This window comes from Microbulbifer marinus (genome assembly GCF_900107725.1).
Taxonomy (GTDB): domain Bacteria; phylum Pseudomonadota; class Gammaproteobacteria; order Pseudomonadales; family Cellvibrionaceae; genus Microbulbifer; species Microbulbifer marinus.
The window spans coordinates 519,044-576,714 of the sequence record NZ_FNQO01000003.1; the positions used below are offsets into that span (position 1 = coordinate 519,044).

At 59.2% G+C, this 57,671-nt stretch carries 49 protein-coding genes and 1 pseudogene (2 of these 50 running past the window's edge); 27 read left to right on the forward strand and 23 right to left on the reverse strand.

All coding sequences use genetic code 11. The features are described from left to right. Window positions 1–352 carry the 3' end of a TetR/AcrR family transcriptional regulator gene (locus BLW36_RS14185; RefSeq protein WP_091389955.1) on the forward strand. Its footprint begins 356 nt before the window's first position, so only the last 352 of its 708 coding nucleotides appear in the window; its start codon lies beyond the left edge, outside the window; it ends in the stop codon at window positions 350–352. Window positions 353–527: 175 nt separating this feature from the next. Beyond that, complete coding sequence (locus tag BLW36_RS14190; protein ID WP_091389958.1) at window positions 528–2,882, forward strand: MltF family protein; 2,355 nt, start codon at window positions 528–530, stop codon at window positions 2,880–2,882. Window positions 2,883–2,982: 100 nt separating this feature from the next. Here the strand turns inward: BLW36_RS14190 and BLW36_RS14195 are convergent, their stop codons facing one another. Both BLW36_RS14195 and BLW36_RS14200 read right to left on the reverse strand, forming a co-directional pair. Beyond that, on the reverse strand, window positions 2,983–4,125 hold the full coding sequence (locus BLW36_RS14195) for an SO2930 family diheme c-type cytochrome (protein WP_091389962.1): 1,143 nt from the start codon (window positions 4,123–4,125) through the stop codon (window positions 2,983–2,985). Then, the gene (locus tag BLW36_RS14200; RefSeq protein ID WP_091389965.1) at window positions 4,118–5,419 is read right to left on the reverse strand and encodes a parallel beta-helix domain-containing protein; all 1,302 of its coding nucleotides are present in this window, start codon (window positions 5,417–5,419) and stop codon (window positions 4,118–4,120) included. Before BLW36_RS14200 ends, BLW36_RS14195 begins: the two co-directional genes overlap by 8 nt. 230 nt (window positions 5,420–5,649) lie before the next feature. Between BLW36_RS14200 and BLW36_RS14205 the strand changes: the two genes are divergently transcribed. Continuing rightward, on the forward strand, window positions 5,650–6,132 hold the full coding sequence (locus BLW36_RS14205) for a hypothetical protein (RefSeq protein WP_091389969.1): 483 nt from the start codon (window positions 5,650–5,652) through the stop codon (window positions 6,130–6,132). Window positions 6,133–6,199: 67 nt separating this feature from the next. Here the strand turns inward: BLW36_RS14205 and BLW36_RS14210 are convergent, their stop codons facing one another. Further along, on the reverse strand, window positions 6,200–6,796 hold the full coding sequence (locus tag BLW36_RS14210) for a Yip1 family protein (RefSeq protein WP_091389972.1): 597 nt from the start codon (window positions 6,794–6,796) through the stop codon (window positions 6,200–6,202). Window positions 6,797–7,101: 305 nt separating this feature from the next. Next, on the reverse strand, window positions 7,102–8,172 hold the full coding sequence (locus BLW36_RS14215) for a branched-chain amino acid aminotransferase (protein WP_091390309.1): 1,071 nt from the start codon (window positions 8,170–8,172) through the stop codon (window positions 7,102–7,104). A 694-nt stretch (window positions 8,173–8,866) separates the two neighbouring features. Between BLW36_RS14215 and BLW36_RS14220 the strand changes: the two genes are divergently transcribed. Further along, window positions 8,867–10,165, forward strand: coding sequence for a hypothetical protein (locus BLW36_RS14220; protein ID WP_091389975.1), 1,299 nt, complete (start codon window positions 8,867–8,869; stop codon window positions 10,163–10,165). A 1-nt stretch (window position 10,166) separates the two neighbouring features. Here BLW36_RS14220 and BLW36_RS14225 read toward each other — a convergent pair whose 3' ends face one another. After that, on the reverse strand, window positions 10,167–10,793 hold the full coding sequence (locus BLW36_RS14225) for a hypothetical protein (RefSeq protein ID WP_139304909.1): 627 nt from the start codon (window positions 10,791–10,793) through the stop codon (window positions 10,167–10,169). Here BLW36_RS14225 and BLW36_RS14230 point away from each other — a divergent pair. The 14 genes from BLW36_RS14230 (at window position 10,765) to glpQ (ending at window position 27,217) form a co-directional block, all read left to right on the forward strand. Beyond that, window positions 10,765–11,538, forward strand: coding sequence for a hypothetical protein (locus BLW36_RS14230; protein WP_139304910.1), 774 nt, complete (start codon window positions 10,765–10,767; stop codon window positions 11,536–11,538). The two genes, BLW36_RS14225 and BLW36_RS14230, sit on opposite strands and share 29 nt — an antisense overlap. Before the next feature lie 17 nt (window positions 11,539–11,555). Next, on the forward strand, window positions 11,556–12,782 hold the full coding sequence (locus tag BLW36_RS14235; protein WP_244506270.1) for a hypothetical protein: 1,227 nt from the start codon (window positions 11,556–11,558) through the stop codon (window positions 12,780–12,782). Between the two features lie 122 nt (window positions 12,783–12,904). Further along, complete coding sequence (locus BLW36_RS14240) at window positions 12,905–14,461, forward strand: tetratricopeptide repeat protein (RefSeq protein WP_091389984.1); 1,557 nt, start codon at window positions 12,905–12,907, stop codon at window positions 14,459–14,461. Window positions 14,462–14,745: 284 nt separating this feature from the next. Further along, complete coding sequence (locus BLW36_RS14245) at window positions 14,746–16,836, forward strand: PEGA domain-containing protein (protein ID WP_091389987.1); 2,091 nt, start codon at window positions 14,746–14,748, stop codon at window positions 16,834–16,836. A gap of 10 nt (window positions 16,837–16,846) precedes the next feature. Then, complete coding sequence (locus BLW36_RS14250) at window positions 16,847–17,053, forward strand: hypothetical protein (protein ID WP_091389989.1); 207 nt, start codon at window positions 16,847–16,849, stop codon at window positions 17,051–17,053. A gap of 26 nt (window positions 17,054–17,079) precedes the next feature. Beyond that, window positions 17,080–17,874: a MotA/TolQ/ExbB proton channel family protein gene (locus BLW36_RS14255; RefSeq protein WP_091389991.1), complete on the forward strand. Its 795-nt coding sequence runs from the start codon at window positions 17,080–17,082 to the stop codon at window positions 17,872–17,874. Between the two features lie 87 nt (window positions 17,875–17,961). Then, window positions 17,962–19,266, forward strand: coding sequence for a hypothetical protein (locus BLW36_RS14260; protein WP_091389992.1), 1,305 nt, complete (start codon window positions 17,962–17,964; stop codon window positions 19,264–19,266). Then, a complete protein-coding gene (locus BLW36_RS14265) occupies window positions 19,256–20,338 on the forward strand; it encodes a VWA domain-containing protein (protein ID WP_091389995.1) in 1,083 nt (360 codons plus the stop codon). The genes BLW36_RS14260 and BLW36_RS14265 overlap by 11 nt, the downstream gene beginning before the upstream one ends. Continuing rightward, the gene (locus tag BLW36_RS14270; RefSeq protein WP_091389997.1) at window positions 20,335–21,339 is read left to right on the forward strand and encodes a vWA domain-containing protein; all 1,005 of its coding nucleotides are present in this window, start codon (window positions 20,335–20,337) and stop codon (window positions 21,337–21,339) included. Before BLW36_RS14265 ends, BLW36_RS14270 begins: the two co-directional genes overlap by 4 nt. Before the next feature lie 24 nt (window positions 21,340–21,363). Continuing rightward, window positions 21,364–22,035 (forward strand): hypothetical protein, encoded by a 672-nt coding sequence (locus tag BLW36_RS14275; protein ID WP_091390000.1) that lies wholly within the window; start codon window positions 21,364–21,366, stop codon window positions 22,033–22,035. Between the two features lie 12 nt (window positions 22,036–22,047). Continuing rightward, window positions 22,048–22,710 (forward strand): hypothetical protein, encoded by a 663-nt coding sequence (locus BLW36_RS14280; RefSeq protein WP_091390003.1) that lies wholly within the window; start codon window positions 22,048–22,050, stop codon window positions 22,708–22,710. Between the two features lie 31 nt (window positions 22,711–22,741). Beyond that, the gene (locus BLW36_RS14285; protein ID WP_091390005.1) at window positions 22,742–24,196 is read left to right on the forward strand and encodes a M48 family metalloprotease; all 1,455 of its coding nucleotides are present in this window, start codon (window positions 22,742–22,744) and stop codon (window positions 24,194–24,196) included. A gap of 145 nt (window positions 24,197–24,341) precedes the next feature. After that, entirely contained in the window at window positions 24,342–25,973 is a 1,632-nt protein-coding gene (locus BLW36_RS14290) for a long-chain-fatty-acid--CoA ligase (protein ID WP_091390009.1), read from the forward strand. A 152-nt stretch (window positions 25,974–26,125) separates the two neighbouring features. Then, a complete protein-coding gene (gene glpQ, locus BLW36_RS14295; protein ID WP_091390012.1) occupies window positions 26,126–27,217 on the forward strand; it encodes a glycerophosphodiester phosphodiesterase in 1,092 nt (363 codons plus the stop codon). A 29-nt stretch (window positions 27,218–27,246) separates the two neighbouring features. On the opposite strand, the gene BLW36_RS14300 is transcribed toward glpQ, so the two are convergent. The 4 genes from BLW36_RS14300 to BLW36_RS14315 all read right to left on the reverse strand — a co-directional run bounded on the left by BLW36_RS14300 (window position 27,247) and on the right by BLW36_RS14315 (window position 32,594). Then, the gene (locus BLW36_RS14300) at window positions 27,247–29,109 is read right to left on the reverse strand and encodes a sensor domain-containing diguanylate cyclase (RefSeq protein ID WP_091390315.1); all 1,863 of its coding nucleotides are present in this window, start codon (window positions 29,107–29,109) and stop codon (window positions 27,247–27,249) included. 263 nt (window positions 29,110–29,372) lie between these two features. Then, window positions 29,373–30,152, reverse strand: a complete 780-nt coding sequence (locus BLW36_RS14305; RefSeq protein ID WP_091390015.1) for an enoyl-CoA hydratase — start codon at window positions 30,150–30,152, stop codon at window positions 29,373–29,375. Between the two features lie 196 nt (window positions 30,153–30,348). Next, window positions 30,349–31,269, reverse strand: coding sequence for a dimethylarginine dimethylaminohydrolase family protein (locus BLW36_RS14310; protein WP_091390019.1), 921 nt, complete (start codon window positions 31,267–31,269; stop codon window positions 30,349–30,351). 77 nt (window positions 31,270–31,346) lie between these two features. Beyond that, entirely contained in the window at window positions 31,347–32,594 is a 1,248-nt protein-coding gene (locus tag BLW36_RS14315) for a Zn-dependent hydrolase (RefSeq protein WP_091390022.1), read from the reverse strand. A 123-nt stretch (window positions 32,595–32,717) separates the two neighbouring features. Between BLW36_RS14315 and BLW36_RS17640 the strand changes: the two are divergent. Further along, window positions 32,718–33,170 (forward strand): annotated as a pseudogene (locus BLW36_RS17640) (tryptophan 2,3-dioxygenase family protein); the annotation flags it as partial. After that, window positions 33,153–33,506, forward strand: coding sequence for a tryptophan 2,3-dioxygenase family protein (locus BLW36_RS17645; RefSeq protein WP_280140359.1), 354 nt, complete (start codon window positions 33,153–33,155; stop codon window positions 33,504–33,506). The pseudogene BLW36_RS17640 and the gene BLW36_RS17645, both read left to right, overlap by 18 nt. A 132-nt stretch (window positions 33,507–33,638) precedes the next feature. On the opposite strand, the gene BLW36_RS14325 is transcribed toward BLW36_RS17645, so the two are convergent. Both BLW36_RS14325 and BLW36_RS14330 read right to left on the reverse strand, forming a co-directional pair. Beyond that, window positions 33,639–34,061 carry an ExbD/TolR family protein gene (locus tag BLW36_RS14325; protein ID WP_091390028.1) on the reverse strand — a complete coding sequence of 141 codons (423 nt, stop codon included), beginning with the start codon at window positions 34,059–34,061 and terminating at the stop codon, window positions 33,639–33,641. A gap of 186 nt (window positions 34,062–34,247) precedes the next feature. Continuing rightward, window positions 34,248–34,700, reverse strand: a complete 453-nt coding sequence (locus BLW36_RS14330; protein WP_091390030.1) for a methylglyoxal synthase — start codon at window positions 34,698–34,700, stop codon at window positions 34,248–34,250. A gap of 205 nt (window positions 34,701–34,905) precedes the next feature. Here BLW36_RS14330 and BLW36_RS14335 point away from each other — a divergent pair, with 205 nt between their 5' ends. Continuing rightward, window positions 34,906–35,310, forward strand: coding sequence for a hypothetical protein (locus BLW36_RS14335; protein WP_091390033.1), 405 nt, complete (start codon window positions 34,906–34,908; stop codon window positions 35,308–35,310). Window positions 35,311–35,708: 398 nt separating this feature from the next. Here the strand turns inward: BLW36_RS14335 and BLW36_RS14340 are convergent, their stop codons facing one another. Continuing rightward, window positions 35,709–36,311: a redoxin domain-containing protein gene (locus BLW36_RS14340; RefSeq protein ID WP_139304911.1), complete on the reverse strand. Its 603-nt coding sequence runs from the start codon at window positions 36,309–36,311 to the stop codon at window positions 35,709–35,711. A 434-nt stretch (window positions 36,312–36,745) separates the two neighbouring features. Here BLW36_RS14340 and BLW36_RS14345 point away from each other — a divergent pair, with 434 nt between their 5' ends. Further along, window positions 36,746–37,582, forward strand: a complete 837-nt coding sequence (locus tag BLW36_RS14345) for a hypothetical protein (protein ID WP_091390039.1) — start codon at window positions 36,746–36,748, stop codon at window positions 37,580–37,582. Between the two features lie 70 nt (window positions 37,583–37,652). Here BLW36_RS14345 and BLW36_RS14350 read toward each other — a convergent pair whose 3' ends face one another. The 4 genes from BLW36_RS14350 to BLW36_RS14365 all read right to left on the reverse strand — a co-directional run bounded on the left by BLW36_RS14350 (window position 37,653) and on the right by BLW36_RS14365 (window position 44,074). Beyond that, window positions 37,653–38,588, reverse strand: coding sequence for a phosphoribulokinase (locus BLW36_RS14350; RefSeq protein WP_211567210.1), 936 nt, complete (start codon window positions 38,586–38,588; stop codon window positions 37,653–37,655). A gap of 112 nt (window positions 38,589–38,700) precedes the next feature. Then, window positions 38,701–41,868 carry an efflux RND transporter permease subunit gene (locus tag BLW36_RS14355; protein WP_091390042.1) on the reverse strand — a complete coding sequence of 1,056 codons (3,168 nt, stop codon included), beginning with the start codon at window positions 41,866–41,868 and terminating at the stop codon, window positions 38,701–38,703. Then, window positions 41,865–43,064 (reverse strand): efflux RND transporter periplasmic adaptor subunit, encoded by a 1,200-nt coding sequence (locus BLW36_RS14360; protein WP_091390045.1) that lies wholly within the window; start codon window positions 43,062–43,064, stop codon window positions 41,865–41,867. Before BLW36_RS14360 ends, BLW36_RS14355 begins: the two co-directional genes overlap by 4 nt. Before the next feature lie 302 nt (window positions 43,065–43,366). Next, window positions 43,367–44,074, reverse strand: coding sequence for a cyclic nucleotide-binding domain-containing protein (locus BLW36_RS14365; RefSeq protein WP_091390049.1), 708 nt, complete (start codon window positions 44,072–44,074; stop codon window positions 43,367–43,369). Between the two features lie 347 nt (window positions 44,075–44,421). Between BLW36_RS14365 and BLW36_RS14370 the strand changes: the two genes are divergently transcribed. From BLW36_RS14370 to BLW36_RS14390, 5 genes are all read left to right on the forward strand, one after another. Next, window positions 44,422–45,585 carry a TonB family protein gene (locus tag BLW36_RS14370; RefSeq protein WP_091390052.1) on the forward strand — a complete coding sequence of 388 codons (1,164 nt, stop codon included), beginning with the start codon at window positions 44,422–44,424 and terminating at the stop codon, window positions 45,583–45,585. A gap of 163 nt (window positions 45,586–45,748) precedes the next feature. Continuing rightward, window positions 45,749–47,818, forward strand: coding sequence for a M13 family metallopeptidase (locus tag BLW36_RS14375; RefSeq protein ID WP_091390056.1), 2,070 nt, complete (start codon window positions 45,749–45,751; stop codon window positions 47,816–47,818). A gap of 184 nt (window positions 47,819–48,002) precedes the next feature. Next, window positions 48,003–49,343 carry an NADP-specific glutamate dehydrogenase gene (gdhA, locus tag BLW36_RS14380; RefSeq protein WP_091390060.1) on the forward strand — a complete coding sequence of 447 codons (1,341 nt, stop codon included), beginning with the start codon at window positions 48,003–48,005 and terminating at the stop codon, window positions 49,341–49,343. Between the two features lie 110 nt (window positions 49,344–49,453). Further along, window positions 49,454–51,337, forward strand: a complete 1,884-nt coding sequence (locus BLW36_RS14385; RefSeq protein ID WP_091390062.1) for an MFS transporter — start codon at window positions 49,454–49,456, stop codon at window positions 51,335–51,337. 70 nt (window positions 51,338–51,407) lie between these two features. Next, entirely contained in the window at window positions 51,408–51,944 is a 537-nt protein-coding gene (locus BLW36_RS14390; protein WP_091390065.1) for a DsrE family protein, read from the forward strand. 72 nt (window positions 51,945–52,016) lie between these two features. Here the strand turns inward: BLW36_RS14390 and rtcA are convergent, their stop codons facing one another. The 7 genes from rtcA to prfC all read right to left on the reverse strand — a co-directional run. Beyond that, the gene (gene rtcA / locus BLW36_RS14395; protein ID WP_211567211.1) at window positions 52,017–53,054 is read right to left on the reverse strand and encodes an RNA 3'-terminal phosphate cyclase; all 1,038 of its coding nucleotides are present in this window, start codon (window positions 53,052–53,054) and stop codon (window positions 52,017–52,019) included. A gap of 221 nt (window positions 53,055–53,275) precedes the next feature. Next, entirely contained in the window at window positions 53,276–53,659 is a 384-nt protein-coding gene (locus tag BLW36_RS14400) for a DUF302 domain-containing protein (RefSeq protein WP_091390068.1), read from the reverse strand. 449 nt (window positions 53,660–54,108) lie between these two features. Continuing rightward, on the reverse strand, window positions 54,109–55,515 hold the full coding sequence (locus BLW36_RS14405) for a M20/M25/M40 family metallo-hydrolase (protein ID WP_091390074.1): 1,407 nt from the start codon (window positions 55,513–55,515) through the stop codon (window positions 54,109–54,111). 37 nt (window positions 55,516–55,552) lie between these two features. Beyond that, a complete protein-coding gene (locus tag BLW36_RS14410) occupies window positions 55,553–55,891 on the reverse strand; it encodes a hypothetical protein (RefSeq protein WP_091390077.1) in 339 nt (112 codons plus the stop codon). Between the two features lie 4 nt (window positions 55,892–55,895). Then, entirely contained in the window at window positions 55,896–56,663 is a 768-nt protein-coding gene (locus BLW36_RS14415) for a TSUP family transporter (protein WP_091390081.1), read from the reverse strand. A gap of 20 nt (window positions 56,664–56,683) precedes the next feature. Then, window positions 56,684–57,292, reverse strand: coding sequence for a lysophospholipid acyltransferase family protein (locus BLW36_RS14420; RefSeq protein ID WP_244506271.1), 609 nt, complete (start codon window positions 57,290–57,292; stop codon window positions 56,684–56,686). A gap of 40 nt (window positions 57,293–57,332) precedes the next feature. Continuing rightward, window positions 57,333–57,671 carry the final stretch of a peptide chain release factor 3 gene (gene prfC, locus BLW36_RS14425; RefSeq protein WP_091390087.1) on the reverse strand. Its footprint extends 1,245 nt past the window's final position, so 339 of the gene's 1,584 nt are visible here — the last part of the coding sequence; the start codon falls outside the window, past its right edge — the gene reads right to left on this strand; its stop codon occupies window positions 57,333–57,335.

The following is a 57,671-nucleotide window of genomic DNA, read 5'->3' on the forward strand; positions in this document are numbered from 1 at the left end:
GACCCGCTTTATCCTCACCCACGTACGCAGCCAGGCCAGTGACCGCGACCGCCGCCTGATCGAACTGGCCTTCCGCAACGAGGCCCTGCGCAACGAACAGCTGACCCGCGCCATCCGTATGGCCAACCAGGCAACCGAGGCAATGATCGAGGAGTTCTTCCAGCTGCTCGGCCTGTCCGATACCCAGGCTGCGGCCCAGATTGTGCACGGTACCGTCCTCAACCTGGAGTACCAGGTTCTCAGTGGCGCCATCGCGCTCGACTCCCCGCTGCTGGAGCGTACGGTCACCATGATGATCCGGGGGCTGATCCCGACCACCATGCCGGTCACAGAAGGCGCCGCGCAAACCTGATCATCACGGGTGCCGGAGCCGGACTACCGGCATCTGGCGCCCGTCTTTCAATTGCCCGGCGCTGCCGCACCGAAACTTTCCCGCCATACCGCGGCGGCCCACCACACCACCTGCAAGGCGCTCAGCTCTCCTAAACTGAAACCATATCTGCGCAAGTTTCAGGTGAGTGCCGTTGATGCGAAACCCGCTGACGCGATTCCTGTGGCCACTACTGGCAACAATCCTGGTTGTCGCTGCCTGCGATCGCCAGTCACCCGAACAGCCAGCCCCCGCCGAAGAATTGACTACGGATACGGAACTAACCGGCGCGGAAAACGCGCAGAAAGAGAAGCAGAAAACCGCCGAGGACAAACGGTTGGAATGGTCGCCGGAAATTCAGGGGGAATACCCGCTCGACCTTTACGACAATTACACAGAAACCGGCGACCTGGATGCGATCAGCAAGCATGGCAAGCTGCGCATTCTCGTGGATAGCAGTACCACCGAATCCCTGCATCGCGCGGCGACCCGACAGGACATCGAAATCGACCTGGCCAAACGCCTGGCGCGCAGGCTGAACCTTGAGCCGGTCGTGCTCTATGTCGACAGCTTTGACGAACTGATTCCGCAACTTCTCGCCGGCAAGGGGGACCTCATTGCCAACCACTTGACCCGCACACCGGAGCGCGAGAAGCAACTGAGTTTTTCCGTGCCTCACGACGTAACCGACCTTGTGCTGGTGTCCGCGGCAGATGCCGACAAGGTGACGGCCAGCTCCGATCTATCCGGCAAGACCCTGATTGTCACCGAAGGCACCACTTACGAAGCCAAAGCCCGTGAACTGGCACAGGACTATCCGGGGCTGAAGCTCGATATCGTGGACAGAAACTATGTGGACCTGGCCGTGGATGTCGCCATGGGCCGGCACGACTTCACCATCATCGACGAAGTGATACTCGACCAGGTACTCCAGTTTCGCCAGGACCTGCAGAAAAACGTCATCTACAAAAAAAACCAGTTCCTGTCCTGGGCGGTGCGCCCCAACTCCCCCCAACTGCTGAAGGCGGTCAACGACAAAATACGCCATGTAAAACTCACCCGCACTACCGAGCGAATGACTGCCGACCTGCCGAGCATCAAGGCCCGCGACCTGTTGCGGGTCGCCACGAGGAATAACGTCGGCAGCTACTTCATGTGGAAAGGACGCGTGCTCGGCTACGAGTTCGAGCTGGCGGAGGCCTTTGCAAAAGATATCGGCGTGCGCCTGGAAGTCATCGTCGTGCCCGGCCATGGCGACTTCATCGACATACTGCGGGAAGGCAAGGCCGATATCGTTGCGAACCTACTGGCGATCACGTTCAGGCGCCAACAGCAAGGTATGCAATTCTCTGATCCCACCCATCGTGCCAAGGTCGTCGTGGTCTCGCGCAAGGGCGTCGAACTCCCCGACCTGCAGGCCTTGGCCGGCCACACAGTTTACCTGCGCGAGAGCAGCAGCCATTACGACCTGTTGCTGGAGATCAAAAAGAAGGTACCGGGACTCAAGGTCGAGCTGGTGCCGGAAACGATGGATATCCAGGATATCATCGACAAGATCGGTGAGGGGGAATACGACCTGACCTTCGCCGACGATCTGACCGTGAATATGGAGCTTACCTGGCGCACGGATATCCAGATAGCGCTGGACCTGCACGACGATCACGACCACGCCTGGATGATGCGCAAGTCCAATCCGGAACTGGTGGCAGCAGTCAACGAATTCCTCGACAAACGCAAGACAAAGAGATTACTGAAGCAACTTTATAAAAAGTATTTCGACTCTCCCAAGCTCATGCGCCCGGAGATCAAGAAGCTATCCGTCAACGGCGAGATATCGCCGTACGACGACCTGATACAGAAATATGCCGATGAGTACGACTTCGACTGGCGCCTGATCGTGGCGCAGATGTTCCAGGAGAGCAGCTTCAACCCCAAGGCCAAGTCCTGGGTCGGCGCCCGCGGGCTGATGCAGGTGATGCCGGCTACCGGCAAACAGGTCGGCGAGGCCAACCTGTTCGATCCGGAAACCAGTGTACGCGCCGGCCTCAAATACCTGGACTGGCTGCATGAAAAGTTCGTCAATCGCAAGGACATCAGCCCCGAAAACGAGATGTGGTTTACCCTGGCCGCCTACAACGCCGGCCTCGGCCATGTTTACGATGCCAAGGACCTGGCCGAGGAATTGGGCTGGGATCGCAAAGTCTGGTTCGGTAACGTCGAAAAAGCCATGCTGCTGCTGTCCGAGCGCAAATACTATAAGAAAGCGCGCTACGGCTACGCGCGCGGGCGTGAACCCTTCGATTATGTGCGCAAGATTGAGGCGCGCTTTCGCACTTATGTCGCACTGCTGGATGCCTACCGGCGCCAACAACAGGTGACGTCATTGAGCTGCTGGGCAATGCCCGAGTGGGCGGCAGATTTCCTGGTCGACTGCAAGCCCGCTATTGCACGAACCGTAGCGCCATGCCCGCCCAACATCCGAAGGTCCCAGTGCAATGGATACCATGGGTAAATGCGGTGGTAATTGATACAAGGAGGGACAACTCCACCCGCGCATAGCGCACGGGTGAGAGTTAATCGCGAATAAAGACCTGCCCGGGAAACTGGTTAAATCAGCTACAGCTACCTGGCATAGAAGCCACCCACTCGCGCAAGAGCGCAGTGCCTTCCTCGTGCACCAGGCTGCGCCCCAACTCCGGCATCATCGCACCGGGGTCGGTGGACTCCACGCGGAAGTTCAGGATCGACTGGTCCGGCGCGCCGGGCACAATCGCGAACAGGCGATTGCCACTGCCGGTGCCAGCGGCCACCGGAGGTTTACACAATCCGAGACGGCGCCGATCTTGCTCGTTGTGCGCCAGCATCAGGCCGGACGTATCCGCCGCTCCGGACGGGTTGTGGCAATGTCCACAGTTGATATCCAGATACGCGCGCGCCCGCTCCTCCAGAGTCAGACTTGCATCGGAATAATCGGCGTTGCGCGGGATCGCACCGAATTCCGGCAGCTCACTCAGGTAACCAATCTGCTGCCAGTGCAGCAGTTGATTCTGCACGCCGCTGGTATAGGCGTAATCCCTATTCAGGTGACGCGCACGCGGGCCCAGCGGCATTACCGCTTTCTGCGAGTGGTTGTCGGCATGACAGCCTGCGCACTGGTTCGCATCGGGGACGACGTAGGTAAAGACGGCATTGTCACCGCTCGCATCCACCAGCTGCAGGCGGCTGGCATCGCCGGCGATTTCCAATGTTGCATCAGTCTGCTCGGCATTCCAGACATAGGGCAGCGCCTGCCAGCCGTCCGCCCGCTTGACCAGGATGCGGGTTTCCATCAGACGCACGTTGTCCAGATCCAGGGCTTCACCGGCCCGGCCCTCGACATAGTCTTTACTGTAATCGTCGGTACGCAGCACGGCACCGCTGGAATCTTTTGGGTAGTAGAAGGTCTTGCTCAGTACCGTGCCCACCGGGTACTCAAAACGCTCGTCACCGTACTTGGCGGAACTGCCGGCCGGCATCCATACGGTACGCAACTTGTGGGCGTAATCAGTAAACAGTGCCGTGTTCAGATCGTAGGGGGTTACCCCGCTGTTCGGTGTCAGCTCCCCATCGATCACTTCCACGATATGCCAGTCACTCAAGCGCTCCGGAACGGCGTCGCGCTCGTAGACGGCAACCTGCTGTCTTGGTGCATCGCAGCCGCTGAGCGCGGCGGCGAAAATTGGGGCCAGCACCGCGCCCCAAATCAGTTTACGCATCGGCCGCCTCGACTTTAGCTACTTCATCTTCGGCGTCAGCCGGCTGATCGAAATCCAGCACGATCTGTGGCAGCTTTTTCAGGCTGCACTTGTGCGGCGCGATGTCGGTGGAGATATTCTTGAAGTCGTTGGACGCATCGACGTTGATGATGCCGGCATCGCCGTTATCGATACAAAGTTTCAGGGCTTCCGGAACCTGGCCGTCGACCATTTTGTTCTTATCCACCACGCCGTCCCACAGAATGTCCGGCAGGCTGCCACTGAGGCCAAACTTAGCCAGCTTCAGCGCCTTCAGTTCCAGGTGATCGGGAGAAGTTCCGCCGCCGGTAAACTCGTTACCGTAGATGTAGATACCTTCCGGATAGGGATCGAAGGCTTCCTGAGTCGACTTGTCGCTGTAGTAACCGGCCATGTAGTAGCTGCTCACGATCACATTGGCGGTGTCGTTATTGGAAATCTCGTTGTTGAAGATTTCCACATTGTCATTGGAGTTGATCACCACACCGGAACCTGCCGGTACTGCGGCAACCGGCGTACCCTCGTGGCCAAAGTTTTCGGTGTTGTTCTCGAAAACCTTGTTGTTGTACACGCGGGTGCTGTGGCCCGGCTGCGGCAGATTGGGCATGTTGAACACCAGGATACCGCCGGTATTGTTGGTGGCCACGTTGTCGTACACATCTGCACCGATGGTGTTTTCAATTTCGATACCGGCAACATTAAATTCGGCACGGTTATTACGCACGATCACATTGCGGGACTGACCGACATAAATGCCGGCATCGGACGCACCGATCGCCACGGTGCCTTCGACCAGGGTGTTTTTGGTTTGTACCGGGTAGATACCATAGGCACCGTTTTCCGTAGAGGGGCCGTTGGTCCACTCGACACGGATATTGCGAATGATGATGTTCTCACCCTCATTGACCTTCAGGGCGTCACCGATGGTGTCCTCGATCGCCAGGTCCTCGATGGTGAAATCGCTCGCGCTCACCAGCAGCCCCTCGGCGCCCTGAATCTGATCCTTGAAAGACAGAATGGTCTTGTCCATGCCGGCGCCGCGAATGGTCACGCCATCGACGTTCAACGACAGGCTGCGATTGAGGTGGAATTTGCCCGCGGGCAACTCGATAACATCGCCGGGCTGTGCCGAGATCAGTTGCTTCAGCAGGTTTTTCTGGAAGTCGGCGGAGGCACTGGTCTTGGCCTGATCGGTCTGGCTTTCTTTCTTCTCCGGGGAACAGGCTGCGGCCAGTACAGCAGCCAGCGCCACGCCCACATAGGCTGCGGTTTTCATGCGTTGCTTTTCCTTTTATTCGTATTATTCGGCGTGACAGCGCACTGCGGCCCCTAATGGGTACGTCTGTACCACTTTGATCGCGCAAAAAATGCCCGGCTGTCAGCGAAACCGATACTATCCAATCGGTCAGGGCGCATCAAGGCACTTTTGGGACAGGAACCGCCCTTGCCGGATCTGGTGGCGCCCTGTACTGTCGAGCTCACGTGGCCAGGAAACGCTACACAGTCATGAAACACAGTGCTCTAGTATTCGCGCTCACCGGCGGCCTGAGTATCGGCGCGCAGGGGATGGAGACTCTCCACATTGAAATAGTCACACCCGATGGACACCGCTATCGGGCCGAGCAGTCGCTCGACAAAGACTTCGATTCCTACCAGTCCGGAGCCATAGCCGGCGACAGGGCTCCGCGAGAATACCAGGCCATCCGCTGCGGCGGTCCCTGGGGGGCAATAAAATATCGCCTGTCCCTGACCAGCGGCCCCGGCTACGAGCTATACGCGAAAGGCAGCAACCTGCTGCTGCAGATCGTGGAGCATTCGGTCATCAGCGCGGACCAGACCATAGCCGCCATGAGTGTGCACTGTATCGATACCGAGCCGCAGCAGGTGCTGAAAGCGGTTGCTGAAATCAAACTGGACAGAGGCAGTGCGACGACCCAGCAGCTGCGGTTAGCCAATGGCTACCAACTGGAATATCGCTATACGCCTTGATGTTGCGGATCAGACAAAAAGGGCGGCCACCGGCCGCCCTTTTTGTCTAGCGAGTCGCCCCGCAAATTCAGTGGAATACGGGTGCGGAAACATAACTCCAGAAGAGTACTGTTCCGACCATCACCAGTACCGCCACCACCAGGGACACGGTAACTATCGCGCTGGCGAACAGGAAGCCGCGTTCCTCGGACACCCCCATCACGATGGGGATACCCAGGTACAGCAGGTAAACCGCGTAGGCGACGGCCAGTGTCGCCAGCAGGATATCCAGCCACAAGAGCGGATAGAAACCGGCGGCGCCGGCGATAAAGATCGGGGTTGCGGTGAAGCCCGCAATCACCATGCCCTTCATCGGGTAGGTCTTGGCGCCGTAGGTCTGCGCCATCCAGTGGATGAAATAGCCTATCGCCAAGACCGCCAGCACCATGGCGCAGTAGAAAACCGCTACCAGTTCGAGGGCGCTATCACTGGTGATACGCACCGGCTCTCCGCCACCGATGCTCCAGCCCACTCTGGTGGTACCGAAATACCAGGCCAGGGCCGGCAACAGGGCTAGCACTATGACATAGGGGATCTGACGACGGAGATTTTTCTCCGAAAGATTTCCGATGAGCTGCCACTGCCTGCGTGGTTGCACCAACAGCCCGAACATGTGGATCAACATCCCGATTTCCTCACTCACTGCAAGGAACTCTGGGCGAGACCTAATTGCTCAATTTGATCTGGGAACTGCTTGTCAAAATGAGGAATACCGCTAAAAGGTCATTCCCTAAGTTCCAGTTCGTTTTTTATTGTGTCGATTCAGTTGTAGGTACTTCCGTCGCTCAAGTCAACGGTCGCAGCCAGATTGGCGGAAAAGATTTCTTCTGCGTTTCTACAGGAAACACTTGCTGATACCGATCAACCCGGTGGGTGCCATACAGGCGCACGGGCAGGAGCGGTCATACAACCGCTCCTCTGAAGCACGGATTATTCGATGGTGATCGGCTCTACCGGATGCATCCAGCCAAAGCGATCCTCGGTGCGCCCCTCCTGGATATCCAGCAGCGCCTGGCGCAGTCGCTCTGCCACCGCGCCCGGTGCCTTGGCCAGCTGATAGTTCTCACCGTTATCGCCAAATACGCTGATCGGGCTGATGATGGCCGCAGTACCACAGGCAAAGGCCTCTTCGCAGGTACCGTCCGCCACCTGGCTCAATAGCTCATCGATTTCAATCGCACGCTCGTGCACCGTGTAGCCGAGGTCTCGCGCCAGGTCGATCAGCGAATCCCGCGTGACGCCCTCCAGGATGGAGCCGCTCAGTGCCGGGGTGTGCAGCTCTCCGCCAATGACCGCAAAGAAGTTCATGCCGGAGAGTTCGTCCACGGTCTGCCGGTTGCCCGGGTTCAGCCACAGGGACTGGTCATAGCCGCGCTTTTTCAGTCGCGCGATGCTGAGTAGCGAGGCGGCGTAATTGCCCCCGACCTTGGCGTCACCGGTACCGCCCACCGCAGCGCGGGAATCCTCGCGCTCTACCCACAGGCGCATATTACCCGCATGATAGGCCTCGGATGGACTGGCAATCACATAGAATTCGTAGGAAGTACTGGCTGAAACCGTCAGGTCTGCCTGGGTTCCAATCAGGAAGGGACGCAGGTACAGGGACTCGCCGCTGGTCGCGGGCACCAGGTTTGCACAGTAAGCCGTCACCGTGCGCACTCCGTCCATAAACAGGGGTTCCGGTACCGGAGGCATGCACAGTCTCTCGGCAGAATGTGCCAGTCGCGCTGCATTACGGTCTGGGCGGAACAGGCTGATCCCTGCCGACGTCGTCCGGTAAGCCTTCATTCCCTCGAAGCAGGACTGCGCGTAGTGCAGTACCTTGGCTGCGGGGTCCAGAGACAACGGCGCATAGGGAACCAGCTCGCCGCTGCTCCAGCAGCCGTCCTGACAAACTGCGCGAAACATCACCGGCGCCATGACGGCGCCAAAGCCCAGTTTCTCGGGCATTTCAAATCCGCGCAGGCTCGACGCCACGGCAGGATCAATATAAATGCTCACCGGCATTCTCCTCTCATTCCAATGCGCTGATTATGGCGCTTGCCGCGCCGCAATCCAAATATGCCGCCCGCCCTGCCGACGTTAAGCGCAACCCAAATGGTTTAATTCACCACAAATTAGGATGTACATCTCGCCACCGTGACAGTGTGGCGCCTTAGATGGGCGCATTTGCCGACAGTGGCTGACAGGCCATCCAGGCATCGGCTCGCGGCAGACACGATCACTTTACGACCAATCGTCACGTTTTTACTTACCACCGCAAACTTTTGGCACCTGCTTTTCCGATATACGCCCCCGCAACCGCCTCCGATTTTGCAGGCCTGCTAAACCCAAATGGTGGTATTCGCGCTGTTCACAAATCGGGAATCGAGCCGTCGAGTTTCCCGCCGCCGCAACGAGGAGGCGGAATGCGCTAGCTATACTGATTGGTACGCACCCAAGGAGCCTGAAAAAAGCCTCCGGGCGCGTTTTTCACAGGTGGTGACGCGGAATCTCGCCGCAAACCAACAACCTGTCGCCGGAAATAACACACTCCGGACACGTCAGGGATTGTGAGAGAACCACACTTCAGGGAGAGAAAATCCGCCGGCCTCGCGGCCAGAGCGGACCAAGTGCCCGCCACTTCCTGCACGCCGAGCAACGCGCGGCTGCGGAAATCGGGTGAAGCAAAACATGGAACGGAAGTGGTTCAATCGTGACACAGACAGATATCAGCAACAACATTGCTATCGGCTTGATGTTTACAGCCACAGCTCTGCTGTGTGGCAGTGCCTATGCGGAAATGGGCGCGTCCGTCAACGAAGATACCAGTGCCCCACCCCAGGCCTTTATTGAGGCAGCCTCAAAACCCCTACAAACCGCCCGACGTCAGCTGCGCCCCTCCGAAGTCGTGGACAGTTATCGCGAGCGCATTGAAGAAATGGAAGCCCAACACGGTGCCTACGGCGCGGGCATGGACGAACAGCTGCTCGGCCTGGCCACCGCTCTGCAAAAGTCCGGTGCGCACGAGGAGGCCATCGACGAGTTCCGCCGCGCCATGTTGATTAACCGGGTGAACGAAGGGCTCTACTCTCTCAATCAGATCCCGATGATAGAGCGCATGATCGAAAGCCAGATTGCACTCAATCAATGGGAAGACGCCAACGACAACCAGCAATATCTCTATTGGCTCCACGCGCGCAATTACGGCGAGAATGACCCGCGCATGCTGCCGGTCATCAATGACCTGAGCCGCTGGCACCTGCAGGCCTATGTAGAGGAAAAAGGCGAAACCCTGTTCGAACACCTGATCAGCGCCACCAATCTCTACGAGCTGGCTGTCGACATCATCACGCAGAATTTTGGTGCGGACGACCTGCGCCTGGTGGATGCCCTGCGCGGGCTCAAAGCGACCAACTATTACCTCGCCACCTACAAAGGCGAGCCTCAGCAGCCGGTGGTCATCAACACCAGCTTTGGCGCTGGCGGCAGCGCCGACCCCGGTCAACGTGCGAAGCTGGATCATTATCGGATGAACAGCTTCAGCACCGGAAAAAACGCAATTTCCCGTATCGTCGACGTCTACCAGAAAAACCCGCACTCGCCGCCGGCCGCATCGGCGATGGCCAAGGTTGAACTCGGCGACTGGTACATGATGTTCAACAAGTGGCATTCGGCGCGAAAAACCTATGGCGAGGCCTACGATGCGCTATGGGACAACGGCGCCACCAATCAGGAGATAGAGGACATCTTCGGTCGCCCCGCGGCACTGCCGGCGTTGCCGATGCTGGATGAAGATCGCGAGGCACTGACGGATTCGCACGTAACCGTTTCCTACGATGTCACCGCTTTTGGAAAAGCGCGCAATATTCAGATACTCAGCGCCTATCCCGACCGGGTAAGCATCCGATCGCGGGTTCGTAATGTTCTCAAACGCGCCAAATTCCGTCCGCGGTTTGAACACGGCGAACCGGTGGAGACCGTCGGCATAGTACAGAGGTTCGTTTTCGAGTGATCTAGGCACGAAACTGGCGTCTCAGTGAACAGCAGCAACAAACCGCGGATAACAGCTGTTGTCGAATCGTTAAATGGTCTGCAGAAACCCGACGGGTTATTGCAGAGATTTCAGCCGGGTCGGCAGGACGCCTTCCCGGCTTTCGCCGCAAACCCACACGCCCGACAGCGCCGGCAGGACGCCTCAGGAGAAACAAGATGACACTAAGGAAAGCGGTACGCAAAAATATGCGGCAGTCTATCGGCTGGCGCACGCTGGTCTCAGTTACCGTATTGAGCGCCGCCATCGTCGGCTGTAAAAGCCAGCAGACCCAGTCGCAACCACCGGCACAGCCATCGCAATCGTCTTCCAGTTCGCCGTCCCAGTCGCAGTCGAGCTCATCGTCCAGCAGCAGCTCTTCCAGCCGCAGCCAACCACAGACGGCGAGCAGCTCACCATCGAGTAGCTCATCATCGAGCAGCTCACCATCGAGCAGCTCTTCGCAGCAGCCGAGCATGGAACTGCCGTCCATTGAATCCGGCCGGGAATCCAGTGACTCGGCTAGCACCGCATCCGGCAGCGAGCAGTCGTCCCAGCGCCGCAGCTCCGCCGGCGACAGCATGCCCGACCCGAGCGCGCGCAGCGGCACACCGCCGTCACCGGTTTACAGCGACTCCGACCAGCGCCCGGAAGAGAGCCGCATGCCACCGGATCCCTCCACCAACAGCCAGGGCGAGCCACCGGATGAAGTGGACTTCTCCGAGGAGGAACAAACCGCTTCCTCTAGCTCCTCGTCCAGTAGTTCGTCTGCCAGCAGCGCCTCGTCGAGCAGTGCCTCCTCCAGCGCGGCTTCGGGTCAGCCGGCCAGCAGTTCCGGCAGCCCCACCCGCGGTGGTGCCGCGCCCAACGAGGCGCCTGCATCGACCGCCGAGCGCGTAGCGGAACTCGAGGGCCAGTTCGAATCCACCATGGTCACCTACGACGGCATGATCCTGCGCGAGCGGGACTATGTGCGCAATCGTCCCGCCTCTGCGCAGGAGGAAGACGAGGAAGCCATGGACGAAGCACCGCCCGGAGAGTCTCTGGAAGACCTGATTGAATCCGCCGAAGCGGAAATTCCCCCTCCGCCCGGAGGCGGCGGTGAGGGCGGCAGCGGTCCCGAGCAGAACAATTCCAGCGGCCAGGCCACCGGGCCAGGGCTGCCGACAGCGGGCCGCAAGGGCGAGTACAACCACACCAATTCGCCAACTGTGGTACCGGCAGATATTCCGACCGGCAACGACGACGATGTGGTTGCGCGACAGATCCGCGAAGCCGCCATGCGGGAGTCGGATCCGGAATTGCGGGAAAAACTGTGGGAAGAGTATCGGAAATATAAAAACGCGCAGAAGTGACAGCGGAGGAAGTTTCTATGTTTTGTTCCAGAACGATGTATGGCAAGCGCAGAACCGGCAACGGGCACCTGAATCTTTGTCTGTTATTGCTGCTATCACTGGCGCTCGGCGCCTGTGCTACGACCGAAGTACGCACAACGGCATTTACGCCCCTGACCCTAGAGGACGCGACCATCCCCGAACAGCGGCTGCTCGATGTCGGCATAGTGCAGTTCGATCCCGGCCTGGATACCGCCGAGGCCGGTGAGGAGGAACTGGTATTTCCGGAGTTGCGCCAGGCGGAATCCCGCTATATTGCCGTGACGCTGGCGGAATCACTGCAATCCAGCCAGGGCTGGGGCGCCGTACGCGTTATTCCGTCCGTGCGCACGAATATCGATGTCACCGTTACCGGCCGTATCGTCAAATCCGACGGGGAAACCCTGACCGTCGATGTCACGGTCACCGACTCCCGCGGTCAGCGCTGGTTTACCAAGCAGTATACAGAGATGGCTTCGCACTACGCGTACGACCGCAAGCACCCCACCGAAGGCGACGCCTTCCAGGGCATCTACAACCGCGTAGCCAACGATATGCTCGCCTACCGGCAAAGGCTGTCGGATCGGCAGATTGCCGAGCTGCGCACCATCTCTGAAATGCGTTTTGCGCGCAGCTTTTCCCCGGACGCCTTCAACCGCTACCTGGTCCAGAACGATGACGGGATTTACCAGCTGAACGCACTGCCGGCGGAAGACGATCCGATGTTACAGCGGGTGCGCCGCATTCGTGAGCGCGACTATCTCTTCGTCGACACACTGCAGGGATATTACGGCACCTTCGTAAAATCCATGGAAACGCCCTACCAGGAATGGCGTGCCATGAGTTACGAGGAAGTGAAGCAGATGCGTGAACTGAAACGCAAGGCGCGCAACCACACCATTATGGGCGCCGCAGCAATCATCGGTGGCATCGCCGCCGCTGGTGCGGGCGCCGGCAGTGCGCGCGCCGCTGGTCAGGTCGGAATCGCCGGTGGCGGCTATCTGCTCAAGAGCGGATTTGATCGGCGCAACGACGCGAAAATGCATGTTGAAGCACTGCAGGAACTCGGTGACTCCATGCAGGCCGAAGTGGAACCACAAATCGTCGAGCTGGAGGATCGCACTGTGACACTGAGTGGCACGGTGGAAAACCAGTACCGCCAGTGGCGCGAGATACTCAGGGAAATTTACGAGGCAGAAACCGGCGCCCTGGAAACCAGCATCTGAACTCCATGGAGGCCTGATCCCGGTCCCGTTCGCGAGAGTGCCCGGCAACGGGCGCCCTTGCCTGTCGGGCGGCCTCCTGCGACTCAGACGTGCACAAAATAAAACAGCACAGCGGAATCACTATGCAACACCGCGATCACTCCTCAGAAGATAGCACCGCGATACAGCCCGCCGACTTTAGCTTTGGCACTGAAAGTCCGCAACAGCAAGCGTCTGCGGCCTCGGCGACAGCGGCGATCGACAAATCCAGCAACCCGAGACTTCAGGCCATAGTGATCGGCGTTTTGCTGCTATTCGGCATCGTCGGTGTTTTCTGGCTATTGCCACAGGTAGTGGAAAAACCTGAACCACGGCTTGCCGCTGCTACCGACAGTGCGCCGCAACCCCCTGCGGTGGCGGGAGTCCAGGCCTCCCCTTACAGCGACGCCGAGATCGCACAACAGCGCCGCAACGTGCAGAAGGTGCTGCAGGAGATCCTGATGCTGAAGGACGAACTGCAGGAACGCAGAATCGAGCTATGGGCCAACGAGGAGTTTTCAGCCGCGCAGGCACTGGCAGAAGAAGCCGACGGCATATACCGGCAACGCAAATTTATGCTCGCACTGGAAAAGTACCGCGAGTCTCTCGCCGCATTCCAACAGCTGCGCGACGGCATTCCAGAGCGGATTGAGAGGCATATCGCCGAGGGCAATCAAGCCCTGGATAGCGGCGATGCCGAAGATGCCCACAAGGCTTTTGATCTTGTCCTGACGATATCCGAAGAGCACCCACGAGGAGTGAAAGGCAAGGCGCGCGCAGAGACGTTGCCGGAAGCCTGGGCGCATTTCACCGATGGCAAGGAGGCGTTTGCCAATAACGATCTGAATGCTGCGCGCGACGCCCTGCAACAGTCGCTGGCCGTAGATCCGGAGACACGCCCCGCCAGTGAACTGCTACCGGAGGTGCTCAGCGCTATCACCGAGCGGGATTACAGCGAGGCCATGTCCGCCGGTTACGCCGCTATTGCCGAACAGGACTTCAGCGCCGCCAAAAGCGCCTTCGAGCGCGCACAGAAACTCAAACCCAGCGCAGAGGACCCGGGTATCGGCCTGCGTCAGGCTCGCAACGGCGCCGAGCAAATTCGCATCGATCGGCTGTTCAGCCGCGCCCGTCAGCAGGAACAGTCCGAAGACTGGCATGGTGCCGTGGAGAGCTACACTGCACTGCTCAAGCAAGATGGCAGCCTGGTGACAGCGATTACCGGCAAGGCGCGTGCAGAAGCCAGGGCGCAGCTGGACGATCAGTTGCAAGACCTGCTCAAGGATCCGCTGACACTGGGCAGTAGTAAGCGCAACCAGTTCGCGCGCCAGGTTCTCGCCGACGCGCGACAACTCAACGAAGATACCCCGCGGCTGCAGCGGCAAATTGAAGACCTGGAGAATGCACTCACCAAAGCGCTGATCCCGCTGCCGGTGGTGTTCAGATCGGATCGCAGTACCAGCGTCACGATTTATCACGTCGGCCGGCTGGGCAACTTCGATCAGAGGGAAATCACGCTGAAACCCGGCCGCTACACCGCGGTGGGTACACGCGAGGGATATCGCGATGTACGGCGTGAATTCACCGTCGCCCCCGGAGAGGAAACACCCACGGTAGTCATTCAGTGCGGTGAAAAAATAATCGGCGCCAATAATGGCTGAATCTCCGAACCCTCAAAACGCGTACCGATCAAAGACTGTACGGTTTATCGCATAGGCACGAAAGCTGGACGCAAACGCCAAACCGGTAAGCGCGAAAAGATGATCGACGTGCCAAACGGCTCGCCAAAACCCATGCGGATCGCGCCAGCGAGCTAAGCTGTAATGCACAGTGGAAGGCTTGCCGGTACGCACCGGCGACGGCGGGTCTCTGCGAGAAGCGCCACGACAACGGCGCCACTGCAATTGCGATAAATCGATAATTACGCAGTAACAGGAAATCATAAATGACAGCGAAGGAAGCGGTACCCGTTCGCGACGATGGTCGGGCGGAAGATGACTTCTCAATTATCGAGCCCGTTGGCTTCACACCGGTTCAGGTAGAATCCGGCGGCAGAAAGCTGTTGTTGTCGCCCCGCGCACTCATCATCGCCGTCTGCCTGCTGCTGGGTATGCTCGCTCTGGTATACCTGCTGGTGGCACGCTCACTGATTTTCGAAACCCAGCCCGCCGACGCCGATGTCAGCGTCAGTGGACTCGCCCTGCCCCTGGGCGACGGGCATCTGGTCCTGCCCGGTCATTACAGCTATACCATCAGCGCATCCGGCTACCTGCCGAAGAGTGGTGAGGTTGAAGTAAGCAGCGATGGTCACAGCCGCCATGTCGTCGCGCTGGAAAAGCTGCCCGGCCATTTGCAGGTGATCAGTGACCCGCCGGTGCCGGTACGTATTCTCGTCGATGGCAATGAAGTGGCGAGTGAAAATGGGCTGGCGAAAAATATTCCGGCCGGCACAAAACGCATTACCGTGGTCACCGACCGCTACCTGCCCTATACGAGAGAAATTGATATCGAGGGGCTGGACAATACCCAGCGCCTGCAGGCCAAGCTGCGCCCCGCCTGGGCCAATGTACGCATCAGCAGCAATCCGCCCGGCGCAACCGTTACGGTCGAGGGCGAGGTACTCGGCACCACACCGTTGAATGCCGAGCTGATCCAGGGCGATCGACGCGTCACTCTTTCGCTTCCCGAACACAAGACCGTGGAAATCCCCGTGGCGGTGACTGCCGGCGTGGACCAGACACTGACTCCGGTCGATCTCAGTGCCGCCGACGGGCTACTGCATATCGTCAGTACGCCAGAAGGCGCCAGTGTCACGGTCGATGGTGAATTCCGCGGGCATACACCGCTGGAACTGGAACTGTCCTCCGGAACTGAGCATCAACTCCGCTTTTTCAAGGACGGTTACGCATCGGTGGAGCGTACCATCGGCGTCGACGCCGGCGTCGAGCGGGATCTGAACATCGACCTAAATGCCGTTTATGGCCGCGTACGCATTACCAGCAGTCCGGCTAACGCCCAGGTATACATCGACGGCAGGCTGGCGGGCACAACCGGCGAGACTTTCAATCTGCCGGCGCGCAGCCACAACATCCTCGTACGCAAAAGCGGCTACGAGGATTATGAAACCAGTGTGGTGCCCAGCTCCAAACTGAAACAAACCATTCGCGCGGTACTGCTCACCGCCGAAGAGGCGCGCTGGAGCAATATTCCCGCGGAGATCACAAATCCCGCCGGCGGCACCATGAAGCTGATGCGTCCCAATGCTCGCTTCACGATGGGATCTTCGCGACGCGAACAGGGGCGCCGCGCCAACGAAGTACTGCGACAGATCGCGCTGGACCGGCCCTTTTATCTCGGCACCACCGAGGTGACCAATCGCGAATACCGCCGCTACCAGCGGATGCACAGCTCGAGTCATGTCAATGGCGTCAGCCTCGACAACGACGACCTTCCGGTCGTGAACGTCAGCTGGAACGACGCCGCCAGGTACTGCAACTGGCTGAGCGAACGCGACGACCTAAAACCGGTTTACCTGATCGAACGCGGCGAGATTGTCGGCTTCGATGCCGGCGCCAACGGCTACCGCCTGCCCACGGAAGCGGAATGGGCCTGGGCGGCCCGGTACGAACGCGGTGCCATGCGCAAATTCCCCTGGGGCAATGATCTGCCAGTCCGGAAGAATTCCGGCAACTACGCCGATAACAATGCGGCGCGACTGGTACCGGCCGTGTTGCGAACCTACAGCGACCGCTACGCGGCCACCGCACCCGTAGCCAGCTACAGCGCCAACAGCCTGGGAATTTACGATCTCGGCGGCAACGTATCGGAGTGGATTCACGACCTTTACACCATCGGCACCGGGTTATCGATGCGACGCGAGGAAAACCCGGTCGGCCCGCAGAACGGCGACTATCACGTAATCCGCGGTTCCAGCTGGCGCCATGCAGGGCTGACCGAATTGCGCCTGTCCTATCGCGACTATGGCGCCGAGCCCCGCAATGATGTCGGTTTCCGTGTCGCGCGCTGGGTGAACTAGGAGAACAGATATGAAATGGCATGCAATAGTGCTTGGTTTCTTGTTTGTAGCCCTTCCACTTTCCGCACAGGAAGAGACTGCGCAACAGGAAGAAGAGTCCGTAAAGGTGGCACAAGCCAAGCCCGACAAAGACAGCGAAAAATCCGGCGCCGATGACTACAAAGCCTCCGAGGAAATATCCGAGGACCTGTCGGTGTCCTACCCCGTCGATATTTAGCGAGCGAACGCAGGCAGAGCAGAACCATGAAATTCAAATCCTCCGATTTTATATTCCAGCTGTTCGCACTACTCGGTGCGATCATTCTGGTCCACGCCATCTACGTCGCCATTATCCGGCCCAATGCGGATGCTCTCATTGAAGAGCAGCTGGCCCGTGAGGCCGCCGGGGAAACCTACGTCCAACAGCGATCGCTCTATATCGTTATGCGCGATTATGAGCAGGAGGCCTGCTTCGTGCTGATGCTGTGGGCCATGGCAATCATGGGGCTGAAAGCACGTCGCAGCATGCGCGAACGTCAATTGCTGGACAAGGCTCTGCTGAACGTAAGCGAAGGAACTCCCATTCTTCCGGAAGATGCACGCGACCTATCCAGGCCTATTCAGGCACTGCCGGAGGAAGAGCGAAATTTCCTGCTGCCCCGCGCACTGCTGACCGCCCTGCAACGGTTTGGCTCGACGAAAAATGTCGCTGCCGTGTCCAACTCCGTCAAGGAAGTATGCGATACGGAAGGGGACCGGCTGGATTCGGAGCTGGCCATGGTGCGCTACATCACCTGGGCCATACCGTCGATCGGTTTTATCGGCACCGTGCGCGGCATCGGCGAGGCACTGTCCCAGGCACATCGCGCGGTGGAAGGCGATATTGCCGGCGTCACCGTGAGTCTGGGTGTGGCCTTCAACTCCACGTTTATCGCGCTGGTGATCAGTATCGTCATCATGTTCTTCACCCACCAACTGCAATTGATGCAGGAGCGACTGGTGCTGGACACACAGAATTACTGCGACAGCAATCTGCTGCGATTCCTGAAAGTCAGTTAGCGATAGAAGTCTGCAGGTAGAGGCAGCGCCCTCTCCTGCAGACGTGATTCAGCGGATGCGATAATTTGCACAGAGAGGAATAACCGCATGGGACAAGGAGTCCTGGAAATCAACGATAGCGGCCTGCGCGTTTTTGTCGGCACTGACGAGGTGCTGGAGAGCCCCGGGGTGGCCGTCATCGAGCACCAACAGATACTGCTCGGCACGGCGGCACTGATGCGGGCACGCAGCCACCCGACGCAGGTAAACAATCAGTTCTGGCGCCGCCTGAGCCTCGAGTCTCTGAAATCCGAGAACAATCGCTGCCGTCACCATGCGGATCTGGCTTACTGCCACCTGCATGAGGTTTCCGAGCACTGCGACCTGCCTGACGAGGTGATGTTGGCGGTACCGGGCAATTTCACCCACGAACAGCTGGCACTGCTGCTTGGCATTATCAAGGAGAGTCCGATCAACGCCGTTGGGCTGGTCGACGCCGCCACTGCATGTATCGGCAACCTGGCGCCACGCGGTGCTCACCAGCACGTCGAATTACAGCTGCATCAGACTCTGGTCAGCCGCGTATCCGTCCACGAGCAGGCGGTGCTGGATGCTGCGGAAACTGTTACCGATGCCGGCCTGCTGAATTTTCAGGATGCCTGGGCGCGTGTGTTTACTGACGCCTTCATCATGCAATGCCGTTTCGATCCACTGCATTCCGCGGAAGCCGAGCAGCAGCTCTATGATCTGATGCCGCAGTGGGTGAGCCGCGCGATGCGCCAGGGCGAGGTCATGGCGGAACTCGATGATCGCACGGCCAAGGTCAGCCTGCGACAACTGCAGGATGCCAGTATGCCGATACTGTCGCGGGTCCGCGCGATGATCGAAAACCTGGCCGAACCCAACGGAATTGTCTTTGTCTCCCATCGCTGGGCAGAAATCCCCGGTGGCGCGCAGCTGGCCGAACGCATCCATCTGCTGCCGCACAACTGTATCGCTCAGGCGGTCGCCAAGCGCTGGCAGGAGATACACAGCGAAACCGAAGCGTTGCGGATGGTGAATGCGCTCAGCGCCGCGCCGGCCAACGAGGTCGCCGTACAGGTTAATAGCGCCGCCGAAGCGGCCGCGACGCATCTGCTGTTCGGCCATCGCGCCCTCGCGGCGCAACAACCGCTGTTCGTGTTTTGGCAGGAAGGCAAGTTCAGTATCACCCCGACGCCGCCCGATCACCCCGCCGCTACCGTCACCAGCCACGCGGGCAAGCTGGCCTTGAGGGTGGATGCCGGTACCCGGCTGATGCTGAACGGTCAGGAAATTGCCGCACCGGTCAACCTCAGCGCCGGGGACAGAATTGGAGTTGCGGACTTCGAAGAAGTCATCACCGCAATCAGTGTGGAGCGATATGGCGCGTAAGAAACGTCGGTTTTCCACTTTCAGCCTGTCGTTCCTCGACATCATGTCCTGTGGCTTTGGTGCCGTGGCGCTGATCTTCCTGATTATCAAACACGGCTCCGATCACGAAATAGAGGTAGAGACACAGGATCTGGCGGCGGAGGTCAACCTGCTCCAGGAAGAGGTGGAGTTCGGCCGTGAGCACCTGGTATTGGCGCGTAATACCCTCGACGTCACCAGCGACGAATTGGCGGAAGCGCAGGGGCTGGCGCGCCGCATCCTCGAGCAGATAGATGCGGTAAAGGGCAATATCGCCGAGATTGACAGCACCGATGAAGAAGAGGATATCAAGCGCCTGCAGGATAAGCTGAAGAAGCTCGAACAGGCGAAGAAGAACCTCGAAGAGGAGAACAAGAAACTCGGCAACAATGTGCGTAAATATGTCGGCGATGGTGACCGTCAGTATCTGACCGGCCTGCGCCTTGGCGGCGATCGCATACTGATACTGCTCGATTCGTCCGCCAGCATGCTCGGCGACGAGCTGATCAAGGTCATCCGCACCCGCAACATGTCGTCACGGGTCAAGCGTGAAACAGATAAATGGCGCCGCGCAGTCAGTACCGTGTCATGGCTGACGGCTCAATTCCCCCAGGACAGCCAATATCAGATCTATACCTTCAACACCAGTTTTCGCGCGGCGATTCCCGGGACGGAAGATCGCTGGCTCAATGTTGACGACCGCGACCAACTGGATCAGGCGATAAAGGAGCTGGATAAAGTCGTGCCGGAAAATGGCACCAGCCTGGAAAGGGTATTCAATGCGATCAACGGCATGTCGCCACTGCCGGACAACATCATCCTGATTACCGATGGCCTGCCGACACAGGGCATGAAGAAACCGCGCGGCACCACTATTTCCGGCAGGGACAGGCGAAACCTGTTCAAGCGCGCAGTCAAGGTGCTGCCCAAGGACGTTCCGGTCAACGTGATCCTGGCCCCTATGGAGGGCGACCCCTTCGCCGCGAGTGAATTCTGGAAACTCGCGATGGAGACGCAGGGCTCCTTCCTGGCACCATCGAGGGACTGGCCATGAGACGCAATCGTAACAAACGGGCTCAGGAAGAGTTCAGCATCTCGTTTCTCGACGTCATCTGCTGTGGGTTCGGTGCGATCGTCTTGCTGTTGATGATCGCCAAGACTGCAGAGCCGATCATTCTGGAAGAGTCCGAAGTGGATCTGGACGGGCAGGTAAGAGAACTGCAACACCAGCTGGCGGAAATTCGCGGCGAAACCAGTGTGTTGAACCGGGATCTCAATGCTAAGCGCGAACAGCTGGATATAGAGCGCGAGCGCATCGCCAATCTGCGCGGTGAACTCGACACGCTGCAGGCGCTGTTTGCGAGCAAAACCGAGGGGCAGAGCGAAGACGGTAAGCTCAAGGGCGAATTGACCGTGGCCCTGCAGAGCATGACCGATGAAATGCGCCGGCTGCTCGGGGAAAATTACCAGCGTAAGAATAATGTCATCGGTGGCATCCCCGTAGACAGCGAATACATTCTGTTCATCATCGACACCTCCGGCAGTATGTTCAACTACGGCTGGGACAGAATGATGAACGAGATGGTCAACACCCTCGATCTCTATCCCAACGTCAAGGGCATCCAGATAATGAACGATATGGGGGACTACATGTTCTCCAATTACCGCAACAAATGGATCCCGGATACCCCCGGCCGCCGCCAGGCAATTCTGGAGCGCCTGCGCTCCTGGAATCCCTTCAGTAACTCCAGCCCGGTGGAAGGGATTCAGAAGGCTGTGCGCAGCTTCTACGACCCGAACAAGAAAATCAGTATCTACGTACTCGGGGACGAATTTACCGGCAAGTCTATTCGCAATGTCATGCTGGCAGTGGACAGAGTAAACGCGCAGCACGGCGAGGCGAAGCGCAACGTGCGTATACATGCGATCGGCTTCCCGATTCAGTTCTCCCGTCCTCCGCATCTGCAGACGACTGGATTGAGGTTCGCCGCCCTTATGCGCGAATTGACCTATCGCAACGGCGGTACATTTGTTGGATTGAACGATTTTCGATAACCGAGAGGAATCGGGGAGAAAAACATGGAGTACCCTAGAAACGGAATTTCAGCACTGGCGAAGGCCGGCATGTTGCTTTGCGCGCTCTTGGTAACCGCATGCTCACATACCGTGCGTGTTGACGGCGATTTTCCGCAACCGGTCGGACAACAGCACCCGCTGACTGTCGGCATATTTCTGAGCGATGACTTCCGTAATTTCACTTATCAAGAAGACAGTGAGGACCGGGAGGAATGGAATATCGATACGGGTCGGGCGCAAAAAAATCTGTTCGAAACCGTGCTCGGCTCTATGTTTACCGAGACCATTCCCCTGTCCCACTACCCGCAAGACCTGCCGCAAGATGTCGAGCTGGTGATAGTGCCGGAAATTCGCGAACTGCAATTCACCATGCCGCGTGAAACACGGGTCAATATCTTTGAGGTGTGGATCAAGTATGACATGCACGCCTACGACCCACAGGGTGGCTCCGTCGCCAGCTGGGTCATTACCGCCTACGGCAAGACTCCGACGGCTTTTCTGAAGTCCCAGGAAGCGGCCCTTGCCCAAGCGATCAATGTAGCACTACGCGATGCCGGTGCGACCCTGTATACAGGGTTTGCGAGGGTACCCGAACTACAGGCACTGCTGGCGAACAAGCAGCGCGCCCTATCCATGAAGGAATCCGGTCCGGCCGAAGCCCAGCCGACGGAATAGCAGGAGGTTGTCGTGTTCAAATCATTTTTTGTAATTAGCCTGGCCTTGTTGAGCGGCTGCACCACTGTGGTCATCGACGAGTATCGACGCAGTGACGGCGAACTCGCCGAAGGTGACTCGGTGGTGATTCTGGGGCGGCGTCATTCCAGTGATTACGAAACCGAACCGGACCTGATTGACTGTGTCGGACAGGAGCTGCACGACCCGGGGCGCGGCGTCAACGTGATTGCAGAGAAGCAGTTTGTGGACGCCATGTATCCCTGGTTCGAGCCGCGCACCGCGCCCATGCATGTGCGCTCACTCGACCGGCTAATGGAAATTCCCGATGTGCGTAAGCGCATGGAGGCCTACGGTGTCAAATATATCGTTTGGATAGACGGCTCTACGGAAACCACTGCCAGCGCCGGCTCTATCGGCTGCTCCATCGGTACCGGTGGGGCCGGTTGCTTCGGCTTCGGCACCTGGGACAAGGAGTCCGATTACGAGGCCTCGGTCTGGGATTTTCGCGACAAGGAACTTTCGGGCAAGCTCAGTGCCGACGCCAAGGGCACGTCCTATATGCCTGCCATCGTCGTACCGATTCCACTGATCGCCCGCGTGCAGAATAACGCATGTAAAGGCATGGCGGCGCAACTACAGCAGTTCCTGCTGCCAGCTCACGGCAGCAAATCTTAGGGTTGCAAACAGTTTAGGGAGGGAAAGAGAGATGCAATATTTCAATAAGATACTCATCTGTGCCCTGGTCGCAGCAGCAGCCGGCTGCGCTTTCAATCCGGCCACCAACCGTCCGGACCTGGTGCTGATGTCGGAAGAGAAGGAAATCAAAATCGGCCGGGAGATGCATCAGAAACTGATCGAGAGTACGCCGATCTATAAAGACCCCGTGCTGACCGCCTATGTCAATCATGTGGGGCAGAAGGTAGCGGCAGCCAGCGACAGGCCGGAGATCGAATATCACTTCACGATTATCGACAGCCAGGACATCAACGCCTTCGCCCTCCCCGGTGGCTATGTCTATATCAACCGCGGCCTGCTCACTTACCTGCATTCGGAGGCAGAGATGGCGGCAGTACTGGCACACGAAGTCGGCCATATCACGGCACGTCACGCGGTGCGACAAAAGACGGCCGCCACGGGAGCCGGAGTCGCATCGGTATTGTCGGTGTTGGTAACCGGTAGTGGCGTGGTCGGGGACGTGGCCAACTTGTGGAGCACGGCGGCAGTCAAGGGTTATGGCCGCGACATGGAGCTGGAAGCAGACCGTTTCGGTGCGCAGTACATGTACAACGCCGGCTACGATCCCATGGCGATGATCAACGTCATCGGTCTCCTCAAGGACCAGGAGACCTTCTCACGGCGCCGCGCGAGAATAGAGGGCAAGAAACAGCAGACGTATCACGGCGTATTCTCCACCCACCCGCGCAACGATATCCGCCTGCAGGAGGTCGTAGAAGCGGCCGGTAAATTGCCGGAAGACCAGAAGATTACCAAGGTCGAATACTACCGCGAGAAAACGGATGGCCTGGTGTACGGCAACAATGCCCAGCAGTCGGAAAAAAATCGCTATAACCATCAGCGTCTGGGCTTTTCGCTGTTGTTCCCGGAGAACTGGAAAGTCGAGAATCAGCGCTCCGCGATTGTCGGTGTGGCACCGGACAATAGCGCGACCATCACGATCAAGGTCGTCCAGCGCAAGAGCAACCAGCCCGCCGACATGGCCCTGCGCGAGGTTTACGATGTGCGCAAACTGGAGCAGGATGAACAACTGAACCAGTATCGCCTCACCGGTCACACAGGCAGGCTGCCAGCCGCCGACGCGGCAGATCCCGATAGAGTCGCCGTGATTTACTATGGTAGTCGTCAATATATTCTTGAAGGAAAGGTTAACAAGGATTTCGGCAAGGATGCAGAATCTCTCAACGAATATGATAATTTGTTCCTAACCAGTATCCGCAGCTTCCGCCCGCTGCGGAAAACTGACATTATCAAACCGGATATCAAGCGCGTTCGCTATGTGAAGGCCAATGAAAAGACCACTTTTGCCTCGCTGGCACGGCATATGGAAATAGGAAAATATGCGGAGGAGCAGCTGCGTCTGCTGAACGGTTACTATCCACGCGGCGAACCCAAGCCCGGTGAGTGGATCAAGATAGTGGAGTAATTTCCCGGTGTCGCTACGGGATGTATCACAGGGCATCCCGTCGACGGCTCAATTTCGACATTACGTTGGAACACGCTCGAGCCAGACAACAACGATAAAGCTCAAGCCCAGAATAATCAGAACCGATAATAATAAGGAGCACACAATGTTCGGCATGATGATGCAGTCTCAACTTACCCTGACGGGAATCATGCGCCACGCGCAGAGCAATTTTCCCAATAGTGAAATCGTCTCTGTTACCGCGGACAATCCCCAACACCGTTACACTTACCGCGATGCTTTCACACGCGCCGCGCAGCTGGCGAATGCACTGCAGAAACTGGGTGCCCAACCCGGCGACCGCATCGGCACTCTGGCCTGGAATGACTACCGCCACTTCGAACTCTACTACGCCACCTCGTGCAGTGGCCTAGTATGCCACACTATCAACCCGCGGCTGTTCCCGGAGCAGATCGCCTATATCGTCTCGCACGCAGAGGATCGCTGGCTGTTCATCGATCCGATGTTCGTACCATTGCTGGAAGCCCTAGCCGAGCAATTACCCGGCGTGAAAGGCTATGTAGTGCTGACCGATAGCGCGCATATGCCCGACACCAGCCTGCCCAACGCCATCTGTTACGAAACGCTGCTCGAATCCGAGCCCACCGAATTTGCCTGGCCGGAACTGGATGAACAGACGGCGGCTGCGCTCTGTTACACCTCTGGCACCACCGGCAATCCCAAGGGCGTGCTCTATTCCCACCGTGCGATGGTGTTACACACCTACGGCGTATTGATGCCGGACGTGTTCGCGTTACAGGGCGATGAAGCCGTGCTGCCGGTCGTACCGATGTTCCACGTCAACGCCTGGTCCATTCCCTACGCGGTGCCTGCGGTGGGGGCCAAACTGGTATTCCCCGGCCCGAAGATGGGCTGTGGCGAGACACTGAGTAACCTGATGCAGCGAGAAGGCGTCACTATTGCCGCCGGGGTGCCCACGGTGTGGCTGGCTCTGCTGAAACACCTGCGGGAAACCAATGAGACGATCCCGAGCCTCAACCGGGTCGTGGTGGGAGGCTCCGCCTGCCCCTGGAGTATCATGCAGGAGTTCGAAGAGAAGCACGGCGTATACACCCATCACGCCTGGGGCATGACGGAGATGAGTCCGCTCGGCACCTACAACGCCCGCATCCCCGCGACCGTGCCCGCCGACGAAGCCAAGGCACTGCGCCTGAAGCAGGGCCGCGCCGCCTTCGGTGTCGAGATGCGCATCGTCAACGACCAGGGTCAGCCGTTACCCCATGACGGCACCGCATTCGGCGCTCTGCAAGTGCGCGGCCCCTGGGTCTGCGAACGCTATTACAGGGCCGAGGAATCCGCGCTGACGGCAGACGGCTGGTTCGATACCGGCGATGTCGCCACGATTGATCCACAGGGATACCTGGGAATTACCGACCGCACCAAGGACGTGATCAAATCCGGCGGCGAGTGGATATCGTCTATCGAGCTGGAAAACTTCGCCATGACGCTGCCCGGCGTGGCCGAGGCCGCGGTCATCGGCGTCGCCCATGAGAAATGGGCGGAGCGCCCGCTGCTGATTCTCGTTGCCGCGCCCGGAGCACAGCTGGACCCGCAAGCAGTTCTCGCGGCCTTCAAGGGCAAGGTGGCGAGCTGGTGGATTCCCGACGACTGTATCGTCGTTGAAGAGCTACCCCACACCGCGACAGGTAAGATCAGCAAAAAGGACCTGCGCCAGCAGTTTGCCGACTACCAATGGCCTGAAGAGGCGACCGCGTAATCTGACCGCCCGCACCACTGCGGTTCATATTAAACCGCAGCGGTGCATCACGCCCCCTTCGACTCAATTCCCACCGCGTGCCACAACCTGATATCTCTTTGTCACATTTATTGAGTACAACATACACACCGCAACCAATATCCACGCACACAATGATTAAGAATGTCCTGGTCGCGCTGCTGTCAGCTACGGCTATTGCTTGCAGTGCCGACGCTGCAGCCGCACCAAGCTCAGACTCCAACCCGCAAAGACCGATCGTAATAGCCCACCGCGGCGCCTCGGGATACCTGCCCGAGCACACCCTCGAAGCAAAAGCGCTGGCCTATGCCATGCGGCCGGACTATATCGAGCAGGACCTGGTGCTCAGCAAAGATAATCACCTGATCGTTATGCACGACATATACCTCGACAATACGACGGACGTGGCCGAGGTTTTCCCAGGGCGGGCGCGCGATGACGGCCACTACTACACCATCGATTTTACCCTGGCAGAATTGAAGCAGCTCAATGTTACCGAGACCTTTGTTGCGGGGCCGCAAGGTCCCGTGGCGAAATACCCCAACCGTTTCCCGCTATGGAAATCAAGCTTCCAGCTCTCTACGCTCGCGGAGGAAATTGAGCTGATCCAGGGACTTAACCGCACACTGGGCTACGATATCGGCATCTATCCGGAAATCAAAAAACCCCATTTCCACCACCGGGAAGGCAGGGATATTGCCACACTGACACTCACCAAACTGAAGCAATACGGGTATACGGGCAGGGAGCAGAAAATCTATCTGCAGAGTTTCGATGCCGAAGAACTGCAGCGCATCAAACGGGAACTGATGCCGCGTCTCGATATGGACCTGCCGCTGATTCAGTTGATTGCGATAACCGCATGGGGGGAGAAACAGCTAGAGGTGGACGGCAAGCTCAGTAATTACGATTATGACTGGATGCTGGAGCCCGGCGGGCTGGAACGGATAGCAACCTACGCCGACGGTATCGGACCCTGGCTGGGGATGCTGGCGCAAGTGAAGGAAGGCCAGCTTCATACCACCGGGCTCGCACAAAGAGCTCGCCAGCACCAGCTGCAGGTGCATCCCTATACCTTTCGTGCCGATCCGAGCGAACTGCCGCCGGAGGTGGAAAGCTTTGAGAGGCTGCTCCATATAGCAGTGGAGCGCATCGGTATCGACGGTCTCTTCACCGATCATCCCGACAAGGCCCTGTCCTACCTGTCGCGGAACAACCCTCAATAGCCTCGCTCACGCGTAGCTTAGCAACCCTACTAGTGGGATTCCGCGCCTTCCTCGGCGGGATGTTCGGCTACCTTATTGCGACCGCGACTCTTTGCCTGATAGAGGGCGCGGTCGGCATGTTTCAGCAGCGACTCGATCGTGCAACCCGGCTCGCCGCACGCGATGCCGATACTCGATGTGAACTGCAGGGTGCCATCGCCGGTATCCACCTTGATCCTGGCGATATAATCGCGCAGGCGTTCGGCGGTATGTTGTGCGTTCTTGCTATCTTCCGGGATCAGCAAACCAAACTCTTCACCTCCCAAGCGACCAAAAATATCGGTCTCCCTGATTTGGCCGAGAATAGTCTGGCTGAATGAACGCAATGCCTCATCGCCGATACCGTGCCCATGGGCGTCGTTGATGGCCTTGAAATGATCGATATCGAACATCAGCAGGCTGACGGGCTGCCGCTGTCGCCGCGCCAGTTTTATCTGCAAGGCGGAGTCGGCGAGGAAACTGCGGCGATTGCGGATGCCAGTCAGCGGATCCGTGCGCGCCTCCTGCTCGGCCTGGCGCTTGGCCATCTCCAGTTCACGAGTACGGGCCCAGACAAGGTCCTGCAGTTCTTCCCTGGACTGCTCCAGGTGTCTGCGATATTGAGTCTCCGCCAGCTGCTTCTCCTGGCGCAAACGGCGAACCTTGATGCCGATAGCCGCCATAATGGTCAGCATTTCTGTAAATGAGGCGAAAGGCGGCCAGTAGTAGTTGATAAAGTTGTGCTCCACATAGCCGATATCCCTAAACGCCTGCACCACCAGCCCGACCATCAAGACGCTCCAGGCCACTGCGAAAACGATGGCTTCCCGGGAGCCCTGCCGCCAGCGCAGCAGGCCGATTACCGGCATGACCGGGTACAGCAGCAGCGCCAGGGTGATCGTAACCAACGCCAGGATTTTGATTTCCAGTAATGCTCCGATTAACAGCAAACTCGCGTTCGCCATCATCAGCAACACCACATAATCCAGCTTGGGCGTGAACTTTTTGGTCTGCAAGAAAATACGGGCGAAGATCAGCCCGCACAGAATCGTGACGGCGCCGCTGATCGACATATAGCGCCACTCGAATCCCTCGCGGATCACATATTGGTGTGTGTAGCCGAGAATGGTCGCCCACACGGTAATTTTCGACAGCGCATAAACCGAATAGGCGTAGTAGGTGTGGCTGCCGGTCGCGATGCCGCCGACCAGAGAGAAGATCGACATCAAAAAGAAACCGCCAAACAGGAAGGCAATGGATGCCGTCTCGATGGTATGGCTGCTGCGGAGGTTGTCCGGATTCCAGATGCGCATACTCGGAAAGACATACCCCGCCTCATCCGAGCTGAACTTGACCATGAACTCCCGCGTCTGTCCGGGCGCCAGGGCCACCGGGAAGACGAAGCGGTTGTGGGAAACGGGGCGATGGTCAAACGGTTCGCTCATCGACAGGGTGAGCGAATGTTCGAACTCTTCCGCCGCTCCCAGCGGTCGCTGAAAAACGGCCAGCTCTATCAGCTGGTGGTCGACGTACTCGATATTCAGGCTGACCGGAGCTTCCGTGACATTGCGGAGCGCAAAACGGGACCAGAATGCGCCTTTTTTGAGACCGGTCGAACCAGCACTCAATAATGGACCGAAACCTCCACTCTCGTAGATCCTGGTGACGTCCTCCACGGTATGGCTGTCATCCGGATCGTGCCAGATTTCCTGCTGCCCGGTAAATCGATCGCCGCTTTCCCGGCCGTTGACATCGATCGCATCACTCGGGACTGCACCGAGGGGCGTCGTCAGCAATAACAGGAAGAGCCCCAGCAGAACGAATAGGGGAGCGGAAGGGGAGAGCGCTTTTTCGCGCGCGGCAAATCCCTGCATGAAGTGCATTCTTATCATAGTTATTCAAGCTGCGATTCATTCACCGGCTGTCGCGACGGCAAGGAATCGGCGCAGTTTAATGGTAAACATCCAGAGGCCCGCAGCTTGCAAGGTTACTACAGATTTTTATTCCAAGAAATTCGAATAAGGCGACAGGAGACGCGCCTGTATATCGCGGCACAGGCGGCAACAGGCACAAACGGCAGAATAGGCAGAATAGGCAGGCAAACAAGAAAAGACCGCTCGTAGAGCGGTCTTTTTACTTATTCAAATTTGGAAAAGTCCGCCGGGCGCTTTTCCATGAAAGCCGTAGCGGCCTCCTTGAACTCTTCCGAGGCCAGGCGACACTGGAAGTGGCTGCCCTCTTCCTTCATCACCTCCAGCCCCCGCTCATAGCTACCGGCGCGCAGCAGCTGTTTGCTCAGGCGCACCGCCTCGGGTGCCTTGGCCGCAAGCTCGGCGGCTGTCTGCCGGGCACGAGCCAGGGCTTCGTCGGCAGGAACTGCGGCGTTGCAGATTCCCAGCGCCACCGCCTCGTCGGCACCGAACTTTTTACCCAGCAGTAATAATTCAGACGCCTTGGCGTGGCCGGCGAGCCGCGGCAGAAAGAAGCTGGAGCCGTATTCCGGGCACAGCCCCAGGTTGACGAACGGCATCTGGAACATCGCATCGTCGCCGGCGAAAGCCATATCACAGTGCAACAGCATGGTCGTGCCGATCCCCACCGCGGGGCCATTAACGGCTGCCACCACCGGCTTCGGGAAGTTATAGAGCGCGACCATAAACTGGAACACGGGTGAATCGGCGCCGGACGCGGAACCACCGAGGAAATCCATCAGGTCGTTGCCACTGGTGAACACTCCCTCGGCACCGGAGATGACGACGACTCGGACCTCGGCGCTGCTGGCAGCACCGTTGAGCAGTTCTGCCATGGCGCTATACATGGCCATGGTCAGGGCGTTCTTGCGCTCGGGACGATTGATGGTGATTTCCAGGATTCGGTCGCTGACCTGGGCCTGGATTTCTGCGCATGGGCTTTGCATGGTGATCTCCGGATTGCGAACACGACAGGGGGGGACTTACCCCCAGGGCGGCAAGTCGCGGTCACTGCTGCTGGCACTGCGACCGCGGCCATGGGCCGCTTCATCAAGTGCCCCCATATTAGCCGCTGCCAGAACGTGGGCGAGGCCAGAATCGACCACTTTCGTTGACGGGAGTGGCCTTCATCCCCGCCGGCAGCTATTTGCCAGCGACCGAGTCGCGGCGCAACGGCTGACACATACAGTGCACGCCGCCACCGCCGGGCGTGATCATGGAAATATCGGGGTCGATGACCTCCAGGCCTTGGGCTCGGCACTTTTCAGCGAGCCCCTTGTTGGCCTGCGGCAGCATCACCCGGTCGTTGCCGAGCGCGACAACATTGACGCCCAGCTCCAGCACCTGCGGGAAAGGAATGTCGATAATCTCTATATTGCGACTCCTGAACCACTGCACCAGCCCCGGCTCCACCGCGTCCATGCAGATGGCGGCCAGCTTCTCCGCCAGCATCGCCACCAGCACATCGATATGCAGGAAGAAGGGGTCAAACTGATAGCCCTTCACTTCCCAGCCTTCTTTCTCGACCCAGCCTTTCAACTGCGCGAAGCCCTCGGCGCTGGTGCGCTCACCGGAATAACCGCACAGGATCACACCCGGTTCCAGTACCATGAAATCGCCTCCCTCGAGGGAGCCGGCGGTTATCACGTCGTAGATCGGGATATCCAGCTGCGCATATTTTTTCACGATCGGCACCCACTCGCCGCGGCGCCAGGGGCTGTACATCTGCGTGACGATTGGGCCCCACGGGGTCATTACCGAGGAATCGCGACCGTAGATCTGATACGGCAGCGCGCTGTCCGCCGGAATGATGTGAGTATTTACTCCTGCCTGGCGATAGGCGTCGAGCATTTCCGCGTGCTGGGCCGCGGCCACCCTGTGATCGAATTTCATGCCCAGGCGCTCGGCGCGGCGCGCGCTGGCGTTGCCGGTGCGCCAACTGAAATTGTCCACCGGACCGATCAGCACATCGCGCAACGGACCGTACTCGGAGTCCATACCCCAGTCTGCCAGAGGTTGGGTACCGCCGTTGTCCTGGCGGCGCTTCAACGTGAATTCAGTCATCGGTCTCTGTTCCACTCTCTACACCCGCTCGCGCTCGCAGTGAGCGCACACGGCAAAATTTCTCGACCAGCACCGTGTCAGGCGACGCCGGCTCGCGACAGCATCGCGTGCAGCAACACATTACAGCCCGCTTCCAGATGATCCGGCTCGGCAGATTCCGCCTCGTTGTGAGACAGTCCGCCGGCACAGGGCACGAAGATCATCGACACCGGCGCCACGCGGGAGACATACACCGAGTCGTGGCCCGCGCCGGAGACCATTTTGCGATGACTGTAGCCCAGGCGTTCCACCGCGCTGTTCACCGCCTCGATACAGGATTCGTCGAATACCACCGGCGGCGAGTGCCACTCCTCGCGCACATCGATGCTGGCACCGGTGGCTTCTTCTACCTGCTCCGCCAGCCGGTACAGTGTGCGGTGCAGGTGCTCCAGTCCTTCCGGCTGCGGATGGCGCAGGTCCAGCGCCAGCACCACTTTCTCCGGCACCGTATTGCGACTGCCGGGCTCGGCGCGCAGGTCGCCACAGGTCATGCGGGCATCGTCCGAGTAAGCCTTCACTTCGCTGTAGAGCCGCTCGCACAGCCATGCCAGGGCCTGTACCGGATCGCGTCTATCTGCCATCGGCGTCGGGCCGGCGTGGCAGGGCGTACCCCGGAAGGTGACGTCGTACCAGCGGATACCCTGTACACCGGTGACCACGCCGATAAGCTGATCCTGCTTTTCCAGGATCGGCCCCTGCTCGATATGGGCCTCGAAGGCCGCGGTGATGGGCTTCGGCTCGGCCGGCTCGTCACCCAGGTAGCCGATGCGCTCGAGTTCCCCGCCAATCGTTGCACCTCCCTTGTCGGCACGGCTGTGACCGTACTCGAGACTGAACTCGCCGGCCCAGACGCCGGAACCGATCATCGCCGGCGAGAAGCGCGCGCCCTCCTCGTTGGTCCAGACCACCACTTCCAGTGGCGCCGTGGTCTTTATGCCCTTGTCTTCCAGGGTGCGCAGTACTTCCAGGCCGGCCAGCACACCATATACCCCGTCGAACTTGCCGCCGGTAGGCTGGGTATCCAGGTGGGAACCGGTGATGACCGGCGGCATAGCGCCGTCGGTGCCGGCGCGACGGGCGAAGATATTGCCCATGCGGTCGATGCGGACTTCACAGCCGATATCACGACACCAACGCAGGAACAGGTCGCGCCCCTGCTTGTCCTCGTCCGTCAGGGCCTGGCGATTGCAGCCGCCGGCCGGCGTCGCGCCTATCGCTGCCATCTCCATCAGACTGTCCCACAGACGGGTACCGTCGACACGCAGGTCTTGTGCAGTATTTTCCATTCGAGGAGCTCCGGAGCTTATAATGGCCCCAATATTAGTGTCTTTTCCGAAATTTTAGTTTTGATCAGTGGCGCTTGTTGAGAGCATTATTGCGCGACTGGTCGAAACTCAACCAGGTATCAGTTTTCTATGAGTGTTACTTACAGTTCCTACCTCAAAGTAGACGAGTTACTGCAGTGTCAAAAGCCGCTGTCCGAGGGGCCGGAGCACGACGAACTGCTGTTCATCATCATCCACCAGAGCTACGAGCTGTGGTTCAAGCAGGTACTGCATGAACTGGATTTCCTCGTGCGCCTGTTCAATGCCGGCGATCGCAACCGTGCGCTGCATACCCTGAAGCGCGTCGATACCATCTACCGCACGCTGATTCAGCAGGTGGATATCCTCGAGACGCTGACACCACTGGAGTTCATGTCCTTCCGCGATCGCCTGTCCACCGCCAGCGGTTTCCAGTCGTTCCAGTTCCGTGAGCTGGAATTCCTGTACGGTGCGAAGGATGCGAGAAAACTGGAAAACTATGAGCCCGGCTCGGATCACTACCAGCGCCTGCAGAAGCGATTGCAGGCACCGACCCTGTGGGACGCTTTCCTGAACTTCCTCGCCCACGAGGGACACAAGGTCCCCGAGAGCGAACTGAACCGGGACTTCAGCCAGGTGGCAGAACCCTCCCCGGCGGTGCAGAAGATACTGATCGACGTCTACCGCAACGATCCGCTGGTCAGTGAAATCTGCGAGGCGCTGGTGGATATCGACACGTCCCTGCAGCAGTGGCGCTACCGTCACGTGAAGATGGTGGAGCGCACCATCGGCAGCAAGATGGGCACCGGCGGCTCCGCTGGCGTGGGCTACCTGCAGGGCACCCTGTTCAGACCGGTATTCCCGGACCTGTGGGCGATCCGCTCGGAGTTCTGACTGGCAGCCCCCGCGGCCCCCTGTACCCGCCGGCACAGCCGGCGCGGCGCAGACAGGAAATTGAGAGGAAATAGGGAAATTACAGGCATAAAAAAAGCCAGCGATTGCTGGCTTTTTTGGGTTCGAGAAAGCTTATTTCTCGAAGGGCACCAGAGACACCTGAATACCCGGATTTACTTCCTTGGCCGCATCGGCGATCTGGACGTAAGTGTCGGCGCTGGACTTGTTGTGCGCGCGCACGATCACGATAGCCTGCGGGTTTTCCGCGTACAGCTGGGCGATACGAGCACGGACAGCGCGGCTGTCGATACGGCTGGCGCCCATCCAGATCTCGTCGTTGGCGTTTACGGTCAGCAGGATGTTCTGCTTGTCCGGATCCGGCGGAGTCTGTTCGGTCTGATCCGGATCGGGCACGTTTACGTCCAACGCTTTTTCTTTAACAAAGGACGCCGTCACGATGAAGAAGATCAGCATGATGAACACAACGTCCAGCATCGGCGTCAGGTCGATATCTGCTTTTTCCTCTTCTACGGCCTTACCGCGTCGTCTACTCATAAAACACCGTACAGTTATCTAATGCGAATGTCGCCGGATTGACCGGTCTAATCAGGTGGGCAAGATTGCCGTGAAATGGACAGGTTTGCAAGTGCAAGATGCACAAACAACAAAAAAACCTTTAATATCAACAAGTTATAGACCGAACATACCGCATCGGGTCATTTTTTGAGCAGCCCAGCCCGACTACCTGCCAGCCAGGTACCCCTGATAGTCGGGCACCTCCCGCTCGAATGCAGTTTCCATCAACGCAGACTGCACCATCATGTCCGCACTGCTGGAGTTGCAGGCCACCGGGATATTCCACACCGCCGCAATGCGCAGCAGCGCCTTTACATCCGGGTCGTGGGGCATGGGCTCAAACGGATCCCAAAAGAAGACCAGCAGATCGATTTCGCCCTGGCAGATTTTAGCCCCCAACTGCTGGTCCCCGCCCATCGGGCCGCTAAACAGCTTCTCCACCTGTAAACCGGTAGCAGCCTCAATCTTGCTGCCAGTCGTACCGGTGCCCAGCAGCTGGTGCCTCTGCAGCAGTTCCCGGTGACGACCACACCACTCGATCAGTGCGCCCTTGCGATTATCGTGGGCGACCAGCGCAACACGTTTACAGGCGGGCAGTGGCTGCGAAATAAATTCCATCCTGTCCTCGATACTATGATTTGTTTCTATATTACCGCGACGGTGCGGGGAGCCAAGCCGACGCTTCCGGCGATATCTTCGCATTCTACCCACAGCTGCGCCCGCAGGCTTCCTCCCCGCGGGAAATAATACCTCCCCCGGTCACACGGGCGAGTCCGGATCGCTATAATGCGCAGCTATTCGCACCAATTAAGGATGTTATGCAATGAGTGTCGGAGCCTGGGAGCCGGAAAAAGGCCCAAAAAAAGACAGCGCCAGCGAGGAAATCGATCGGGATCTGCTGCAACGGCTGATCTCCGCGGTGCAGTCGCCCGGACCGCTGCAAGACTCGCTGCAGCAAGACGATCAGCAGGCCGCCGGACTGATGCGCCTGCCGGCCCAGCGCTGGCTCGATGAGAGCGAACACTGGGATGGCGCGCAGCTGTGGGCATTGATTCAATTCTTTACGCTGGCGGAAATGCAGCTGCCCGGATGGGACGCGGGTGCAGAATCACCGGTAATTCCGCTCGCCAAAGCCCTGAGGCAGCGCAAGACACCACTCAGCCGGGAACAGCTGCTGTGGATCAAGCAAAACTCCGACAACCGCTACCTGCCCTACGGGCCTCTATAACCCCACTAACACCCACTGCCAGCCGAGTCGCCCGGCGATGCGCATTGCTCGCCGGCCACTCAACTGATGATGCCGGCGCTTGTTCAGAAACCCAGCCGTGATACAGCGCGCTTGCTGATTATCAACCGGCGCCGGATAGCGATGCACGTTTGTGCGGCCCTATCCCGATTCATGCACAGCGGCCGAGCAATCCGATTTGATCGCCACCCCCGGGCCCGGTTGCGACAAAACCTGTGCGCCCGGTTCTCGACCATCATTACACTGCACCGCAAATCTTTGCTTCGCAGCGCAGTTGATAATGACCGCGATGGCCGATCTGGTATTCAAAACCCAACTATTCGCAGCGCCCGGGAATCGGGCACGATATAAGGCCAGCTAAAAGCCGCAATAGCGGAGCATCAGTCCTGCAAGCGGAACAGTTGCCCGCGCAGTAACTCTGCGCTGCCGGGAGTGCGATAATTTCCCGGCAGGTGCCGCCAAAGTACAAAGCCCTCACTATCCAGCAACCACTGACTGGGGCGGGCGGCCTCGGAGAAAGTCGCTGACTGCGTCAGTGGCGCACCGCCCGGGGCAAGAAAAGCATCGTTTGCCGATTCGCCGGGAGCGAGTTGCAGGAACTCCAGTAGCGGCACTGCGGTAATCCAGCGCGACCAGCGCGAGGGCGGTTCCGCACTGCAGATCACCAGTCCGACGCCCCGCCTTTTTAACTCCGGCAGCAGTGCGGACAACTGCATCAGCAGTCCACGGCTATCAGCACAAAAGCTGCTGCGCAGAAATACCAGTAACAAACCATCGAAATTCCCCCGCCGTGCATGCTCCGCCGCACTCCAGTTTTTTCCGTCTGCTGTCACCAGACACGGAAAGCCAGCATCAAGCGCCGGCATCGCCGGGTGACGCAATGCACTGAGATGAAACAGGTAAACCAGCACGACAAACAGGTTGTAGATTGCCAGGTAAACCGGCTGCCCCTTTTCACTGTCGCTCAGTAGCGCAACTGCCACCCCTGTCAAAACTGCCGCAAATGCGGCGGGCTCGCGCTGCTCACCACGAAATTTCCACGGCCATAGAAAGCGCAGCAGCATCCAGATTGGCAGCGACCACGCATTTATCCAGAGCCCTACCCAGGCGATATCACCACTGCGGACAGTTTGAAAAATTGCCCAAAAACCGCAGCTCCAGAGCCAGACAAAAGCAATAGTGGTTAAAAAAACCTTAAATTTATTCATTACAGAGTAAAAATGCCCTTAAAACACTTGCAAACCAGCATATAAATAAGCTGCAATTAGCGCGATGATTTCCAGGGGCCTCTCTGTCAATTATTTTCTGCGATCAATCTTCGTTTAGTGCGACCCGAGTCGCCACTGCGCAGGTGGAGAGTAATTGACAGAGGTGCCCCTTCCTTCATCTACAACAATACTTACTACAGGGATATTTTATGGCTGCACGTAAAAAAAGTCAGAAGCCGGTTAACCCGATTGCCAAGATGCAAGCGGAACTGGACTCGCTGAAGTCCAAACTGGTACAGGCCCGCGCCAAGCAGGAAAAGGACGCGGCTTCAACCGCAGACAAGCTGTCTAAAGAGGCTGCCAAAGCGGCTGCCAAGGCCAAAACCGCTTCTGCCAAGGTAAAAGCGGTACGCGCCAAGAAGAAAACCGCTGCACAACAGAAGCAGCTGAAAGCGGCCCAGGCCGCGGCAGCTACCGCCAAGAAAACTGCAGATAGCGCCAAGGTTGCCGCTGCCGAGGCCAAGGCTCAGCTGGCTACCATCAAAGCAGAAAACAAGCTCGCCGCCCAGGTTGCCAAGGCCGTAGCCAAGGAAGAAGCTGCTGTAGCCAAGAAACTGGCCGCCGAAGCGAAGAAGAAAGCCGCTGCGGAAGCCAAGAAAGCCGCTGCTGCCGCTAAGAAGAAGGCTGCAGCTGACAAGAAGAAAGCTGCTGCCGCCAAGAAGAAAGCCGCTGCTGCCGCCAAGAAGAAAGCCGCTGCCGAGAAGAAGAAGGCCGCAGCTGCTGCGAAGAAAGCTGCCGCCAAAGCCAAGGCCGCTGCCAAGAAGGCTGCCGCCAAGACCAAGGCCGCTGCCAAGAAGAAGCCCGGCCGCCCGAAGAAGGCCGCTGCCAAAAAGGCTGCCGGTCGCCCGAAGAAGGCTGCCGCCAAGGCTGGAGCAAAGAAGGCTCCGGGCCGTCCGAAGAAAGCCGCTGCCAAAAAAGCTCCGGGTCGCCCGAAGAAGGCTGCTTCCGCCAAGCGCGGTCCCGGCCGTCCGAAGAAGGCCAAGTAACAGCGCCTTCCCTATCCGGCGAATCCTGTTTCGCCGATGCGCAAACCCCGGCTTTCGCCGGGGTTTGTCGTTATGGCGCCCGCCTGGCGTCATTCAGGCGCAGACGCTCAATCTGGTGGTCGCGCCCCAATTCAAAAACACAGTCTGCCCGCGCCGGCATTTCCGCGAGTAGATTCCGGGTAATCCGCTCGTAGTGCTGCACGAAGCGCTCCAGCTCGTCATCCGTCATGCCGCCGCCGCTGCGCGCGCGCAACTTATGCTCCTGAAGCTGCCGCCACTCCAGCACACAATCCATGTCCGGCACCTTCAACATCAGCAATACATCCAGGCGCGCGAATAGATCGCGGTAGGGCCCGGCGAGCTGGGCATTGATATAGTTGCGCCAGATACCATCGGCATCTTCCTGTCTTTCCAGCGCGTTGATGGGGGCATCCGCGTCTCGCCATGGCCTCGCCCCCACACACCAGCCCTCGAACAGCAGAATATCCACCGTTCCTCGGTGAACCGGCCAGTTGGCCCGTGACACCCGGTCATCGATGGACTTGTCGAACTGCGGAATCGGCGTCTCGCTGCCGGCTGTCCCATCACACAGCGCGGTGATGGTATCCATGCCCAGCTGTACATCGTGTGTGCCGGGCACCCCGCGGGTCTGCAGTAACGGATGTACTCGCCGAGCGAGTTCGCGGCGCTCCGCCTTGGTCAGGTATATATCGTCGAGTGAGAATCCCGCACTGCGCAGATCCATCTGCGCCCATACCAGCTGCAGAAACGCTGTCAGCGTGGATTTTCCGGATCCCTGACCGCCACAGATACCGACCACCAAGGTGCGGCCCTGGCGATGCTTCTCGGCCAGCCAGATTGCCAGAGGCAAATAATATTGCCCGATCAGCTGGTCAAAAGTATCCGGCAACTGGTGCGTGCGGATAAATTGATCGATATGCGGGCGCAGTCGCGCGGATAGTTCGGCGGCGCTGTCGGTTACCGGTTTGGGCCAGGTGTCTGTCATTGCTCGCGCGCCTTCTTGTAATAGTGGATATTAGGCCTGTTAGATGAGTGTAGGGGCGAACTCAGTGCCGCCCCCGACACCGTCATGCAAGACTCGTGCGCGTTTACCGGGTTCAGCCCTCTCCCCACTGGTTACCGCGAATTTGCGGCGGCAGCAAGCCGCGCAGCAACTCCCGCAGCCGCCCGGGCAACACCAGCATCACCGGCGTGACGATCAGCGTCAGCAGCGTGGAAAAGGTGAGACCATAGACAATCGCACTGGCCAGCTTGACCCAAAAGGAGGCAATGACGCCGGCCACCACCACGTTGCGCCCTACCATATCCACACTCACCCCCAATGCCAGTGGCAACAGCCCGAGAATGGTAGTGGCGGTAGTCAGGAAGACGGGTCGCAGGCGTTGGGCGGAAGCTTTCACCGCGGCCGCCGCAGGCGACAGTTCGGGCTCGCTGTTGCGCACAAAATTATAGGTGTCGATCAGCACGATATTGTTGTTCACGACGATACCGGCCAGCGCGACAATCCCTACGCCGGTCATGATCACACTGAAGGTGCTTTGCGTCACTAACAGGCCCAGCATAACGCCGAGCGTCGACATGACCACCGACGACAGGATCAGCAGCGACTGGTAAAAGCTGTTGAACTGGGTCACCAGCAGAATAAACATCAGAAACAGTGACAATAGGAAAGCCACGCCGAGGAAGGCCAGCGATTCATTCTGTTCCTCGTCGGCGCCGCGGAACAGCAGTTCCACACCGGGCGCCACCGGGTTTGCCTCGAGCCAGCTGCGGATCTCCCGCACCTTGTCGTCCGGCAGTACCCCCTCCTCGGCATCCGCCTTCACCTGCATGCGAGTAATACCGTCGATACGCTCGATCTTGTCTACCTTGGGCCTGGCCTCGGTGTGAACGAAGCTGCTGATCGGCACAGCGCCGCGGGGCGTATTGACCTTGAGTTGATCCAGCGCGGCAATACCGCGGGCAGTCGCCGGGTAGCGGATACGGATATCCACTTCCTCATCACTGTCGTCCGGGCGGTATTCAGCCATGCGTACGCCGTTAGTTACCAGTTGCACCGCCCGCCCGACATCGGTGAGATCGGCACCGTACAGGGCGGCCTTGGCCCGATCCACTTTCACTTCCCACTGAATCCCCGGCAAGGGCGCGGTATTGACGATATCCCGCAGCCCGTCGAATTCGTTTTCCAGCGCGCGGTGCAGGCGCCAGGTTTCCGCCAGCAAGCTAGCGTAATCCTGTGCGCGTAGTTCCAGCACTATATCCTTGCCCACAGGTGGGCCGCCCTCGAATACATTGGCGGTCACCTTGATGCCGGGGAAATCGGCCGTGCGTGCGCGAATATCGGCAAAAATATCGCGGCTGCGGCGCTCGCGCTGCTCCGCCGGCAACAGTTCAACCAGCATATTCGCAATCTGATCCGGCGCGCGGTCACTATTACCGGAAAGACCGCCGGAGCCGATCGCGGTATAGCCGACCCGTACTTCCGGCACCGCCAGCACCGCTCTTTCCACCTGTGCTACCAGGATTTTCTTTTCTTCTACCGACAGGTTGCCCTGCGCGCGAATCTCGACATTGCCATACTGCTCTTCGGTCTCAGTGAAAAACTCCACCCCGGCGCCAAAGCGGCCAAAGGCGATAAAAATGCCGAACAACACCAGTATGGTGGTGACAAATGCGCTCAGTGGCCGGCGCACGATGATTTCGAGAATGCGCGCGTACGTGCCGGTGATCCCCACGAGCCCGGTCGGGCGCCCTACTTCCAGTTGCTTCAGATACTGCCTGGTGGCGAGATCCAGGTTGCTCTTGCCAAACAGCGAGCCGAGTACCGGGGCGAAAAACAGCGCATACAGCAGCGAGCCAGCGAGCACCGCAAATACGGTCACCGGCAGATAGCGCATAAACTCGCCCACCACACCGGGCCAGAACATGATCGGCAGGAAGGCCGCCAGCGTGGTGCCGGTAGAGGCGACCACGGGCCAGAACATGCGCCGGACCGACAATACATAGGCGACGCGCGCCGACATCCCCTCGGCCATTTTGCGATCGGCGTACTCGGTGATGACGATGGAACCGTCGATCAGCATACCCAGTGCCAACAGCATGCCGAACATCACCATAAAGTTGAACGAATATCCCAGGTACCAGGTGATGATGGAACCGAACAGCAGCGAGAACGGAACGCCCAAACCCACCAGCATACCGGAGCGGAAGCCCAGCGCCGCCACCACGATAATCATCACCAGCAGCATCGCCGTGAGGATGTTGCCCTGCATTTCGCTGACCATGTCGCGCGCAAACTGGGACTGGTCGAATACGAAATTGACCTCGACCCCGCGCGGCAGATATTGCAGTTCTTCCTGCACTACCGCGCGCACCGCGTCGGCGACAGTCACCGAACTGGCGTCGCTGCGCTTTTCTACATTGATGGCGAGACCCGGACGGCCATTGACACTGGTGTAGCTGGACGCGTCCTTGAAAGTGCGGCGAATGTCGGTGACATCCCCCAGGGTGACCACGCCATCGGCGGAGCTTTTCAGCGGAATCTGGTAGACATCCTGCGCCGTCTCGATCAGGCCGGGCACCTTCACCGAGAAACGTCCACGGCTGGTTTCCAGTTCGCCGGCCGGGATCAACAGGTTGTTGCCGAGTACCGCGCTGATCAGCTGGCCGCTGGTGATCTGGTAGTGCTCCAGGCGTACCGGGTCAATGGTCGCCTCCACCACTTCCTCGCGATTGCCGCGCAGGTCGGCACTGAGCACATCGCCAATATTTTCGATTTTGCGCTTCAGGTGCTGGGCACTCTGCAGCAGAACACGCTCACTGATCCGCTCACCGGCAAGGGTGACGACGATAGACGGAAATGGCTGCGCCGCGGCCTCCTCGACCACCGGTTCCTCCGCGTCCCGCGGCAGCTCCGCCTTGGCGCGATCCACGGCATTGCGCACTTCATCCACGGCCTCATCCACGTCGACGGACGAATCGAATTCGATCACCAGGTAAGCAAGCGACTCGCGCGCCGTCGAGATCACCTCCTCGACGCCTTCCAGGGCACGAACTTCCTGTTCCAGCGGCCGCACCAGCAGGCGCACACCGTCTTCCGGAGAAATACCCTCGTGGGCCACCCGCACAATGACAAATGGGGGATTGACCTCCGGGCTGGACTCCACCGTCATGGCCGCACGTGCCGCCAGGCCAACAAATACGATCAACAACATCAGGCTGAGGGTGCTGCGGTAGCGGTCTATGGCGCTATCCAGTAATTTCATTGCACCAGTTCCTCACGCGGCGATGCCACCTGTTCCGCAACTGGCACAACGGCCGCTGCGGGCGGCTCTGCATGCTGGCTGGGAGCGGGCAGATCGCTCTCCAGCTGTTCCAGCTCAACCTGCACGATTTCTCCGGGCGTGACGTATTCCTGGCCGACGGTAATCAGTGTGGCCTGTTGCGGCAGTCCGCTCACCCAGATACCGCTCTCGCCATCGCCGACCAGCTGTACATTGGCGAAGTGCACCCGGTTTTCCGCATCGAGAATACGAACTCCCAGATCGCCGCGGTCGTCGAGCGTCAACAGAGAGGAATTGATACGGTGGGCCATGATTTCGCCGGTGGGCAGTGCCAGTCTGCCACTGAGTCCTGCGCGCAAGGCGCCCGACGCATTGTCGACGGCCACTTCCACCCGATAGGCCCGGGTAATTTCATGGGCCTGCTGGCTGATATAACGGAGGCTGCCCTGAACCAGCTGCCCCTGTTGCAACTGCGCGCTGGCAGGACCACCGGGCATCAGGTTGCCGACCTGGGACTCGGAAACCTCCCCCACCACCAGGATCGGATCCAGATCCAGCAGCGTGGCGCACTCCTCACCGCGACGGATATAGTCGCCCAGCTCCACAGCGCGACTGTTGACCACACCGGCGAATGGAGCGCGGATCTGCAGGTTGTCCACTGCCACTTCGGCACGCCGGTAGTCTGCGCGCGCATGGGCCAGGGCCACCTCCTGCTGGGCCATGGCGGTATCGGACTGCAAGCCTTTTTTCTGCAGGCGCTGGGCACCGGCATAGTCCAGCTCCGCTTTGCGCAGCGCCGCCCGGGCACGGTCAAGCTGCTCCGGACGATCCTCCGGGTCGATCAGGCAGATCACCTCGCCTTTTTTGACCGCGCGGCCCTCGGCCACCGGCAATCCGACGATGGCCCCGTCCAGTTCCGCCCGCAGCCGCACGCTGCGGTTTGCCTCGGTGTGGCCATTGACCAGCACCCGGGTAGCATAGGGCTGCGCCTCAATACGCCGCGCCTGAATCCGGATTGCCTCACCGGCAGCCACCACCGGTGCTGCGGCACCCGGCTCGGGATCCCGCGGATCACCGGAACCAAGCAGTCCACTCAACAACCACATGACCGCCAGCGCGGCGACAACAGTAGCCACGCGATAATTGCGCTGGCGCCAGAAGGATGCAAAAAAACTCATACCCAAAAATCCGTGCGGAGGGAATTCAACCAATGAGGAATGCCGAGCAAGCGCCGAAACCTCCGTATCCCGGCAGAGGGCAAATTGTAGACGCAGCGCAATTTTTACGCAGTGGCGATTTCTGTCGGAATATGAAATTCGCAAGCGAGAAATCGCCACCCAAAGGGTTATATCGTCGCATTGCGACAGGAATACGACGCTTTACCAGAAATGGATGAGTAAGGTGCACCCTGATGGCAGGTCGCGGGGGGAGTCTGCCGGAGCGAATTGAGATTCACCCCGACAGGTGGTTGTGAAGGAAATCAGGAGAGCATCGACTCGAGGAAGTCGGACATGTCGGAGTCTTCGTCCATCAGTTCACCAGTGCCGAATTCGACGTTCCAGTCGAGCAGGATCCGGGCCAGCGCCCGCGCCTGGTCCGCCAGTGCCAGTAACTCCTCGCGGCAGTTCTTCGGCCCCGTATACAATTTGAGCTTGCGGTGGCTGTCCGCCAGCTGGTGGCTCGGATACTTGGAGCGATAGACCTCCAGCTTCCAGCGCAGCGAGTGCACCATATTGCGATAAAATACCAGCTTGGTGGGCAGCTGCAGCAGGGAAAAATCGTCCAGATCGCCGAACAGTGTGCAATCCAGGCCAAGTACCTGAATATCCCGGCTTGACGGCGCCGCAACGATGGTCGCGCTGCGCGGTTCGGCGAGCAGCATCGACAGATCCCCAAAGACCTCTCCCGGTCGAATAACCGCCAGCGGGCGCTCGGCACCGAGCGCGCCGCCCTCCGTGCCATCGACATGCACGTGCAGTTCCCCGCGCAGCAGGAAATAAACCCACTGATCCACATCACCGGCGCGCAACAAATGCTCCCCTGCCTGCAGTCCTACCAGTCGGGAGCGTTTCAATAACACATCGTACTGCCATTCACTGGTGGCGCGAATGTCACGAAAAAGATGAATGACATTGAGCAGACGATCCACGGCGTCCCGCGGACAGTCACTGAGTGGCTTTATATCCATTCGCTACTTAAAAATTAGTGAAATTTTTTCTACTTCGGGCGGAACCGCTGCCGAAGCCACTTAAAAAGAAGATATTTAAACAATACCAATCTACCGCATTCTATCGGCGGTGTGACCACTGTCTTCACCGAGATTCCTCGAAATTGGAAAAACGAGACATTCTACTTGTTTCAGGGTTGAACTCCATTGCAGTTACAGTAGAGTTAGGCACAGTTCAGGTTAATTTGGGCGGTAGTGCCAGGCAGGCAGTGCACTTTTTAATCTGACCGGCGCGCCTCGGGGGAGGGGGCGCCACAAATCTTATCCGCCGGATTCTTCCCATCCGGAAATAAAGACACCGCAAAACAATGAAACCGATAAAATTTGTCATCGCACTTCTGGTGTTTGCGACAGCCTTATCCGCACAAGCCGAACCACTGCTGAACGGACTCGCGCTGGAGCAGCAATTCAACAAGGACCGTTACATCGCCGCGCTGTATTCAGACACCCTGGGTAGCAGTGCCAGTGTATTGCTCGACAATAATACAACCCGGCGTCTAGAAGTGCGCGTTGTCGCCGAAAGTCTGTCCGCACGACGCTTCCGCAACCAGTGGATGGAAGGTATCGCCATCAACAACCCGGGTGACACCCTGAGCAATCAGGCCGACAACATGGTGACCTTCGCCAACCTGTTCAAGGGTCGCCTTCTCAACGGCGATCAACTGGCGATCGACTTCGAAGGTAATTCCGGTATCACGACTGTCTCCCTGAATGGCATTGGCCTCGGCAAGATCCGCGACCGCGACTTCTTCAACACGCTGCTGCGCGCCTGGATCGGCCCGGTACCGCCTTCCAGCGATTTCCGTGATGGCCTGCTGGTGGCCGGCCAGGTACCCGCCGGTCTGCGTGCCAATTACGAGCTGCTCAAGCCAAGCAGCCAGCGCATCGCCCAGGTGACCGCCCAGGTTTCGCAAGCGGAGGAGGAGCCGGTGGCAGAGCAACAGGTGGCCACCACACAATCCGCCGCAAAGCCTGAGCCCACCAAGCCCAAGCTGGCCGCCGAGATTCCGCCACCCACCCTTGCCGCCATCGGCAGCAAGCCCGAGGCTGCCGCCAAAGCGGCTGCCCCGGCCAAGCCCAAACCGCAACCGGCCAAGGTTGCCGCGAAGCGCAGCGCGCCGTCGCAGGTAGCAGAAGACGAGGACGACGATGAAGCGCCGCTGACGGCGGACATGATCCTGGCCCGGCAGATCTACCATTCAATGCTGCTGCGCCACACGTTCAAGTACATTCGCTATCCGAAGCGTGCCCAGGAGCGCGGCCAGGAAGGCAGCGTGCGCCTGAACGTGACCATCGACTCCAACGGCCGCGTGCAAGAAGTGGAAACCCTGCAGGAATCCCGCTATGCCAGCCTCAACCGCGAAGCCCGCGAAGCTGTCGAGCGCGCCGGCCCCTATCCGGCCGCGCCGCCGCAGCTGGCCCGCAACAACTACCGCTTCTCGGTGCCGATCACCTTCCGCCTGCCGGACTGATCTGCTCCCTGAACGCCAACGAAGCCCCGCACCCGCGGGGCTTTTTGTTTACCCATCTGGCCTTTTATCGCGAACAGGCTCCCGCTAACCGCAGCCCGGTTGCCCCCCAAGGGCGCAACGACTTACTATGGCTGCGGAATAATCAGCCCAACAAAGGCCAACAATGAATAAATTACTGCTATCTCTCGCCATCGCCGGCATAGTGGCCGGCTGCTCCAAGTCTGAAGCGCCGCAAACCCAACAGAGCGCCAACGATACCGCTACTAGCGCCGCGGTACAGCAGGCAGAGCTCGGTTCCGGCATCGACCTCGAGGCCATGGACACCGACGTTCGCCCGCAGGACGATTTCTTCGCTTACGTCAACGGCACCTGGCTGCAGAACACCGAGATTCCCGCAGACAAGTCGCGCTGGGGCGGCTTCTCGATCCTGCGCGACAAGAGCACCGAGCAGGTCAAGGCACTGATCATGGAAGCCGGCGAGAACGCCAGCAGCACCGGTGCCAAGCAGATCGGCGATCTGTACAACAGCTTCATGAATGAAAAGCTGATTGAGGAAAAAGGCCTGGCGGCGCTCAAAAGCGAGCTCGCTAAGGTGGATGCGATCAAAACCCGCACCGACCTGACCGATTATTTCGCCTACGCCGACACTGTTGGCTACGACGCCCCCTTCGGCGCCTTCATTTATCAGGACATGAAGGATGTGGAGAACTACATCGCCTTCATGTGGCAGGCCGGCCTCGGTCTCCCCGACCGCGACTACTACTTCGACGACTCCGAAAAGGGCCAGAAGCTGCAGCAGGCCTACATGGACTACCTGGTAAAAGTACAGCAGCTGGCCGGCCTGGAAGAGGCCAAGGGCTATGCGGACAAGATCTACGCACTGGAAAAAAGCCTGGCCGAACATCACCGTTCGCGGGTCGACAACCGCGATCCGGACAAGTACTTCAACAAAAAATCCGTACAGGAACTGGCCGAGCTGATGCCGGATGTTGACTGGGACAGCTACCTGCCCAAGGCCATGCTGGACAAGGCCGACAATATCGTCGTCGGTCAGCCGGAATACCTGCAGGCCGCCAACGACGTCATTGCCGACACTGACATGGCTACCTGGCGCCGTTACCTGAAAGTCAAGGTAATGGGCTCCATGGCCCCGTACATGCACAGCGAGCTGGCCCAGGCACACTTCGACTTCTACAGCACCGCGGTGCGCGGCGTCGAGCAGATGGAGCCGCGCTGGAAGCGCGCCGTACAGTTCGTCAACGGTTCCGTCGGTGAACTGGTGGGCAAGCGCTATGTGGAAAAACACTTCCCGCCGGAAGCCAAGGCGCGCATGGTCGAACTGGTGGACAACCTGAAGGCGGCCTACCGCGAATCCATCGAGTCCCTGCAGTGGATGGGTGAAGAGACCAAGAAGGAGGCGCTGGACAAGCTGGCCAACTTCACCACCAAGATCGGCTATCCGGACAAGTGGCGCGACTACAGCGACCTGGAAGTAAGCGCCGACGACCTGGTGGGCAACGTGCTGGCAGCCAACCTGTTTGAAACCAGCTACGAGCGCGGCAAACTGGGCAAACCACTCGACCGCACCGAGTGGGGCATGTCGCCGCAGACGGTCAATGCCTATTACAACCCGGCGATGAACGAGATCGTATTCCCCGCCGCCATTCTGCAGCCGCCGTTCTTCAACATGCAGGCCGACGACGCAGTCAACTACGGCGGTATCGGCGGTGTGATCGGTCACGAAATCGGTCACGGTTTCGACGACAAGGGCAGCAAGTTCGACGGCAAGGGCTACCTGAACAACTGGTGGACCGACTCCGACCGTGAAAACTTCGAGCACCTGACCGGCAAGCTGGTAGCGCAGTACAACGGCTATGAACCGATCGACGGCGAGCACATCAACGGTGAGCTGACCCTCGGTGAAAACATCGGCGACCTGTCCGGTCTCGGCATCGCCTACAAGGCCTACAAGATGTCTCTCGATGGCCAGGAAGCGCCGATTATCGACGGCTTTACCGGCGACCAGCGCCTGTTCATGGGCTGGGCCCAGGTGTGGCGCAGCAAGATCCGCGACGAGGCCCTCAGTGAGCGTCTGAAGACAGACCCGCACTCCCCGGCCGAGTATCGCGTGAAGGGCGTGCTGCCCAACATCTCCGCGTTCTATACCGCTTTCGAAGTCCAGGAAGGCGACGGTATGTACCTGCCGGAGGAAGAGCGCGTGGTGATCTGGTAAGTCGCCGGATCCCCGTCTCAGAAAAGCCCCGCCCTGCGGGGCTTTTTTGTGTGTGCGGTTACAGTCCTTCAAGAGGCGCAGATACGGCGTTCAAATCGACTACGAATTGCACCGCACGCGTTATGCTTTGCCACTGTCCTTGTGTCAGTAGTCATACCAGCCCTAATCATGGGAGCGCCAGCCGATGCCGGAATCCGTGGATCAGTTCATCCAGTGGGTGGAATCCCGCAACCCGCACGAGCCCGAATTTATCCAGGCAGTGCAGGATCTCACCTGCGATGTATTCGATCTTTACACGGGCACCGAAGCCTGGCGCGACGCAGCAGTACTCGAACGACTCAGCGAGCCAGACCGCACTATTTCTTTCCGGGTCTGCTGGGAGGATGACGAGGGTAATGTGCACGTCAATCGCGGCTGGCGCGTGCAGTACTGCGGCGTCATCGGCCCCTACAAGGGCGGTATTCGCTTTCACCCATCTGTGAACGAATCGATCCTCAAATTTCTCGCGTTCGAACAGACCTTCAAGAATGCCCTCACCGGACTCCCTATCGGCGGCGGCAAGGGGGGCTCCGATTTCAATCCGCGCGGCCGCTCCGATCGCGAAATCATGCGTTTCTGCCAGGCCTTCATGAACGAACTGTACCGGCATATCGGCGAGAATACCGACGTACCCGCCGGCGACATCAACGTCGGCCGCCGCGAGATTGGTTATTTATTCGGTCAGTACCGCCGCCTGGCCAATACCTTCAGCGGCGCTCTCACCGGTAAAGATATCGAGTTTGGCGGCAGTCATGTGCGGATGGAGGCCACCGGTTACGGCTTGATTTTTTTCCTCCGCTGCATGCTCAGCCAGCAGGATGAAGACCTCAAGGGCAAGCGCGTCGCCATCTCCGGCGCCGGCAATGTGGCCCTGCACGCGGCACAGAAAGCGATCGAACTGGGAGCCACGGTCATTACCCTCTCCTCCAGCAAGGGCACCCTGTTCAATACAGACGGTATCCCCGCAGAGCAGGTGGACAAGGCCATCGAACACCGCGGCGGCTCCACAAAAATCTTGCAACATATTCAGGAAACTTCGGGCGGTGAGTGGCGCGACAACTGCAAACCCTGGCAGACCCCATGCGATATTGCCCTGCCTTGTGCCACGCAAAATGAACTCGACGAGGACGATGCAAAGTCACTGGCCGCTAATGGCACCCGCTTCGTGGCCGAGGGAGCAAATATGCCGTGCACGGCCGCCGCGGTGCGGCTACTGCGCGAACGGCGTATCATCCACGCTCCCGGCAAGGCCTCCAACGCCGGCGGCGTGGCACTGTCCGGCCTCGAAATGGCCCAGAATGCCTCCTTCACCCGCTGGGAAGAGGAGCGCCTGTGCGAGGAACTCGTCGATATCATGCAGGCGATCCATCGCCAGTGCCTCGAGAACACCGAAGCGCAGGACGGCTATCTCAATTATCACGAGGGCGCCAACCTCGCCGCGTTCCAGCGGGTCGCAAGGGGTCTGGTCGCCCAGGGCGTCGGCTGAAGCGGTTCAGTTGCACATTGCGGATGCGGTAACGACAGCGGAGCACAACTCGCGTCAACCGCGCATAAATCGCGTACTATTGGGGCCATAAAAAAGACGGAGATCCAGCCATGGCCCACAATCAGTTCGAGCTTCTGGCCAGCCGCCGCTTTCTGCCATTTTTCCTGACCCAGTTTCTCGGCGCCTTCAACGACAATGTGTTCAAGAATGCACTGATCGTGATGATCGCCTTTCGCCTCGCCGCCAGTGAGGCCAACGCGCTGATCAATCTGGCCGCGGGCTTGTTTATCCTGCCGTTCTTCCTGTTTTCCGCCACCGCCGGGCAGCTGGCCGATAAATACGACAAAAGCCGCCTGATCCGCCTGATCAAACTGGCGGAAATCGGCATCGGCGCCTTTGGCGTCGCGGCACTGGTCAGCGGCAACAATGCCCTGTGCCTCAGCGTACTGTTTCTGCTCGGCGTGCAATCGGCCTTCTTCGGCCCGGTGAAGTACGCAATCCTGCCGCAACACTTGAAGAAATCCGAACTGGTGGGCGGCAACGCGCTGGTGGAGATGGGCACCTTCGTCGCTATTCTCGGCGGCACCATCGTCGGCGGTTTGCTGGCGGGCATGACCGATGCCGGGGAGAACGGCATCCTCTACCTCGCTCTGGTGATAATGGGGGCGGCGATGTGCGGCTATATGGCCAGCCGCGCCATCCCCAGGGCCACGGCTCCCGCGCCGGAACTGAAGATCAACTTCAATCCGGCCACACAGACTATGCGCGTACTGCGCGAAGCCGCCAAAACGCCGGCCGTTTTCTACGCGATTATCGGTATCTCCTGGTTCTGGCTGCAGGGTGCCGCCTACCTGACACAGATTCCGAGCTTTACCAAGAACGTACTCGGTGGCAGCGAATCGCTGGTAACCCTGCTGCTGTGCGCCTTTACCATCGGCGTCGCACTGGGCTCCCTGCTGTGCGAGCGCCTCTCCGGCGGCCGCATCGAGCTGGGGCTGGTACCGCTTGGTGCCGCCGGGCTGACACTGTCGGGTATTGTCCTCGGCGCCGTCGGCAGCAGCTTCACACCGCTGGTCGAACCAACCCTGGCCAATTTCTGGATCAGCGAAGGTTCGCTGTCGATTCTCACCTGCCTGACCCTGATCGGTATCTTCGGTGGTTTCTACATAGTGCCCCTCTACGCGATGATGCAGGAGCGCTCCGAGGCATCGATCCGCGCGCGCATCATTTCCGTCAACAATGTACTGAACGCGCTGTTCATGGTGATCGCCGCGATACTGGGCATCATCTTCCTGAACCTGTTGCAGGCGACCATTCCCCAGTTCTTCATGATCATCGCCGTGATGAACGCGGCCGTGGCAATCTTCGTGTTCAGCAAGGTACCGGAATTCGCCATGCGCCTGCTGATCTGGCTGTTGTCGCATACCATGTACCGGGTAAAACACGAGGGGCTCGAGCAGATTCCCGCCGAGGGCCCGGCAATCATCGCCTGCAACCACGTAAGCTACGTGGACGCCCTGCTGCTGGCCGGTGCGGTGCGCCGCCCGATTCGCTTCATTATGTACAAGCCGATTTACGAGATTCCGGTACTGCACTTTATCTTCCGCACTGGTCGCGCGATTCCGATCTGCTCCAAACAGAAGGATCCGCAGGGCTATGCCCGCGCATTTGAAGAGATCGAGCAGGGGCTGAAAGATGGCGACCTGCTGTGTATTTTCCCCGAGGGCCAGCTGACCAAGGACGGGGAAATGCAGCCGTTTAAGGCCGGCATCGAGAAAATTCTGCAAAGAAACCCGGTGCCGGTGATTCCAATGGCGCTGCGCGGTCTCTGGGGCAGCTTCTTCAGCCACAAGGGCGGCAACGCCTTTACTACCTGGCCGAAGAGATTCTGGTCCCGGGTGAGCGTAGTGGCCGGTAAGCCACTGGATGCCGGCACGGCCAAGCCGGATCACCTGCAGCAGGTAGTTCTCGGCTTACGGGGCGAACAACTCTAACTACACGGCTATGACAACAGCACTCCGTTGTCGCCGAATTAAATAAGAATACGTACCAAGGCTTTTATACATGCAATTTATGAAGATATTCGTCGCCCCGATACTCGCGCTAACGGCAACAACCACCGTCGCCGCAGAGTTCGCCAAGGGACCGCTGATCGGTCAATACGGCGCGCACGCGGAAGTCAAACAGACGCAGCCGCTGAGTGGAAAGGAATCGTTCAAGGTAGCTTTCGATGTCGCCGAGCAGGGCGATACCGGCAAAGTGAACCGAAAAATAGAGAGTCTCGCCCGCTTCCTGAACATGCACGCCGGGGCCGGCATACCCGCGGAAAATATCCATCTCGCGCTGGTGGTCCATGGCAAGGCCGGGTTTGACCTGCTCAACGATGCCAGTTACAAAGCGCGCTTTGGCACCGAGAACCCGAATACTCCGCTGCTGCAGGAACTGCTGAAGAACAAGGTTCGCATCATTATCTGCGGCCAGTCGGCCGCCTATCACGGCATCGAAAATTCACAACTCCAGAGCGGAGTGGAAACTGCCCTCTCGGCAATGACCGCCCACGCGTTACTGCAGCAACAGGGCTACACCGTTAACCCGTTCTAAGTCGACGATCTCTCGGGGCAACGTAACGGCTAGCGGGGTCAACCAATAGCCGGCCCCGATTATTTCCACAGGTCACTCTTGGCGGACGTCGATCCGGTACAGTCCCCGGTAGGGTTCGACGCTGAACTTAACTGGCAGGAACTGCTCGATCAGCCATATCACGGTCCGCGCGTGCTGGCTCACCTTGCGCACCAGGAGTCGCGAGGTCCCATGGGCCTGCGCGGCGTAGATCAGCAGCTGGTCGCAGGCATGAATATCCACGGCGGCCCCCGCTTCCAGTTCGGCGCGCAGTGAACAGCCGGCGTCTTCCCCCAAACGCTCGGCCGGCACGCCGCGCTCGGCCACGGCTGCCGCGCCCAATACCGCCTGTTCGGTTTCGGCCGCCAGTACCACGGCCCCGCCCGTGCCAAACGCCTCGGTATCCCCCAGCACCTTGACGTCAATCTGCACCGCACCGAGATCGGCCAGGACTCCGCGTGCCGCCGCTGCCATACGCTCGGGAATATGCAAAGGCAGGTGGGCGATATGAGCCACACCGCTGATTTGCCGCAGCACACCCGGCCGCTCGGCCAACAGTGGCCGCGGCGAGTGGCACGGCGCTACTTGCAGCTGCACCAGCCCGCCGCCCCTCGGATAGTAACCATGGCGGACCGTCCCGACACGCACGCTGATTCCCATGCGCGCGAGCCACGGCAGAAATACCATACGCAAGTAATCCACCGGCGGCGCCATCTTCACGTCGGTGCCTCCCGTGATGGACAGATTCACTGTTCCATCGGCACGAAGCGCCACCGGCAGCAATGCCTGCAGCACCAGTACTATGCTGCCGGCGGTGCCGACATCAAAATGGTAATCACCAGCGCGAATCCGGTCCGGCCGGTAGTAAACCTCCGTCGCGCCGAGTTCGGCACCTTCGAGCGAGCCACCGGCGACCTCAGCCACGGCCCGCAGCGCCGTCAGATGCTGCGCCATCAGCCCTGGCCTGGCTCGTCTGGCACGGATGTTCGTGAGATTAAGTGGACGACCGCTGATTGCGGCCAAGGCCACCGCATAACGGCTCAGCTGACCGCCGCCCTCACCGAAGCTTCCGTCAATGACCAGCCAGCTCACCGCAGCACCTCCTTGAGTTCCAGGGCGCACCGCACAGTACGGCCGGTGGCGGTCGACGTCGACATAGCCCCGCGCGCCTGCTGCTGCGGATACACCGGCAGCATGTCCCTATATGGAACTAAACCTTGCCCCTGGCAGCGAACCTATTTCTCTTCCTTAAACCGCAGCTAAAACCAGAGAAAAAATGTGTTTCACCCTGAAAAAAAGAAAATAACCAACTGTCACTTGGCAGCGTCAATCATTTGAATCGTTTTTTCTTCCACTTCTTTTCCTACTTTTTTCAGCTCGGCGTCATCTGACAGGCTTTCGAGCATTTTCGCCGGCTTTATCAATCCCATTTTTGTCACGCCGTCCTGCGTATAGACTGAAATACGACACGGCAAAGCCATATTCAGCCTCATATCAACGCTCAATACCTTGGCCGCCTGAGCCGGGTTGCAAACCTCCAAGACCTTGCACTGCTCAGAAAAGTCTTCTCCTTTTTTCCGCAAGGTTTCGCCCAGATCGTGAATATGCAAAACACCAAAGCCAAGGTTTTTGACGGACTCTTCCAGGTCGGCCACGGCAGTTTCAAATGGCTTGGCGGTTTCTACGACGTAATACATAGCGTTCTCCGAATTCTTTATTCGAGGCTCAGAAATTTTCGCAGGTTAGCTGACGGCACGTCCGCCACCGGGGGGCTTTACTCGTATCAATCAATGGCAACGAAGAAGCCAGGTGAATCGTCAGCAGATTCATCAGGCAATGCTGGTGGACAAGCGGTCCTGCGGATGTTTGATGAGCTTAGTTGCCGGAATCGTGACGTGCCAGAGTCAACCGGCCGTCGGCGCTTCATCCGCTGGCGACGCCTATAAACCAGCAGCTAAAGCGGGAAATGGGGTTTGTGTTGCGCAGACTTGAACGCTGGGCGCACACGAGCCACCAAAGCCGATCATTCGAAGGTAGGGCCTGCCTCATTTCTCGCCGAGCATAAAAAAGCCCCGCACTCTGGCGGGGCTCTTTGGGGATTGGCGGAGCGGCTTCTCGGAACATTTACCAAGTCACAACAGGGGCTTCAGTGCTCGGTCGGCACCCGCCCCAGATCGCCTTCCATTTCCACAGTCAGGAAGGACATCACCACCCAGGCGGCAACGTTCTGCTGCAGGATCTTCGGATCCACCTTGTCCAGGGTATCGTTCGGCGTATGGTGGTAGTCAAAGTAATCGCTGCCATCCTGGTAGAGGCCGAAGGCCGGCACGCCCTGGGCGACGAAGACACTACTGTCCGGACCACCGCTGGACTTGTTGTTGCCGCGCTCGATACCGAGCGGTGCCAGCAATTGCATAATCTGATCGGCAATGGCGAATTTGCTCTCCGGCAGGCGGGTGTCGAAGCGCCAGATCTTGCCGGCACCGAAGTCGGACTCGGATACCGCGACGATGTTATCCAGCTCGCTGCGGTGCGCGTCTACATACTGCTTGGCGCCCACCAGGCCGATTTCCTCGGCGCCGTACAGCACCACGCGCAGCGTGCGGCGCGGGCGCTGGGGCAGTTCGGCGATCAGGCGCGCGGTTTCCATGACGATCGCCACGCCGGCGCCGTCATCCAGTGCGCCGGTGCCCTCGTCCCAGGAGTCCAGGTGAGCACCGATAATCATCACCTCTTCCGGCTTCTCGCGACCGGTAATCTCACCGATCACATTGAAGGACGGGCCGTCCTCCAGGCGCTGGTTGTGCACATCGAGCTTTACTTCCACCGGCTTGCCACGCTTGAGCATGGCTTCCAGCAAATTGGCATCCGGCGCCGACAGCGCCAGCGCCGGCACCGGGTTTTCCACGCCGTCGATGGACATCATGCCGGTGTGCGCAAAGCGGTCCGAGTCTGTGCCCACGGAGCGGATCAGCAGCGCGGCGGCGCCCTTCTCGGCGGCGGCGCGCATCCCCTTGCTGCGTCCACCCACCGCGGGGCCGTAACCCTCGCCGGTGCGGGCGCGCTCCATCCGCTTGTTGATAAAGGCGATTTTGCCCTTCACCTTGCGCGCCGGGGCCTTCATCAGTGCCTCCACGTCCGCGAACTCGACAATCTCGGCGGAAACACCGCCTTCCGGCGTGCCCACACTGTAACCGAGGGAAGTCACCACCAGCGGCTGCGGGAAAGGCGCCACCACGCGCGCGTGGGCATGACCGCGATTCCAGCGCGGCACTTCGATCTGCTCGGTGTAGACGCGGTCAAACCCCAGCGCCTTCATTTTTTCCTGGGCCCAGGCCACCGCGCGGCGGTCGCCCTCGGAGCCGGCCGGACGCGGGCCGACTTCCACGGTCAGGGATTCGACGATGCTGTAGGCATCGGAAGATTCCAGCGCGCGGTCGCGCAGCACTTCCGCAACAGACAGGTCTTCTTGAGTCAGCGGCTTGGCCTGTGCCGCGGTCACGGCCAGCGCCGCGATCAATCCCCCGGTCAGGGTCAGTAATGGTCTGAACATGCTGTAATCCTTGGTTAAAGCTCGTTGGATTATTGTTTTATTTGTCGATTCCGGCGGCCAGTAATCGGCGCCGCACCTGGCGCAGGCGCTCGAGGCCGGCATCGGTGAATAGATAGGGCGAACCACCGGTGTATTCGCCCTCCTCGATTTCCAGGCACTCGAGGCGCAGCTGCTCCAGCAGCGGATCGTGGCGCATCGGGTAGCCGATAAGTACCCGCCACTCGTTGTCGTCGGCCTGGCCGGCGATCACGTCTTCCAGTCCCTTGAGAAAGTCCTTGCGGTCGATACGGAAGCGCGGCGTGCGCATATGCATCAGCCCCCAGATTATCAGGGCGAAGACGCAAAAGGAAAGCAGCAGGGTAACTAGCAGCGTCATTAGATCAGGCCTCCAGCAACAGCTTGATCGCCACCGCGATGGTGGCGAGGATGATGACCGGCTTGATCAGCCGCGCGCCGCGGGAGATGACCAGGTTGGAGCCTAGCCGCGCGCCGATAAACTGGGCCACCGACATACTGATGGCGAGTGACAGCAGCAGGTGACCGCCGAGCATGAATATCACCATTGACGTGGTGTTGGTGGCCAGCACCAGCGGTTTCGTGTGCGCGGTGGCCTTGCGCATGTTGTAGCCGAGCAGCGCGGCGAAGGCCAGCGCGTAGATGGAGCCCATGCCCGGGCCGAAGAAACCGCCATAAAAGCCGATACCGCCGCCGACCAGAATGTTGAACAGGCCGTTACCCATGCGCGGCCTGGAATCCAGATCGGAGATGCGCGGCGAGAACATGAAGTAGAGCGCGATCGCTATCAGCAGTATCGGCAGCAGGGTTTTCAGTTGCTCGCCGCCGAGCTGGGTGACACTCCAGGTCCCCAGTACCGAGCCGGCAATCGCCGCCAGCAGGCCCGGCCACAACGGGCGCAGGTCCAGGTGCCCTTTCTGGAAAAAGTTGATCGTCGACGACAGGGTGCCGAACACACTCTGGAACTTGTTGGTGCCCAGCGCGTCCAGCGGCGGCACGCCGGCCCACAGCAGCGCCGGCAGGGTGATAATGCCACCGCCGCCGGCAATGGCACTGATAAAGCCCGCGGCAAAGGCCACCGCGGTCAGTATCAGGTAGACAGTTATTGAGAGGTCGCCGGTCAATTCCGCCACGGAGTGCCCTACGGGAGGGGTTAATTGCCCTCGATAAAATCGGTCTGTTTTTCCGGGTTGCAGCCCTGGTACTTGCTGAAGCGGCGCTGCACCTCCCGCATATCCACCTCCAGATCCCCGGTCGGGCGATAGACGGAGTCAACACAGATACGCTTGTTGGGAAAATCCCAGGCGATGATCAGAATCGGCACGTTGGCGGCGTAGGCGATACGCAGGAAGCCGTTTTTCCACTTGGTGACTTTCTTGCGCGTGCCCTCCGGCGTAATACCCACCCACATCTTTTCGTTTTCGCGGAACTGGTTGGCCACCTGCTTGGCCATACCACCCGGCGCGGAGCGGTCCGTGGGAATGCCACCGAGCCACATGAACAGGGTTTTGAACGGGAAGAAAAAGGCTTCCTTCTTCATCATCCAGGAAATCTTCGCCCGTAGCGCCAGGATAAACGGCATGGCGACGACAAAATCCCAGTTGGAAGTGTGTGGAGCCAGTGCCACCATCAGTTTTTTCTCCGGCGGAAACTCGCCGTCGATGCGCCAGCCGAGCATTTTTACGACCAGCAGGCCGATGCCCTTGGTAAACCAGTTGCCGATGCGCGGCATTTCTTCGGGTAGTTGTTTTGGAATGCTCACGTTTATGGTCTCTCAAATAACTGCCAGATCGCCTGACCTGTTAGTGCTCACGTGTGGCGTAGAAGCGGATATCCGGATAGCGCTCTTCCGCCAGCTGCAGGTTGACCCGCGTCGGTGCCAGGTAGGTCAGGTGACCGCTGCCGTCCAGGGCCAGGTTGGTACTGGCCTTGCGCTTGAAGTTCTCCAGTTCCTTGGCGTTGTCACTATCCACCCAGCGCGCGGTATTCACGTTCACGTTTTCGTAGATGGCTTCCACCTTGTATTCGTCCTTCAGGCGATAGGCCACCACCTCGAACTGCAGCACCCCCACGGCACCGACGATGATGTCGTTGTTGTCCAGCGGGAAGAACACCTGGGTCGAGCCCTCCTCGGACAGCTG

Bases quoted from the DNA above. Each gene is read 5' to 3' on its own strand.
- BLW36_RS14285 (WP_091390005.1), top strand. From the start codon at position 22,742: ATGCAATATTTCAATAAGATACTCATCTGTGCCCTGGTCGCAGCAGCA.
- BLW36_RS14330 (WP_091390030.1), bottom strand. From the start codon at position 34,700: ATGGAATTTATTTCGCAGCCACTGCCCGCCTGTAAACGTGTTGCGCTG.
- BLW36_RS14375 (WP_091390056.1), top strand. From the start codon at position 45,749: ATGAATAAATTACTGCTATCTCTCGCCATCGCCGGCATAGTGGCCGGC.
- BLW36_RS14385 (WP_091390062.1), top strand. From the start codon at position 49,454: ATGGCCCACAATCAGTTCGAGCTTCTGGCCAGCCGCCGCTTTCTGCCA.
- BLW36_RS14230 (WP_139304910.1), top strand. From the start codon at position 10,765: ATGCCCGACCCGAGCGCGCGCAGCGGCACACCGCCGTCACCGGTTTAC.
- BLW36_RS14195 (WP_091389962.1), bottom strand. From the start codon at position 4,125: ATGCGTAAACTGATTTGGGGCGCGGTGCTGGCCCCAATTTTCGCCGCC.
- gdhA (WP_091390060.1), top strand. From the start codon at position 48,003: ATGCCGGAATCCGTGGATCAGTTCATCCAGTGGGTGGAATCCCGCAAC.
- BLW36_RS14265 (WP_091389995.1), top strand. From the start codon at position 19,256: ATGGCGCGTAAGAAACGTCGGTTTTCCACTTTCAGCCTGTCGTTCCTC.
- BLW36_RS14400 (WP_091390068.1), bottom strand. From the start codon at position 53,659: ATGTATTACGTCGTAGAAACCGCCAAGCCATTTGAAACTGCCGTGGCC.
- BLW36_RS14245 (WP_091389987.1), top strand. From the start codon at position 14,746: ATGACAGCGAAGGAAGCGGTACCCGTTCGCGACGATGGTCGGGCGGAA.
- BLW36_RS14315 (WP_091390022.1), bottom strand. From the start codon at position 32,594: ATGGAAAATACTGCACAAGACCTGCGTGTCGACGGTACCCGTCTGTGG.
- BLW36_RS14325 (WP_091390028.1), bottom strand. From the start codon at position 34,061: ATGAGTAGACGACGCGGTAAGGCCGTAGAAGAGGAAAAAGCAGATATC.
- BLW36_RS14345 (WP_091390039.1), top strand. From the start codon at position 36,746: ATGGCTGCACGTAAAAAAAGTCAGAAGCCGGTTAACCCGATTGCCAAG.
- BLW36_RS14410 (WP_091390077.1), bottom strand. From the start codon at position 55,891: ATGACGCTGCTAGTTACCCTGCTGCTTTCCTTTTGCGTCTTCGCCCTG.
- BLW36_RS14390 (WP_091390065.1), top strand. From the start codon at position 51,408: ATGCAATTTATGAAGATATTCGTCGCCCCGATACTCGCGCTAACGGCA.
- BLW36_RS14360 (WP_091390045.1), bottom strand. From the start codon at position 43,064: ATGAGTTTTTTTGCATCCTTCTGGCGCCAGCGCAATTATCGCGTGGCT.
- BLW36_RS14355 (WP_091390042.1), bottom strand. From the start codon at position 41,868: ATGAAATTACTGGATAGCGCCATAGACCGCTACCGCAGCACCCTCAGC.
- BLW36_RS14365 (WP_091390049.1), bottom strand. From the start codon at position 44,074: ATGGATATAAAGCCACTCAGTGACTGTCCGCGGGACGCCGTGGATCGT.
- BLW36_RS14290 (WP_091390009.1), top strand. From the start codon at position 24,342: ATGTTCGGCATGATGATGCAGTCTCAACTTACCCTGACGGGAATCATG.
- BLW36_RS14275 (WP_091390000.1), top strand. From the start codon at position 21,364: ATGGAGTACCCTAGAAACGGAATTTCAGCACTGGCGAAGGCCGGCATG.
- BLW36_RS14210 (WP_091389972.1), bottom strand. From the start codon at position 6,796: ATGTTGATCCACATGTTCGGGCTGTTGGTGCAACCACGCAGGCAGTGG.
- BLW36_RS14370 (WP_091390052.1), top strand. From the start codon at position 44,422: ATGAAACCGATAAAATTTGTCATCGCACTTCTGGTGTTTGCGACAGCC.
- BLW36_RS14205 (WP_091389969.1), top strand. From the start codon at position 5,650: ATGAAACACAGTGCTCTAGTATTCGCGCTCACCGGCGGCCTGAGTATC.
- BLW36_RS14255 (WP_091389991.1), top strand. From the start codon at position 17,080: ATGAAATTCAAATCCTCCGATTTTATATTCCAGCTGTTCGCACTACTC.
- BLW36_RS14305 (WP_091390015.1), bottom strand. From the start codon at position 30,152: ATGCAAAGCCCATGCGCAGAAATCCAGGCCCAGGTCAGCGACCGAATC.
- BLW36_RS14270 (WP_091389997.1), top strand. From the start codon at position 20,335: ATGAGACGCAATCGTAACAAACGGGCTCAGGAAGAGTTCAGCATCTCG.
- BLW36_RS14260 (WP_091389992.1), top strand. From the start codon at position 17,962: ATGGGACAAGGAGTCCTGGAAATCAACGATAGCGGCCTGCGCGTTTTT.
- glpQ (WP_091390012.1), top strand. From the start codon at position 26,126: ATGATTAAGAATGTCCTGGTCGCGCTGCTGTCAGCTACGGCTATTGCT.
- BLW36_RS14335 (WP_091390033.1), top strand. From the start codon at position 34,906: ATGAGTGTCGGAGCCTGGGAGCCGGAAAAAGGCCCAAAAAAAGACAGC.
- BLW36_RS14200 (WP_091389965.1), bottom strand. From the start codon at position 5,419: ATGAAAACCGCAGCCTATGTGGGCGTGGCGCTGGCTGCTGTACTGGCC.
- BLW36_RS14310 (WP_091390019.1), bottom strand. From the start codon at position 31,269: ATGACTGAATTCACGTTGAAGCGCCGCCAGGACAACGGCGGTACCCAA.
- BLW36_RS14250 (WP_091389989.1), top strand. From the start codon at position 16,847: ATGAAATGGCATGCAATAGTGCTTGGTTTCTTGTTTGTAGCCCTTCCA.
- BLW36_RS14300 (WP_091390315.1), bottom strand. From the start codon at position 29,109: ATGCAGGGATTTGCCGCGCGCGAAAAAGCGCTCTCCCCTTCCGCTCCC.
- BLW36_RS14405 (WP_091390074.1), bottom strand. From the start codon at position 55,515: ATGTTCAGACCATTACTGACCCTGACCGGGGGATTGATCGCGGCGCTG.
- BLW36_RS14350 (WP_211567210.1), bottom strand. From the start codon at position 38,588: ATGACAGACACCTGGCCCAAACCGGTAACCGACAGCGCCGCCGAACTA.
- BLW36_RS14235 (WP_244506270.1), top strand. From the start codon at position 11,556: ATGTTTTGTTCCAGAACGATGTATGGCAAGCGCAGAACCGGCAACGGG.
- BLW36_RS14240 (WP_091389984.1), top strand. From the start codon at position 12,905: ATGCAACACCGCGATCACTCCTCAGAAGATAGCACCGCGATACAGCCC.
- BLW36_RS14190 (WP_091389958.1), top strand. From the start codon at position 528: ATGCGAAACCCGCTGACGCGATTCCTGTGGCCACTACTGGCAACAATC.